This is a genomic window from Agrococcus phoenicis (genome assembly GCF_047302415.1).
In the GTDB taxonomy this organism is placed as follows: domain Bacteria; phylum Actinomycetota; class Actinomycetes; order Actinomycetales; family Microbacteriaceae; genus Agrococcus.
This window is the reverse complement of record NZ_CP154854.1, coordinates 893564-949517: the sequence shown is the minus strand read 5'-3', so window position 1 is coordinate 949517 and position 55954 is coordinate 893564. Positions and strand designations below refer to the sequence as shown.

General features: G+C 72.0%; 53 protein-coding genes and 4 tRNA genes (2 of these 57 cut by a window edge). 14 read left to right on the top strand and 43 right to left on the bottom strand.

Annotation, left to right across the window (positions count from 1 at the left end):
- From AA0Z99_RS04605 to AA0Z99_RS04545, 13 genes are all read right to left on the bottom strand, one after another.
- Positions 1–570 carry the 5' portion of a class I SAM-dependent methyltransferase gene (locus AA0Z99_RS04605; protein ID WP_413319887.1) on the bottom strand. It extends 189 nt beyond the left edge of the window, so 570 of the gene's 759 nt are visible here — the first part of the coding sequence; its start codon is at positions 568–570; its stop codon lies off the left edge, out of view.
- A 4-nt stretch (positions 571–574) separates the two neighbouring features.
- Positions 575–1027 (bottom strand): type II 3-dehydroquinate dehydratase, encoded by a 453-nt coding sequence (aroQ, locus tag AA0Z99_RS04600; protein WP_413319885.1) that lies wholly within the window; start codon positions 1025–1027, stop codon positions 575–577.
- A 62-nt stretch (positions 1028–1089) separates the two neighbouring features.
- Positions 1090–1446: a VOC family protein gene (locus AA0Z99_RS04595; protein WP_413319883.1), complete on the bottom strand. Its 357-nt coding sequence runs from the start codon at positions 1444–1446 to the stop codon at positions 1090–1092.
- Positions 1447–1816: 370 nt separating this feature from the next.
- Entirely contained in the window at positions 1817–2878 is a 1062-nt protein-coding gene (gene aroB, locus AA0Z99_RS04590) for a 3-dehydroquinate synthase (RefSeq protein WP_413319881.1), read from the bottom strand.
- 70 nt (positions 2879–2948) lie between these two features.
- Positions 2949–3491 carry a shikimate kinase gene (locus tag AA0Z99_RS04585; protein ID WP_413319879.1) on the bottom strand — a complete coding sequence of 181 codons (543 nt, stop codon included), beginning with the start codon at positions 3489–3491 and terminating at the stop codon, positions 2949–2951.
- Positions 3488–4693 carry a chorismate synthase gene (gene aroC / locus AA0Z99_RS04580; protein ID WP_413319877.1) on the bottom strand — a complete coding sequence of 402 codons (1206 nt, stop codon included), beginning with the start codon at positions 4691–4693 and terminating at the stop codon, positions 3488–3490. Before aroC ends, AA0Z99_RS04585 begins: the two co-directional genes overlap by 4 nt.
- Positions 4694–4695: 2 nt before the next feature.
- Entirely contained in the window at positions 4696–5589 is an 894-nt protein-coding gene (locus AA0Z99_RS04575; protein WP_413319875.1) for a shikimate dehydrogenase family protein, read from the bottom strand.
- 1 nt (position 5590) lies between these two features.
- On the bottom strand, positions 5591–6676 hold the full coding sequence (mltG, locus tag AA0Z99_RS04570) for an endolytic transglycosylase MltG (RefSeq protein WP_413319873.1): 1086 nt from the start codon (positions 6674–6676) through the stop codon (positions 5591–5593).
- A 3-nt stretch (positions 6677–6679) separates the two neighbouring features.
- Positions 6680–7156 (bottom strand): Holliday junction resolvase RuvX, encoded by a 477-nt coding sequence (gene ruvX / locus AA0Z99_RS04565; protein WP_413319871.1) that lies wholly within the window; start codon positions 7154–7156, stop codon positions 6680–6682.
- A gap of 26 nt (positions 7157–7182) precedes the next feature.
- A complete protein-coding gene (gene alaS / locus AA0Z99_RS04560) occupies positions 7183–9840 on the bottom strand; it encodes an alanine--tRNA ligase (protein ID WP_413319869.1) in 2658 nt (885 codons plus the stop codon).
- Positions 9841–9919: 79 nt separating this feature from the next.
- Complete coding sequence (locus tag AA0Z99_RS04555; RefSeq protein WP_413319867.1) at positions 9920–10099, bottom strand: hypothetical protein; 180 nt, start codon at positions 10097–10099, stop codon at positions 9920–9922.
- 112 nt (positions 10100–10211) lie between these two features.
- Positions 10212–10841 carry a 30S ribosomal protein S4 gene (gene rpsD / locus AA0Z99_RS04550; protein WP_413319865.1) on the bottom strand — a complete coding sequence of 210 codons (630 nt, stop codon included), beginning with the start codon at positions 10839–10841 and terminating at the stop codon, positions 10212–10214.
- Between the two features lie 122 nt (positions 10842–10963).
- Complete coding sequence (locus AA0Z99_RS04545; protein WP_413319863.1) at positions 10964–12352, bottom strand: replication-associated recombination protein A; 1389 nt, start codon at positions 12350–12352, stop codon at positions 10964–10966.
- Positions 12353–12487: 135 nt separating this feature from the next.
- On the opposite strand from AA0Z99_RS04545, the gene AA0Z99_RS04540 reads away from it, so the two are divergent.
- Together AA0Z99_RS04540 and AA0Z99_RS04535 are read left to right on the top strand one after the other, a co-directional pair.
- Positions 12488–13255 carry a peptidylprolyl isomerase gene (locus tag AA0Z99_RS04540; RefSeq protein ID WP_413319861.1) on the top strand — a complete coding sequence of 256 codons (768 nt, stop codon included), beginning with the start codon at positions 12488–12490 and terminating at the stop codon, positions 13253–13255.
- A gap of 272 nt (positions 13256–13527) precedes the next feature.
- Positions 13528–15096: a DUF349 domain-containing protein gene (locus AA0Z99_RS04535; RefSeq protein WP_413319859.1), complete on the top strand. Its 1569-nt coding sequence runs from the start codon at positions 13528–13530 to the stop codon at positions 15094–15096.
- A 63-nt stretch (positions 15097–15159) separates the two neighbouring features.
- Here AA0Z99_RS04535 and AA0Z99_RS04530 read toward each other — a convergent pair whose 3' ends face one another.
- The 7 genes from AA0Z99_RS04530 to AA0Z99_RS04500 form a co-directional block, all read right to left on the bottom strand.
- On the bottom strand, positions 15160–16179 hold the full coding sequence (locus AA0Z99_RS04530; protein WP_413319857.1) for a sugar phosphate isomerase/epimerase family protein: 1020 nt from the start codon (positions 16177–16179) through the stop codon (positions 15160–15162).
- Between the two features lie 16 nt (positions 16180–16195).
- A complete protein-coding gene (locus AA0Z99_RS04525; RefSeq protein ID WP_413319855.1) occupies positions 16196–17359 on the bottom strand; it encodes a Gfo/Idh/MocA family protein in 1164 nt (387 codons plus the stop codon).
- Positions 17356–18210 (bottom strand): sugar phosphate isomerase/epimerase family protein, encoded by an 855-nt coding sequence (locus AA0Z99_RS04520; protein ID WP_413319853.1) that lies wholly within the window; start codon positions 18208–18210, stop codon positions 17356–17358. The genes AA0Z99_RS04525 and AA0Z99_RS04520 overlap by 4 nt, the downstream gene beginning before the upstream one ends.
- 162 nt (positions 18211–18372) lie before the next feature.
- Positions 18373–19590 carry a substrate-binding domain-containing protein gene (locus tag AA0Z99_RS04515; RefSeq protein WP_413319851.1) on the bottom strand — a complete coding sequence of 406 codons (1218 nt, stop codon included), beginning with the start codon at positions 19588–19590 and terminating at the stop codon, positions 18373–18375.
- Entirely contained in the window at positions 19587–20645 is a 1059-nt protein-coding gene (locus AA0Z99_RS04510; protein ID WP_413319849.1) for an ABC transporter permease, read from the bottom strand. Before AA0Z99_RS04510 ends, AA0Z99_RS04515 begins: the two co-directional genes overlap by 4 nt.
- Complete coding sequence (locus AA0Z99_RS04505) at positions 20642–21655, bottom strand: ABC transporter permease (protein ID WP_413319847.1); 1014 nt, start codon at positions 21653–21655, stop codon at positions 20642–20644. The genes AA0Z99_RS04510 and AA0Z99_RS04505 overlap by 4 nt, the downstream gene beginning before the upstream one ends.
- Positions 21652–23178, bottom strand: coding sequence for a sugar ABC transporter ATP-binding protein (locus AA0Z99_RS04500; RefSeq protein ID WP_413319845.1), 1527 nt, complete (start codon positions 23176–23178; stop codon positions 21652–21654). The genes AA0Z99_RS04505 and AA0Z99_RS04500 overlap by 4 nt, the downstream gene beginning before the upstream one ends.
- A 96-nt stretch (positions 23179–23274) precedes the next feature.
- Between AA0Z99_RS04500 and AA0Z99_RS04495 the strand changes: the two genes are divergently transcribed.
- Positions 23275–24456, top strand: a complete 1182-nt coding sequence (locus AA0Z99_RS04495; protein WP_413319843.1) for an ROK family protein — start codon at positions 23275–23277, stop codon at positions 24454–24456.
- Here the strand turns inward: AA0Z99_RS04495 and AA0Z99_RS04490 are convergent.
- The 6 genes from AA0Z99_RS04490 to ruvA all read right to left on the bottom strand — a co-directional run bounded on the left by AA0Z99_RS04490 (position 24435) and on the right by ruvA (position 31384).
- Entirely contained in the window at positions 24435–26672 is a 2238-nt protein-coding gene (locus tag AA0Z99_RS04490; protein ID WP_413319841.1) for a RelA/SpoT family protein, read from the bottom strand. The genes AA0Z99_RS04495 and AA0Z99_RS04490 overlap by 22 nt on opposite strands.
- 28 nt (positions 26673–26700) lie before the next feature.
- Entirely contained in the window at positions 26701–27672 is a 972-nt protein-coding gene (gene secF / locus AA0Z99_RS04485; RefSeq protein WP_413319839.1) for a protein translocase subunit SecF, read from the bottom strand.
- Positions 27672–29342 (bottom strand): protein translocase subunit SecD, encoded by a 1671-nt coding sequence (gene secD / locus AA0Z99_RS04480; RefSeq protein WP_413319837.1) that lies wholly within the window; start codon positions 29340–29342, stop codon positions 27672–27674. Before secD ends, secF begins: the two co-directional genes overlap by 1 nt.
- A 3-nt stretch (positions 29343–29345) precedes the next feature.
- Positions 29346–29714 carry a preprotein translocase subunit YajC gene (gene yajC / locus AA0Z99_RS04475; RefSeq protein ID WP_413319835.1) on the bottom strand — a complete coding sequence of 123 codons (369 nt, stop codon included), beginning with the start codon at positions 29712–29714 and terminating at the stop codon, positions 29346–29348.
- 63 nt (positions 29715–29777) lie between these two features.
- Complete coding sequence (gene ruvB, locus AA0Z99_RS04470) at positions 29778–30791, bottom strand: Holliday junction branch migration DNA helicase RuvB (protein WP_413319833.1); 1014 nt, start codon at positions 30789–30791, stop codon at positions 29778–29780.
- Positions 30788–31384, bottom strand: a complete 597-nt coding sequence (gene ruvA, locus AA0Z99_RS04465) for a Holliday junction branch migration protein RuvA (RefSeq protein ID WP_413319831.1) — start codon at positions 31382–31384, stop codon at positions 30788–30790. Before ruvA ends, ruvB begins: the two co-directional genes overlap by 4 nt.
- A 113-nt stretch (positions 31385–31497) precedes the next feature.
- On the opposite strand from ruvA, the gene AA0Z99_RS04460 reads away from it, so the two are divergent.
- A complete protein-coding gene (locus AA0Z99_RS04460; RefSeq protein WP_413319829.1) occupies positions 31498–31692 on the top strand; it encodes a hypothetical protein in 195 nt (64 codons plus the stop codon).
- 25 nt (positions 31693–31717) lie between these two features.
- Here the strand turns inward: AA0Z99_RS04460 and ruvC are convergent, their stop codons facing one another.
- The 9 genes from ruvC to AA0Z99_RS04415 all read right to left on the bottom strand — a co-directional run bounded on the left by ruvC (position 31718) and on the right by AA0Z99_RS04415 (position 40568).
- Positions 31718–32311 (bottom strand): crossover junction endodeoxyribonuclease RuvC, encoded by a 594-nt coding sequence (ruvC, locus tag AA0Z99_RS04455; RefSeq protein ID WP_413319827.1) that lies wholly within the window; start codon positions 32309–32311, stop codon positions 31718–31720.
- 4 nt (positions 32312–32315) lie between these two features.
- The gene (locus tag AA0Z99_RS04450) at positions 32316–33080 is read right to left on the bottom strand and encodes a YebC/PmpR family DNA-binding transcriptional regulator (protein WP_413319825.1); all 765 of its coding nucleotides are present in this window, start codon (positions 33078–33080) and stop codon (positions 32316–32318) included.
- Between the two features lie 84 nt (positions 33081–33164).
- A complete protein-coding gene (locus AA0Z99_RS04445; RefSeq protein WP_413319823.1) occupies positions 33165–33770 on the bottom strand; it encodes a hypothetical protein in 606 nt (201 codons plus the stop codon).
- 138 nt (positions 33771–33908) lie between these two features.
- Entirely contained in the window at positions 33909–34853 is a 945-nt protein-coding gene (locus tag AA0Z99_RS04440) for a DMT family transporter (protein ID WP_413319821.1), read from the bottom strand.
- A 12-nt stretch (positions 34854–34865) separates the two neighbouring features.
- Complete coding sequence (gene pdxT / locus AA0Z99_RS04435; protein ID WP_413319819.1) at positions 34866–35477, bottom strand: pyridoxal 5'-phosphate synthase glutaminase subunit PdxT; 612 nt, start codon at positions 35475–35477, stop codon at positions 34866–34868.
- A 2-nt stretch (positions 35478–35479) separates the two neighbouring features.
- Complete coding sequence (gene pdxS, locus AA0Z99_RS04430; protein WP_413319817.1) at positions 35480–36370, bottom strand: pyridoxal 5'-phosphate synthase lyase subunit PdxS; 891 nt, start codon at positions 36368–36370, stop codon at positions 35480–35482.
- A gap of 43 nt (positions 36371–36413) precedes the next feature.
- Positions 36414–36932, bottom strand: a complete 519-nt coding sequence (locus AA0Z99_RS04425; protein WP_413320772.1) for an HIT family protein — start codon at positions 36930–36932, stop codon at positions 36414–36416.
- Positions 36933–37084: 152 nt separating this feature from the next.
- Positions 37085–39010, bottom strand: a complete 1926-nt coding sequence (gene thrS / locus AA0Z99_RS04420) for a threonine--tRNA ligase (protein ID WP_413320770.1) — start codon at positions 39008–39010, stop codon at positions 37085–37087.
- 94 nt (positions 39011–39104) lie between these two features.
- Positions 39105–40568 carry a protein adenylyltransferase SelO gene (locus tag AA0Z99_RS04415; protein ID WP_413319815.1) on the bottom strand — a complete coding sequence of 488 codons (1464 nt, stop codon included), beginning with the start codon at positions 40566–40568 and terminating at the stop codon, positions 39105–39107.
- Between the two features lie 88 nt (positions 40569–40656).
- Here AA0Z99_RS04415 and AA0Z99_RS04410 point away from each other — a divergent pair, with 88 nt between their 5' ends.
- Entirely contained in the window at positions 40657–40899 is a 243-nt protein-coding gene (locus AA0Z99_RS04410; protein ID WP_413319813.1) for a hypothetical protein, read from the top strand.
- Positions 40900–40936: 37 nt separating this feature from the next.
- Here AA0Z99_RS04410 and AA0Z99_RS04405 read toward each other — a convergent pair.
- From AA0Z99_RS04405 to AA0Z99_RS04395, 3 genes are all read right to left on the bottom strand, one after another.
- Positions 40937–41011, bottom strand: a tRNA-Val gene (locus tag AA0Z99_RS04405).
- A gap of 14 nt (positions 41012–41025) precedes the next feature.
- Positions 41026–41096, bottom strand: a tRNA-Cys gene (locus AA0Z99_RS04400).
- 37 nt (positions 41097–41133) lie between these two features.
- Positions 41134–41205, bottom strand: a tRNA-Gly gene (locus AA0Z99_RS04395).
- Positions 41206–41362: 157 nt separating this feature from the next.
- Between AA0Z99_RS04395 and AA0Z99_RS04390 the strand changes: the two genes are divergently transcribed.
- Positions 41363–41438, top strand: a tRNA-Val gene (locus AA0Z99_RS04390).
- A gap of 148 nt (positions 41439–41586) precedes the next feature.
- On the opposite strand, the gene AA0Z99_RS04385 is transcribed toward AA0Z99_RS04390, so the two are convergent.
- Both AA0Z99_RS04385 and AA0Z99_RS04380 read right to left on the bottom strand, forming a co-directional pair.
- Positions 41587–42087, bottom strand: a complete 501-nt coding sequence (locus AA0Z99_RS04385) for a hypothetical protein (RefSeq protein WP_413319811.1) — start codon at positions 42085–42087, stop codon at positions 41587–41589.
- 116 nt (positions 42088–42203) lie between these two features.
- Entirely contained in the window at positions 42204–43430 is a 1227-nt protein-coding gene (locus AA0Z99_RS04380; RefSeq protein ID WP_413320768.1) for an ammonium transporter, read from the bottom strand.
- A 179-nt stretch (positions 43431–43609) separates the two neighbouring features.
- Here AA0Z99_RS04380 and AA0Z99_RS04375 point away from each other — a divergent pair, with 179 nt between their 5' ends.
- Positions 43610–44818 (top strand): Na+/H+ antiporter NhaA, encoded by a 1209-nt coding sequence (locus AA0Z99_RS04375; RefSeq protein ID WP_413319809.1) that lies wholly within the window; start codon positions 43610–43612, stop codon positions 44816–44818.
- Positions 44819–44849: 31 nt separating this feature from the next.
- Here AA0Z99_RS04375 and zapE read toward each other — a convergent pair whose 3' ends face one another.
- On the bottom strand, positions 44850–45851 hold the full coding sequence (gene zapE / locus AA0Z99_RS04370; RefSeq protein WP_413319807.1) for a cell division protein ZapE: 1002 nt from the start codon (positions 45849–45851) through the stop codon (positions 44850–44852).
- Positions 45852–46012: 161 nt separating this feature from the next.
- On the opposite strand from zapE, the gene AA0Z99_RS04365 reads away from it, so the two are divergent.
- On the top strand, positions 46013–46903 hold the full coding sequence (locus AA0Z99_RS04365; protein ID WP_413319805.1) for a sulfurtransferase: 891 nt from the start codon (positions 46013–46015) through the stop codon (positions 46901–46903).
- Positions 46900–47346: a SufE family protein gene (locus AA0Z99_RS04360; RefSeq protein WP_413319803.1), complete on the top strand. Its 447-nt coding sequence runs from the start codon at positions 46900–46902 to the stop codon at positions 47344–47346. The genes AA0Z99_RS04365 and AA0Z99_RS04360 overlap by 4 nt, the downstream gene beginning before the upstream one ends.
- Positions 47347–47379: 33 nt before the next feature.
- On the opposite strand, the gene AA0Z99_RS04355 is transcribed toward AA0Z99_RS04360, so the two are convergent.
- Positions 47380–48615, bottom strand: a complete 1236-nt coding sequence (locus tag AA0Z99_RS04355) for an alpha/beta hydrolase family protein (RefSeq protein ID WP_413320766.1) — start codon at positions 48613–48615, stop codon at positions 47380–47382.
- A 25-nt stretch (positions 48616–48640) separates the two neighbouring features.
- Here AA0Z99_RS04355 and AA0Z99_RS04350 point away from each other — a divergent pair, with 25 nt between their 5' ends.
- The 5 genes from AA0Z99_RS04350 to AA0Z99_RS04330 all read left to right on the top strand — a co-directional run bounded on the left by AA0Z99_RS04350 (position 48641) and on the right by AA0Z99_RS04330 (position 55512).
- Entirely contained in the window at positions 48641–49237 is a 597-nt protein-coding gene (locus AA0Z99_RS04350; RefSeq protein WP_413319801.1) for a DUF3000 domain-containing protein, read from the top strand.
- A gap of 100 nt (positions 49238–49337) precedes the next feature.
- A complete protein-coding gene (locus tag AA0Z99_RS04345; protein ID WP_413320764.1) occupies positions 49338–50516 on the top strand; it encodes a ribonuclease D in 1179 nt (392 codons plus the stop codon).
- A 73-nt stretch (positions 50517–50589) separates the two neighbouring features.
- Entirely contained in the window at positions 50590–51798 is a 1209-nt protein-coding gene (locus tag AA0Z99_RS04340; protein ID WP_413320762.1) for a thiolase family protein, read from the top strand.
- On the top strand, positions 51795–53936 hold the full coding sequence (locus tag AA0Z99_RS04335; RefSeq protein ID WP_413319799.1) for a 3-hydroxyacyl-CoA dehydrogenase NAD-binding domain-containing protein: 2142 nt from the start codon (positions 51795–51797) through the stop codon (positions 53934–53936). Before AA0Z99_RS04340 ends, AA0Z99_RS04335 begins: the two co-directional genes overlap by 4 nt.
- A 40-nt stretch (positions 53937–53976) precedes the next feature.
- A complete protein-coding gene (locus tag AA0Z99_RS04330; protein WP_413319797.1) occupies positions 53977–55512 on the top strand; it encodes a methyltransferase in 1536 nt (511 codons plus the stop codon).
- 24 nt (positions 55513–55536) lie between these two features.
- Here the strand turns inward: AA0Z99_RS04330 and AA0Z99_RS04325 are convergent, their stop codons facing one another.
- Positions 55537–55954, bottom strand: the 3' portion of a protein-coding gene (locus AA0Z99_RS04325) for an NAD(P)H-hydrate dehydratase (RefSeq protein ID WP_413319795.1). It continues 383 nt past the right edge of the window; only the last 418 of its 801 coding nucleotides appear in the window; its start codon lies beyond the right edge, outside the window; it ends in the stop codon at positions 55537–55539.

The following is a 55954-nucleotide window of genomic DNA, read 5'->3' as shown; positions in this document are numbered from 1 at the left end:
CAGCCTGACGCTCTGCACCGCGACGAGCTCGAGGCCGGCCTCCTGTGCCTGCAGGATCTCGGTCGCCGGATCCCGCAACACCGGGTGGCCGGGCAGCGGCCCGAGGAATCGCTCGCTCAGCTCGGCCGCGCTCCATGGCCCGACGTGCTGCGCGAAGTACGCGCCGCCAGGCTCGAGCACGCGCGCGATCTCGGCGAAGTCGGGCGCGAGCGGGTGGCGGCTCGTCACCAGATCGCGGGACGCATCCGCCACCGGCAGCGGCGACCCTGGTCGGTGCTCGCGCACGTCGACGCCCCGCGGACGGAGCCGAGCCCGAGCCAGTGCCAGGTTCGCGGGCCACCCTTCTGTCGCGACCGTTCCCACCGGGATGGTCGGCGCCTCGTCGAGCACCTCTCCCCCGCCGGTGTCGAGGTCCAGCGGCGCTCGCGCAGCCCCGACGCGCTCGGCGAGCAGGCGTGCGTAGCCCCAAGGCGGCCGCTCCTCCGTCGCCCGGCCGTCGAGCCAGCCGAAGCCCCAGCCGTCGACGTCGGCGGCGACCGCCTCGGCGACCAGCTGTTCGAAGGGCAGCACTGGCTCAGCGAGCCGCGATCGCGGCCGCGGCGAGCGCATAGCCGCGCAGGCCGAAGCCCGCGATCACTCCGGTCGCAACGGCGGAGATGACGGAGGTGTGTCGGAAGGTCTCGCGCGCATGCGGGTTGGAGATGTGCACCTCGATGAGCGGTGCGACGCCCTGCAGCTGGGCGCAGGCGTCGCGCAGCGCATAGGAGTAGTGCGTGAAGGCCGCCGGGTTCAGGATCACCGGCGCCTGCGCGTCCACGGCCTCGTGGATCCAGCTGACCAGCTCGGCCTCGTCGTCGGTCTGGCGCACATCCGCCTCGATCGTGAGCGCTGCCGTGCTGACGGCCTCGACCAGCGGCGCGATGGCGTCGAGGGTCGCGCTGCCGTAGACCTCGGGCTCGCGGGTGCCGAGCCTGCCGAGGTTGGGGCCGTTGAGGACGAGGATGCGCATGCGGTCAGTCTGCCGCATGCGCCGAGTCTCGCGGCGCGATCGACCCGCGGTCGAGCGCTGCTCGACCGGCGTGACGGGCGCTACATCTCGCCTTCGAAGAGCCCCACCTGATTGCCGTCGACGTCTGCGAAGACCGCCCACCAGCTCGTCGGGGTGATCTCAGACCGTTCGACCACGACGGTGGCTCCGCGCGCGGTCGCCTTGGCGAGCGTGTCCTCGATCGAGTCGACCTCGACCATGCTGCGAGGCTGGGTGAAGCCCTCCTCGCGCTGCGTCAGCGCGCCGCCGGAGACGCCGTTCGGCGCCTGGAACATGGGATACCCCTCGAAGCCCTCCATCTCGGCGATCTGCCAGCCGAAGAGGTCTGAGTAGAAGGCCGTGGCCTTCGTGAGGTCGTTGACCGGGATCTCGATGTGCGTGATGTCGCCGTGTGCCATGGCGCCAGTCTCCGTCACGACAGCCTCGCGCACCAGTGCCGATCGCCTGCCCATGGCGTCCGACCGCGCGCGGTCGTCGCTGCACGCTCGCCGGCGCCCCCTCCAGTGGCAGCCTCCCCGCCTCCAGCCTCCCCGCATCCAGTGGCGTCTTCCCGCATCCGAACACGCCTGCGAGCATCCAGCGGCGGTTCCCTCCAACGGGTGGCGGTTTCCAGCATCGGCTGGAGACGAGCGCGCCTCACCTCCGGATGCACGAGCGCAGTTCTCGGAGAGCGCCACTCGACTGGACGAGGCGCCACTCGACCGCACGACGCGCCACTGGCGCGCCCGGAGCGCGCCAGAGCGACGAGGGTGGAGCTGCGAGTGGCGCTCAGTCGGCGAGCGACTGGTACGCCATGAACAGCAGCCCCTCGTCCGGCCCCTCGAGGATCCGCGGCTTCGCGACGTCGTCGAGCACCACGAACCGCAGCATCGACCCGCGCGTCTTCTTGTCCTTGCGCATGGTGCCGAGCAGGGTCTGCCACCGACCGACGGGATAGGTCATCGGCAGCTCGAGCGAGTCGAGGATGCTGCGATGACGGTCGACGACGCCCTCCGGCAGGCGCCCGGCGAGCCGCGAGAGCTCGGCCGCGAACACCATCCCGATGGACACGGCCGCGCCGTGCCGCCAGCGGTAGCGCTCGGTGTGCTCGATCGCGTGCCCGAGCGTGTGCCCGTAGTTCAGGAACTCGCGCTCCCCCGCCTCGCGGAAGTCGTTCGCGACGACGCGAGCCTTGACCTCGATCGCGCGCGCGACGACCTCGGCGAACTGCGGCGTCGAGGTGTCGGTGGTCGCGGCGAGCTCGGTCTCGAGGAGCTCCAGGATCCGGGGGTCGGCGATGAACCCGGCCTTCACGATCTCGGCGAAGCCGGTGAGCAGCTCGTTGCGCGGCAGCGAGTCGACCAGCTCGAGGTCGGCGATCACCGCGGCGGGGTGGTGGAAGGCTCCGACGAGGTTCTTGCCCTGCTCCGTGTTGATGCCGGTCTTACCGCCCACGGCGGCGTCGACCATGCCGAGCACGCTCGTCGGCACCTGCACCACGCGCACGCCGCGCAGCCAGGTGGCGGCGACGAAGCCCGCCAGGTCGGTGACGGCCCCGCCGCCCAGGCCCAGCACCGCGTCGGTCCTCGTGAACTCGGCCTGCCCCATGATCTGCCACAGGAACTGCGCGACCTCGATGCGCTTCGCCTCCTCGGCGTCGGGCACCTCGGCGAGGAGCACCTCGATCCCGAGCTCGGCCTTCAGGTGATCGGCGATGCGCGACATCGCCGGCTGGTGCACGACGAGCAGGCGCTGCGCGTCGCCCAGCTGCTCCTGCAGGCGCTCCACCAGGATGCCCCTGCCGACGTGCACGTCGTAGGGTGCCTCGGTCTGGACGCGGATGGTGGTCATGGTCGTGCTCCTGGTCTGCTCGGGCCCGCCTGCGCAGGCGCTGATGCGGTGCGTGACGTGTGGATGCGCGTCACCGGTCGTGCGCGACGAGCCAGGCCTCGAGCTCGTCCACGAGTCGACTGATGGGCGTGCGCGAGGTGTCGACCGTCATCTGGGCCAGCTCGCGGTAGATCGGGTCGCGCTCGGCGGCGATCCGCCGCCACGAGGCGATGCCGTCGGCGATGAGCGGCCGGCCGGCGCCGGCGATGCGGCGCTCTGCAGCCCGCTCGTCGACCGTGACGAGCACGACCGTGGCCTGCTCGCGCAGCAGCGCGCGCGTGTCCGCGTCGAGCACGGCACCGCCCCCGAGCGCGACCACGGTGCCGGGCGTGAGCGCGTGCTGCACCGCCTGCGCCTCCCAGTGGCGGAACGCCGCCTCGCCGCGCTCGGCGAAGATCTCGGGGATCGGCCCGTGCTCGAGCACCACGAGGCGATCGGTGTCGGCGAAGGTGCGGCCGAGGCGGGAGGCGAGCTTGCGCCCGATCGAGGTCTTGCCGGCAGCCATGGGGCCGATCAGCGCCACCGGCCGCGTCGCGCTCGCCTCGTCGCCGGGGCGCGGATGCGCGCCGGTCACGGCTGCGCGGACGGGGTCGCGACGGTGCGCAGGGTCGAGGGGATCTCGGCGACGTAGGCCTCGAGGTTCCTGCGGGTCTCCGCGACCGAGTCCCCGCCGAACTTCTCGACCACCGCATCCGCCAGCACGAGCGCGACCATCGCCTCTGCGACCACGCCTGCGGCGGGCACCGCGCACACGTCGCTGCGCTGGTGGTGGGCCTGCGCCACGTCGCCGGTGGCGGTGTCGATGGTGCGCAGCGCTCGGGGCACGGTCGCGATGGGCTTCATGCCCGCGCGCACGCGCAGCGCGTCTCCCGTCGTCATGCCGCCCTCGATGCCGCCCGCGCGGCCGGTCGCTCGGTGCGTGCCACCCTCGCCGGCGAGCAGCTCGTCGTGCGCGACGCTGCCGCGCCGCCGCGTGGTCTCGAAGCCGTCGCCGACCTCGACGCCCTTGATCGCCTGGATGCTCATGAGCGCCTGCGCGAGGCGGCCGTCGAGGCGGCGATCCCAGTGCACGTAGGAGCCGAGCCCGGAGGGCAGGCCGTAGGCGAGCACCTCGACGATGCCGCCGAGCGTGTCGCCGGAGCGGCGCGCATCCTCGACCTCGGCGAGCATGGCCGCGCTCGTCTCAGGATCGTTGCAGCGCAGCTCGTCCGCGTCGAGCCGATCGACGTCCTCCGGCACCGGCAGCGCCGCGCCCTCGGGCACGCGCACGGGGCCGATCGACAGCGTGTGGCTCACGAGGCGCACGCCCAGCTCGCCGAGGAACGCGCGGGCGACCGCGCCGAGCGCCACGCGCGCGGCGGTCTCTCGCGCGCTGGCCCGCTCCAGCACAGGGCGCGCCTCGTCGAAGCCGTGCTTCTGCATGCCGACGAGGTCGGCGTGGCCGGGGCGGGGTCGCGTGAGCTTCGCAGCGCGAGCGCCGGTCAGCTCGCCCTCGAGGGGCGCAGCGCCCATGACCTCCATCCACTTCGGCCACTCGGTGTTGCCGACGCGCAGCGCGACCGGGCCGCCCTGCGTGAGCCCATGGCGCACACCACCGGAGATCGACAGGGCGTCCTGCTCGAACTTCATGCGCGCGCCGCGACCGGCACCGAGCTTCCGCCGCTGCAGGTCTGCCTGGATCTGCTCGGCGGTGATGGGCACCCCCGCGGGCAGCCCTTCGAGGATCGCGATCAGTTCGGGGCCGTGGGACTCCCCGGCGGTCAGCCAGCGCAGCATGCCTACGATTCTTCCAGACCCGCCGATGCCGACCTGACCACGGCGCCCGACGCATCCGCCCGAGGTGCCAGCTCGAGCGATGCGCGCATCGCGGCGACGACGCCCAGCTCGTCCGGCAGCGCGGCGTCGATCGCGCCGAGGGCGAAGATGCGCGCCTGCAGCACGGCCTGCTCGAGCAGCATCTCCCGCCCGTCGATGCGCTGCTCTGCGGGCTGGTCGACGAACCGCGACCCCGCCGGGCGCGCGTAGTCGGCGTCGAGCAGGCGGGCGGGCGGATGCGCGAACACGGGCACGACGTCGGCGCCCGCGGGCAGCGTGGAGACGGCGGCGTCGACAGCGGGCAGCGGCTCGTCGAGGCCCTGCAGCTGCACCTCGACGCCGATCCGGTCGCCCAGGTCGGCGATGCGCCGGCCCTTCGTCTCGCTGCGCAGCGCGACGCGCACTCGGCGCGCGCCGAGCTCGTGCAGCGCGAGCAGCGCCGACTGGGCCGTCGCCCCCGCCCCGACGATCGCGCCGGTCTCGGCAGCGGCGAGCCCCGACTCGGCGAAGGCGCGGACGATGCCGCCGACGTCGGTGTTCCAGCCCCGTGGCCCGCGCGTCGCATCCAGCAGCAGCGTGTTGACGGCGCCGGTCAGCGCCGCGCGCGCATCGACCTCGCGCGCGATGGCGCGGGCCTCCTCCTTGAGGGGCGCGGTGACGGAGAGGCCGAGCCACGATCGGTCGAGCGCGTCGAGGAAGCCGGCGAGCTCGCCGCGCGCCACGAGCCGTCGCTCGCACGCCCAGTCGAGGCCGAGCGCTCGCGCCGCGGCGCCCTGCAGCAGCGGGGTCAGCGAGTGCTCGATGGGCGAGCCCACGACCGCGTGGCGGCGAGCGCCGCCCTGCGCGGCCGTCGACACCTCAGCCGCCCCAGCCCGGGTTGTCGCGCAGGAACTGCTGGAACCGCTCGACCGCCACGAGGTGCTCCTCGTAGGTCTCCGAGAAGACGGTCTCGCCCGTGTTCGGATCGACCGTCACGAAGTAGAGCCAGGGGCCTTCGGTCGGCTCGAGCACCGCCGTGATGGCCTGATCGCCCGGTGCGCCGATCGGGCCGACGGGCAGCCCGGTCTGCTGATAGGTGTTGTACGGGTTCGAGGCGTCGGCGCGCTCCTCGGCCGTCGTCGTGACGACGTGGAGGTTGCCGGTGCCGTAGGCCACCGTCGCGTCCGACTGCAGCGGCATGTTGATGTCGAGCCGGTTCTGGAAGACGCGCGCGACGCGACCGAAGTCGTCGGCGAACCTCGCCTCCCGCTGCACGACGGCGGCGAACGTCAGCACGCGCTGCGCGTCGGCGTCGGCGACCCCGTGCGTGTCGAGCGCCTGGTGCATGCGCGCGACCATCGCCTCGATGACGCCCTCCGCGGTGATGCCCTCGTCGAAGGTGTACGTGGCGGGGAAGAGCCAGCCCTCGAGCGAGATCGCGTCCTCCGGCAGGTCGAACTGCGCGAAGTTGCCGGCCAGCTGCGTGAACTCTGCCTGCGGGATCCCGAGGTCGCGCTCGAGCCGCTCGAAGACCTGCGGCAGCGTGTAGCCCTCCGGGACGGTCACGCGCAGCTCTGCCCTGTTCGCCGGGTCGAGGATCGCGTCGAGCGCTCCCTGCGCCGACATCTGCTGCTGCACCCGGTACGCGCCGGGGTGCAGCTGGATCGACGAGTCGCCGACCAGGATGTCGGTGAAGGCCTCGCTGCTCGCGATGACGTCCTGCTCCAGGAGCGTCGCCGCGACGTCGTAGCCGTTCTCGCCCGGCTCGATCCGCACGACGACCTCCCCGGTGCCGGGGCCCGGGTAGTCCTCCGCGCCGGCGAGCCGCTCCCGCAGCTGCCCGGCGCCCCAGGTCACCGCGACCACGAGGCCGACGACGACCACGAGCACGATGCTCCAGGCGATGATGATCCTGCGGGTCTTGACCTTGCGCTCCTGGCGCGCGCGTTCGCGACGTCCGGCCATGGGTCAGTCCTCTTCTCGCTCCGCGACGCGCTCGTCGCTGGTCAGCAGCTCCCCCGGCGCACGGCCGGAGGCGCGCTCGCTGTCGAGCGCATGCTGCAGGATGACGACCGCGGCCGCCTGATCGATGGTGGCGCGCTGCTGGCGCGTCGACTTGCCGGATGCGCGCATCCCGGCCGAGGCGGTCACGGTGGAGAGCCGCTCGTCGACGAGCCGCACCGGCATCGTCGCGGCGAGCTCCGCCGCCATCTCGCGCGCGTCCTGCGTGCTGGGCGTGTCACCGCCGGAGAGCGAGATCGGCAGGCCCACCACCGCCTCGACGGCGTCGAGCTCGGTCGCGAGCTCGCGCAGCCGCGCGACGGGGTCGACGGCCGCGCGCTGGATCGTCTCCACCGGCGTCGCCAGCAGGCCGTCGCGGTCGCTGCGGGCGACGCCGACGCGGGCCCTGCCCACGTCCACGCCGATCCTCACGCCCCGTCGCATCGTCTCCCGCTCGTCCCGTGGCCCGCTCAGCGCCGCACGCCGTCGGTGATCGCAGCCAGCGCCGCGGGCATCGCGGATGCGTCCTGCCCGCCGCCCTGCGCCATGTCGGGCTTGCCGCCGCCGCCGCCGCCGAGCACCGAGGCCGCAGCCTTCGCGAGCGGTCCCGCTGCCACGCCGGCGTCGCGCGCCGCCTGGTTCGTGGCGACGACGATCGCCGGGCGCCCGTCGACCGCGCCGCCGATGGCGACGACGGCGGGCTCGGCGCCCAGTCGCTCGCGCACCTGCGCAGCCAGCGAGCGGAGGTCGTCCTGCGATCCCACCGCCCCGAGGTCGGTGCTCGCCAGCAGTACGTCGCCCGCGCGCTGCGCGGCATCGACGATCGGCTGCACGCGGCCGGCGAGCTGCTTCGACTCGAACTCCGCGATGCGCTTCTCGGCCGTCTTGAGCGAGGCGACGATCTCCTGGATGCGGCTGGGCAGCTGCTCCTTCGGCGTCCTCAGCATCGAGGTGAGCTCGCTCACGAGCGTGCGCTCGGCGACCAGCTGGTCGAACGCATCCGCGCCGACCGCCGCCTCGACGCGCCTGGCGCTCGAGCCGACGCTCGACTCGCTCGTGATCGAGAGCAGGCCGATCTGGCTCGAGGCGGCGACGTGGGTGCCGCCGCAGAGCTCGCGCGACCACGGTCCGCCGATGTCGACCATGCGCACCGTCGAGCCGTACTTCTCGCCGAACAGCGACATGGCGCCGAGCGCCTTGGCCTCGTCGAGCCCCATCACGCGGGTCTCGACAGGCAGGTCGTCGCGGATCGCGCCGTTGGCGATGCCCTCGAGCTCCTGCCGCATGTCGCTCGAGAGCGGGCTCGACCACGAGAAGTCGAGGCGCATGTAGCCGGCCTTGTTGTAGGAGCCCGCCTGCACCGCGTCGGGGCCGAGCAGCTGGCGCAGCGCGGCGTGCACGAGGTGCGTCGCGCTGTGCGCCTTGTTGGCGCCGCGCCGGTAGAGCGGATCGACCACGGCGTGCGCGACGTCGCCGACGGCGATCTCGCCGCTCGTCACTCGCACGGTGTGGCTGATGAGGCCCTGCACCGGGCGCTGCACGTCGAGCACCTCTGCCTCGAAGCCGGGGCCGACCAGGCGACCCTGGTCGCTGTCCTGCCCGCCCGCCTCCGCGTAGAGCGGGGTCGCGGTCAGGATCACCTCGACCTCCTGGTCGAGGCCTGCCGAGGCCACCTGCGCGCCGTGGGCGATGATGCCGATCACCTCGCCGTCGGCCTCGAGCTCCTCGTAGCCGAGGAAGGCGGTCTCGCCCCTGCCGCGCAGCTCCGAGTAGACGGAGAGGTCGGCGAGCTGTCGGCGGCGCGACTTCGCGTCGGCCTTCGCACGCGTGCGCTGCTCGCTCATGAGCGACTCGAAGGTGGAGCGGTCGACCTCGAGGCCCGCCTCCTCGGCGATCTCCATGGTCAGGTCGATCGGGAAGCCGTAGGTGTCGTGCAGGAGGAAGGCGGTCTTGCCGGGGACCACCTGGCCGGATGCCGCGCGCACGTCGCCCATCGCGAGGTCGAGCACCGTCGATCCGGACTCGAGCGTCTTGAGGAAGGTCTCCTCCTCGGCGATCGCGAGCCGCTCGATGCGCGGGAACGCCGCGTCGAGGTCGGGGTAGGCGGCCGACATGGCGTCGTAGCTCGCGCGGAAGAGCGTCGGGAACGTCGCCTCGTGGACACCGAGGAGGCGCATCGCGCGGATCGACCGCCGCATCAGGCGGCGCAGGATGTAGCCGCGGCCGTCGTTGCCGGGCGTGATGCCGTCGCCCATCAGCATGAGCGAGGAGCGCACGTGGTCGGCGACCACGCGCATCCGCACGTCGTCCTCGTGCTCGGCGCCGTAGCGGCGGCCGGAGAGCTCGCTCGCGAGGTCGAGCACCGGGCGCACCTGGTCGATCTCGTACATGTTCTGCACGCCCTGCTTGAGGAACGCGATGCGCTCGAGCCCCATGCCGGTGTCGATGTTCTTCTTCGGCAGCTCGCGCACGATCGTGAACTCGGTCTTCGAGCGCACGTCGGCGATCTCGTCCTGCATGAAGACGAGGTTCCAGATCTCCACGTAGCGGTCGGAGCCGGTCGCGGGGCCGCCCTCGGGGCCGTACTCGGGGCCGAGGTCGTAGAAGATCTCGGAGTCTGGCCCGGCGGGACCGGGCTGTCCCGTCATCCAGTAGTTGTCCTCGAGGCCCAGGCGCTGGATCCGGTCCGCGTCGATGTCGGTGACCTCGAGCCACAGGCGCTCGGCCTCGTCGTCCGTGAGGTAGACCGTCGCCCACAGCCGCTTCGGGTCGAAGCCGTAGCCGCCGTCCGCCTCGGAGCCCGTCAGCAGCTTCCACGCGTAGTCGATCGCCTCGCGCTTGAAGTAGTCGCCGAACGACCAGTTGCCCGCCATCTGGAAGAAGGTGCCGTGGCGCGGCGTGCGCCCGACCTCTTCGATGTCGGTGGTGCGGATGCACTTCTGCACATCGGCGACGCGCGACCAGGGGGCAGGCACCCGCCCCGAGAGGTACGGGATGAACGGCACCATGCCGGCGATGGTGAACATGATCGCCGGGTCCTCGCTCACGAGCGACGCCGAGGGGACGATCGTGTGGTCGCGCTCCTCGAAGTGGGAGAGGAATCGGCGGTGGATCTCTGCGGTCTGCATCTCGCTCAGGTCTTTCCAGCCCCCGTGCAGGGGCCTGACGGACCCGGGCGCAGCGCGCCCGGGTCCAGGTGGGGTGTCGTCACTCGCCTCGCAGCTCGCGGTCGCGAGCCTGGTAGCCGTCCTTGACGGCATCCGTGAACTCGCGGGTGCGATCGTCGACGCTGTCGAGGATCGCCTTGCCCTTCGCGGTCTCCTCGATGCGGCGTGCGGCGAAGACGCCGATGACGACGCCGACGGCCAGGAACAGGAGCTTCTTCACAGCGGGGTCTCCCTCGTGTCTCGAGCCCCGCACCGGATCGGCGGCAGGGCGGGTGCCAGTCTAACGAGGAAGAGGGGCCGCCACCTGGCGACCCCTCTTCACGCTCGCTGGATCAGCGGGCTGCGTAGTACTCGACGACGAGCTGCACGTCGGCGACGACCGGCACCTCTGCGCGCTGCGGGCGACGCACGAGGCGAGCCTGCAGGCGGTCGAGCTGCACGTCGAGGTACGGCGGCACGGGGGGCAGCACCTGCGCGTGACCGCCGGCGGCCGCGACCTGGAAGGGCTCCATGCCCTCGCTGCGCTCGTGCACGTGGATGACCTGGCCGGCCTTCACGCGGAAGGACGGGCGGTCGACGCGCTGGCCGTCGACCATGATGTGGCGGTGCACGACGAGCTGGCGCGCCTGCGAGGTGGTGCGGGCGAAGCCGGCGCGCAGCACGAGCGCGTCGAGGCGCATCTCGAGCAGCTCGACGAGGTTCTCACCCGTCAGGCCGGGCTGGCGGCGCGCCTCGTTGAAGACGATGCGCAGCTGCGCCTCGCGGAGCCCGTACTGGGCGCGCAGGCGCTGCTTCTCGCGCAGGCGGACGGCGTAGTCGCTGTCGGCCTTGCGCTTGGTGCGGCCGTGCTGGCCGGGGCCGTACGGACGCTTCTCGAGGTAGCGGGCCGCCTTCGGGGTGAGGGCGACGCCGAGGGCGCGCGAGAGGCGCACCTTCGAACGGGAACGGGACTTCGTGGACATGACTTCCTTCGCTGAGTCGCTGCCGCGCGAGCGGCTGTCGCGGCGGAGTGCCGCGACCTAAGGAGGGTTGCGGGCCCCGGCAGCATGGCGCTGCCCTCAGGGCCGTCGTCCAGCCTAGCAGATCAGCGGTCTCCGCCCAGGATCTTGCGGATGCGCTCGAGCCGCGCCGCCACGTCGCGCTCGAAGCCGTGCGGCCCCGGCTCGTAGTAGCGGCGGCCGACGAGCGGATCAGGCAGGTACTGCTGCTCAGCCACCCCGTGCGGCGCGTCGTGGGCGTAGCGGTAGCCCTTCCCGTGGCCGAGCCGCTTCGCGCCCGGGTAGTGCCCGTCGCGCAGGTGGATCGGCACGCGGCCGAAGTCGCCCGCGCGCACGTCGGCGATCGCCGCGTCCACCCCGCGGTAGGAGCGGTTCGACTTCGGCGCGGTCGCGAGGTAGACGGTCGCCTCCGCGAGCGGGATCCGCCCCTCCGGCATGCCGATCATCTGCACCGCGGTCGCGGCGGCCGTCGCGATCACCAGGCCCTGCGGGTCGGCCATCCCGATGTCCTCCGCGGCCAGCACGATGATCCGGCGGGCGATGAACCGCGGGTCCTCACCGGCCTCGATCATGCGCGCCAGGTAGTGCAGCGACGCATCCGGATCCGAGCCCCGCACGGACTTGATGAAGGCCGAGATCACGTCGTAGTGCTCGTCGCCCTGGCGGTCGTAGCGCAGCAGCGCGCGGTCGACGGCGCTCGCCAGCGCCTCCGCCGTCACCGCGACCGGCGCGGGCGTCGTGTCGCGGCCGGGGTCGTCGTCGCGCTCCTCCTGCTCATCGACGTCGTCGGCATCGCCTGCGGCAGCGGTCTCGGCCGCCTCCAGTGCGTGCGCGCCGGCAGCCTCGAGCGCTGTGAGCGCGCGGCGGGCGTCGCCCGAGGAGAGCCTGATCAGCTGCGCCTTCGCGTCGTCGTCGAGCACGATGCCCGCATCGAACCCGCGTGGGTCGGCGATCGCCCGGTCGACCAGCGCTCCGATGTCGGCGTCCTCCAGCGGCTCGAGCGTCAGCAGCAGCGACCGCGACAGCAGCGGGCTGATCACGCTGAAGGAGGGGTTCTCGGTGGTCGCCGCGATCAGCGTCACCCACCCCTGCTCGACACCCGGGAGCAGCGCATCCTGCTGCGCCTTCGTGAAGCGGTGGATCTCGTCGAGGAAGAGCACGGTCGACTGGCCGAAGAGGTCGCGCTGGTTCAGCGAGTCCTCCATCACCTGCCGCACGTCCTTCACTCCGGCGGTGACGGCGCTCAGCTCGACGAAGCGGCGGTCTGAGGTGTGGGCGATCGACTGGGCCAGCGTGGTCTTGCCGGTGCCCGGCGGCCCCCAGAGGATGACGCTCTGGCCGCTCGCGCGGTCGCCGGATGCTGCCAGGCGGCGCAGCGGAGACCCAGGGCCGAGCAGGTGGCGCTGCCCCACGACCTCGTCGAGGCTCGTGGGCCGCATGCGCACCGCGAGCGGCGCTGTCGTCCCCCTGGCCATGCGTCCATGCTAGGCGCGACCACTGACGCGCCCCGCCGGTGACGGCCGCTGCGGGCTCGAGCGGGTAGCCTGAACGCCGGCCGCGCTCCCGTCCCGGACGGCGATCTGCGCGCGGCAGGTCCGTGAGGAGAACCCGTGGTCACCAAGCAGGAGCAGGAGCGGCGCGTCCGCGACTACCGCGCTCGCCAGTCCGTGCACGAGCGCAGGAAGCGCCGCCAGGCGCGCGACTCCATCATCGGCGGCGTGCTCGCCGGCGTCGTGCTGCTCGGCGGCATCGGCGTCATCGCGCTCACCCAGCCGCCCGCCGACTCCCCAGCCGAGACGGCCGCTCCCACCGACAGCGCAGCCCCCACCGAGCCTGCCGCCGCCTCGACGGTGCCCGACCCCTCGCTCGCCGAGGAGCGCACCTGGACGGGCACGCTCACGATCGACGGCGTCGAGCTCGAGGTCGAGCTCGACGGGGCAGCAGCGCCCCAGGCCGTCTCCGCGGTGCTGCAGGACACCCAGCAGGACTACTACGACGACAAGACCTGCCACCGACTGACGACCAGCCCCGGCTTCAGCGTGCTGCAGTGCGGATCGGTCGACGGCACCGGCGCCGGCGACCCCTCCTACATGTACGGACCGATCGAGAACGCCCCCGCCGACGACGTCTACGTCGAGGGCACGATCGCCATGGCGCGACAGGGCGGCAATGCGGACTCGAACGGGCACCAGTTCTTCATCGTCTACGGCGACACGACGATCCCCTCCGACGCCGCCGGCGGCTACACCGTCATCGGGCAGATCGTGAGCGGCCTCGACCAGCTGCAGGAGCAGGTCATCGCGAAGGGCACGGTCGACGACGCACCGGACGGCGCGCCCGCGGAGGACGTCACGATCGACGACTTCGTCCTGGAGTAGCCGCTCCACCGGACCGGGCCCGAGACGGGCCCGGCGCTGGGGTCGCGCAGAGGCCAGCAATGGCCTCTGCTCCAGCTCCACCGGACCGGGCCCGAGACGGGCCCGGCGCTGGGGTCGCGCAGAGGCCAGCAATGGCCTCTGCTCCAGCTCCACCGGACCGGGCCCGAGACGGGCCCGGCGCTGGGGTCGCGCAGAGGCCAGCAATGGCCTCTGGCTCCAGCTCCACCGCGCTAGGCTCTCCCTGCCCGTTCCCTCGCACGAGAGACTCCGTCATGCCTGACACCCAGCCCACCGAATCCGACGCCGCGCAGCCCGCCGCTGAGGAGACCGCTCCCGACCGCGCGGAGCAGACCGCCGGCGTCCCCGCCCCGAGCACCGACGCTCCTGCCGAGGCCGCCGACGCTCCGGCCGAGACGCCTGAGGTCGCCGCAGATGCCACCGATGCGCCTGCCGAGGCCGCCCCGACAGCCGCCGAGGCCACCCACGCAGCCGCGGAGCCCACTGACGCAGCCGCCGAGGCAGCCGCCGAGCCCGCCGAGGCTCCCGTCGAGACCGCCGACGCGCCTGCTGAGGCTGCCGACAGCACCGAGGCTCCGTCCGGCCCGACCTTCGGCGAGACGGTCATCGAGCGCGGTCTCGGCCGCGTCGATGCCGCCGGCACCGTCGCGGTCAAGGACGGCGACGACTGGCGCGTGGTCGGGCAGTTCCCCGACGCCACGCCGGAGGAGGCGCTCGCCTACTTCGAGCGCAAGTTCGCCGACTTCGAGGGCCAGGTGCGGCTGCTCGAGCAGCGCATCCGCGGCGGCGCGAGCGCGCGGGACGTCGCGAAGACCGCGAACCACCTCCACCAGAGCGTCGCGATCGCCAACGCCGTCGGCGACATCCCCTCGCTGCTCGCCAGGCTCGACGCGCTCCGCGGTGAGCTGGGCGAGCTCGAGGCGAAGCAGCAGGCCGCCAGCAAGGCGGAGGTCGAGGCCGCGCTCGCCGAGCGCACCCGCGTCGTCGAGTCCATCGAGCGCCTGGCCGGCGGCGACCTGGCCGACGTGCAGTGGAAGCAGACCATGCAGCAGGTCGACGTGCTCTTCGCCGAGTGGCAGCGACTCCAGAAGGACGGCCCGCGGCTCTCGAAGAGCCAGGCCGACTCGCTCTGGAAGCGCTTCCGCGACGCCCGCAGCACCCTCGAGACGGCGCGGCGCAAGTTCTTCGCCGAGCTGGATGCTTCGCACAAGGATGTCCGCGCCCGCAAGCAGGCGCTGGTCGAGCAGGCGCAGGCGCTCGCGCCCAAGGGCGTCGACGGCATCCCCGCCTACCGCGCGCTGCTGGATCAGTGGAAGGCCGCGGGCCGCGCGGGGCGCAAGATCGACGACGCGCTGTGGGCCGAGTTCAAGGAAGCCGGCGACGTGCTGTTCCAGGCCAAGGCCGAGCAGGTCGCGGTCGACAACGAGGAGTACTCCGCGAACCTCGTCGCCAAGCAGGCGCTCCTCGACGAGGCGGCTCCCATCCTCGAGATCACCGACCGCACGGCTGCGCGCGACGCCCTCATCGGCATCCAGCAGCGCTGGGACGAGATCGGTCGCGTGCCGCGCGAGTCGCTGCGCGAGGTCGAGGACCGCATGCGGAAGATCGAGACGCACGTGCGCGAGCTCGACGAGCAGCACTGGAAGAGCCACAACCCCGAGCGCAAGGCACGCTCCGAGGGCCTCGCCGGACAGCTCGAGGATGCCATCGAGAAGCTCGAGGCGGAGATCGCCGAGACGAAGGACGCGAAGCGCAAGGCCGAGCTCGAGGCCGAGCTCTCGACCAAGCGCTCGTGGCTCGAGGTCGTCGCGGCCGCAGGCTGAGCGCCGCCCGCCCGGAGGTGAGCGAGGGCCCCGTCGTCATCGGACGACGGGGCCCTCGCCCGTTCATGGCCGCTGCGCGTCGCCCTCGCTCGAGAACGCCGCGTCGAAGCGCGTGGCGGAGGGGTCGAACTCGAAGCGACGCAGCGCCTCCAGCGCCTCCGGTGCGCCCTGCAGGCGATCCATGCCCGCGTCCTCCCACTCGATCGAGATGGGTCCCGTGTAGCCGATCGCGGTGAGGGTGCGGAACGCGTCGCCCCAAGCCACATCGCCGCGCCCGGCCGAGACGAAGTCCCAGCCGCGCCGCGGATGCCCCCACGGCAGGTGCGACGACAGGATGCCGTTGCGGCCGCCACCCATCCGCATCCGGGTGTCCTTGCAGTCGACGTGGTAGATCCTGTCCGCGAAGTCCGAGATGAAGCCCACGGGATCGATCCCCTGCCAGACCATGTGGCTCGGGTCCCAGTTGAGCCCGAACGCCGGGCGGCGCCCGACGGCGTCGAGCGCGCGCTCGGTCGACCAGTGGTCGTAGGCGATCTCGCTCGGGTGCACCTCGTGGGCGAAGCGCACGCCGACCTCGTCGAACACGTCGAGGATCGGGTTCCAGCGCGCTGCGAAGTCGCGGTAGCCGTCCTCGATCACGCTGTCGGGCACCGGCGGGAACTGCGCGACGTACTGCCAGATCGACGAGCCGGTGAAGCCGACGACGGTGTCGACGCCGAGCGCCCGCGCCATGCGCGCGGTGTCCTGCAGCTCCTGCGCAGCGCGCTGGCGCACGCCCTCAGGATCGCCGTCGCCCCAGACTCGCGGGCGCACGATCGCCTCGTGGCGGAAGTCGATCGGGTCGTCGCACACCGCCTGGCCGTGCAGGTGGTTGGAGATCGCCCACACCTGCAGGCCGTTGCGCTCGAGGATCTCGCGGCGCGAGGCGACGTAGGCGTCGTCATCCCAGCGGGAGGGGTCCAGGTGGTCGCCGGAGCAGGCGATCTCCAGGCCGTCGTAGCCCCACGAGCCCGCGAGGCGCGCGACCTCCTCGAAGGGCAGGTCGGCCCACTGGCCGGTGAACAGGGTGAACGGGCGAGTCATGGCTTCCTCATCTCGGTCATCGGCGGGGCTCCAGGGGCATCCTCGCACCGTCGGCCGCGTGACTGCGCTCGACGGCATCCAGCACGCGCTGCACGGCGAGACCCTCCGCGAAGGACGGCTCGGGTGCACGGCCCGCCGCGATCGCCCGCAGCAGGTCGGCCGCCTGCATCGTGAACGTCGAGTCCCAGCCGAGCACGTGGCCCGGCGGCCACCACGCGTCGAGGTAGGGATGCGTCGGCTCGGTCACGAGCACCCGGGACGGCCACGCGTCGCGGCCCTCGGTGACGACCAGCTCGTTGAGGCGCTCCAGGTCGAAGGCGATCGCGCCGTCGGTGCCGTGCACCTCGATGGTGAGGCCGTTCTTGCTGCCGGTCGCGACCCGCGAGACCTCGAGCGAGGCGACCGCTCCCCCGTCGAGGTCGAGCTGCGCCCACGCCGCGTCGTCCACCGTGACGGGCTCGAGCCCATCCGGTCCCTGACGCTCGCGCTGGAAGGTGCGCAGCATGCCGCGCACGCCGACCGCGCGCTGCCCGGTGATCGTCTGGATCTGGTCGATCACGTGCGAGCCGAGGTCGCCGAGCGCGCCGTTGCCCGCCGTCTCCGCGCGCAGCCGCCAGGTCATCGGCGCCTCGGGATCGACCAGCCAGTCCTGCAGGTAGGCGGCGCGGACGGTGCGGATCTCGCCGATGCGCCCCTCGGCCACCAGCTGCCTCGCGAGGGCCAGCGCGGGCACGCGGCGATAGTTGAAGCCCAGCATCGAGGCGCCCGTCGCAGCAGCGGCGGCCGCCACCATGCGCTCCGCCTCCGGGAGGCCGGTGGCGAGGGGCTTCTCGACCAGCACGTGCTTGCCGGCTTCGAGCGCCGCGGTCGCCATCTCGGCGTGGAGGTGGCCCGGCGTGCAGATGTCGACGATGTGCACGTCGTCGCGAGCGATGACCGCTCGCCAGTCGGTCGCGGCCTCCTGCCAGCCGAGGCGCCGGGCAGCGCTGCGCGTGCGCTCGGGGTCGGAGCCGCAGAGCACGCGCATGGCGATGGCGGGCGCGTCCGGGAAGACCGCGCCGACGTTGCGCCACGCGGATGAGTGGGCGCGGCCCATGAAGGCCGTCCCGAGCACGGCGACGCCGAGCGCGTCCGAGGAGGCGACGGCAGGGGCGGCCTGTGCGGCCTGCGACGCGCTCACGAGCGCTCCAGCTCGCGCAGGAACGCCAGCCCGTCTCGGGCGAGGTCGTCCTGGCTCGTCGCGAGCGGACGCCAGATGGAGGCTGCCACCGCGATCGCGGCGTTCTCGGCGGTGAAGCTCTCGATCACGAGCGGCCCGCGGTAGTCGACCTCGTCGAGCGCCTCGCGGATGCCGGCCCAGTCGGTCTGGTCGCCCCCGGGTGCCCCGCGGTCGTTGCCGCAGACCTGCACGTGCGCGATGGCAGCACCGGCGGTGCGGATGGCATCGGCGCTCGAGCGCTCCTCGATGCCGAGGTGGTAGGTGTCGAGCGCGAGCCCCAGGTGCGGGCCCAGCAGCGGCTCGAGCGCGTCGAGGGCCTGCGCGACGGTCGTGATGATGGAGGTCTCGTAGCGGTTCAGCGGCTCGACGCCGACCGTGATCCCGCGCGCTGCGGCGTGCTCGACGACGGGCGCGAGGTGCTCGCGCAGCTCCTCGATGACGCGCCGGCGCTCATCGGCGTCCATGCGCCACGTGCGGCCGGTCTGGGCGGTGAAGGGTCCGCAGACGCTGCTCGCGCCGAGATCGGCGGCGAGGTCGATGCACGAGCGCAGGTATCGCTGCGTCTCGGCGACGGTGTCGTCGTCCGCGGCCACGAGGGCGCGGTCCGGCCCCATGGCGCCGACGACGGTTGCCGCGAGTCCGTGCAGCTCGAGCAGGGGCCCCACCGCAGCGGCGGTGAGGTCGCCCTCGCGCTCGAGCGGCAGCTCGATGACGTCGAAGCCGAGGTCGGCGACGTGCGCCACCGCCTCAGGAGCGGTCTGGTCGCGCAGCGGCGACTGCCACACCCAGGTGTTGATGCCGATCGGGCGCATGGCGCCTCCGTTCTGCGATGCCGGGCCGCGATGGCGCGCGTCGGCGTCTGCTCCAGCAGCGGATGCGCGTGCCGAGGAGCGGGATGACTGAGGGGGGTGACGGCCGGCCCCCGCGCGATGCGCGAGGACCGGCCGGTCATCGGTGTCGCGGTCAGGCGACGACTAGCGGTCCTGCCACGGGCCCGGGTAGGTGGGCAGGTCCGCTCCGCCGAACAGCGCGTAGTGACCGTCGGGCATGCCCTCGTTGGCTGCGATCGCCTCGTCGCGAGCGTCGGCGTCGAGCGGCGTCTGCGGCAGCACCCACTCGGTCGGCACCGGCTCGCCGTTCGCGATCATCTCGGCTGCCAGCAGCGGCGTGCGCCACTGGAAGTTCGAGTAGGCCGGGGCGAGCGCGGTCATGTCGCGCTCCTGCCATGCGCGGAGGAAGCTCATCTCGTCCTCGCCCGTCATGACCGGCAGCTCTGCGCCGGCATCCTCGAAGGCCTCGATGGCGGCGACGGCCCCGTCCCCGGCGTCCATCCAGATGCCCTGCACGTCACCGCGCGCCAGCGCATCCGTGATGATGCTCTTGATCTCGGTCGGGTCGGCACCGGTGAAGTAGTCGTCGACGGTGATGCCGGCCTCGGTCAGCAGGCGCTCAGCGGCCGCCCAGCGGTGCTCGAGCACGTCGACGCCCGGGAGGATGCGGAGCGCGACGACCGTGTCGCCCTCCTCGAGGTTGTCGATGAGGAACTCCGCGGTGTCGATGCCCCACGCGTAGCCGCCGATCGGGTGGATGAACGTCGTCGCGCAGTCGGTGTCGACACCGCGGTCGAAGACGATCACCGGGCGCCCGGTCTCGCAGGCGCGCTCCACCGCAGGCGTGAGCGCAGCGGTCGAGTTCGGCGAGATGATGTAGATGTCGCAGTTGCCCTCACCGATGAAGTAGTCGATGTCGGCGATCTGGGTGTTGTCGTCGTCGCCGGCGTCGCGCACCTCGAGGGTCTCGATGACGCCCTCCTCCTGCAGGACCTTGAACTGCTCCTGCATGGTGATGAAGCCGGTCTGGCGCCACGGGTTCGAGATGGATGCGTTGGCGAAGCAGGCGTGCATCGCCTCATCGGTCTGCCACTCGGCGGTGTCCGTCATCGGGCCGTCGATGTACTGCAGCCAAGGCGTCTCGGGGTCACCCTCGAAGGTGGCCGAGCGCTGCTCGAACTGCTCGTCGTAGACCGCCTGCTCGAACCACTCGCCGCTCGACGCCTCGGTTTCGGTGGGTGCGGATTCGGTGCTCTCGGGTGCCGCCGAGGGGTCGACGCTCCCGTCGGTGCTGCAGGCCGCGAGTGTCATCGCGGCGCCGAGGGCCACGACGATGAGGCCCTTGCTGTGCTTGCGCATCATTGCTCTCCTGGTGTTGGGGTCGGTGTTGGTGGTGGTGTCGGATCGGGTTCGGCCGCCGCTTGGGAGCGCGAGACCGAGCTGGGCCGTCGGGCCGTGCGCCAGGCGACTGCTCCGAGGGCGACGGCGAGGATGATGATGATGCCCTGCACGCTCGGTCGCCACGTCGAGTCGATGCCGACCTGGTTCAGCACCGTGAACAGCAGCTCCAGCGCGATGGCGCCGGCGGCGGCGGAGAGGACCCAGCCGCGTCCGCCGCCCAGCACCGCGCCGCCGAGCACCACGGCGGTGATCGCCTGGAACTCGTAGCCGGTGCCGATGCTGGGGTGCACGCCGGCGTAGCCGACGAGCAGGATGCCGGCGACGGTGGCCGCGAGCGATGAGAGCACGAAGGCCGAGATCTTCACCCGCGCGGTGCGGGTACCGGAGAGGCGCGCCGCGACCGGGTTGTCGCCGACCGCCAGCAGCGTCTGCCCGAAGGGCGCCCGCATGAGCAGCCAAGCGCCGACGGCGAGCACCACGAGGATGATCACCGAGTAGGGCAGCACGTCGCCGAGCAGGCCGCGGCCGATCTCTCGGAAGCTGTCGACCGGGTTGCCGGTGGCGGCACCACCGGTCAGGAAGCGCACGAAGCCGTAGAGGGCGAGCATCATGCCCAGGGTGACGATGAAGCTCGGCACCTTCGCCATCGTCGTCAGCACGCCGTTCAGGAGGCCGACGCCGATGCCCACGAGCAGCATCAGCGCCAGGCCGGGCAGGATCATCGCCTCGTCCTGCCCGATGATGTTGCCGGCGATGACCACCTGAGCGGCGATCACCGCTCCCATCGAGAGGTCGAACTCGCCGGAGACGATGACGAAGAACTGGCCGATCGCCGCGATCGCGATCGGAGCGGTGCGCGCGAGGAAGCGCACGAGCTGGTCGGGCTCGGCGAAGCGCGGGTTCACGACCGATGCCGCGATGAGCAGCACGACCAGCAGCACGAAGACGGCACCGCCGGGGGTCGCGAGGGCCGAGACGAAGCGCTGCCAGGGCGAGCGCTGAGCGAGCGCGGTCATGATGCCGCCCCCTTCCCGTGGAACCGCGGTGGTCGGCGCTGCAGGCTGCGCCAGGCGTAGAGCGCGACCGCGACGATGATGACGGCGCCGCGCAAGAAGTCCTTGAAGAAGGGGTTGACCTCGAGCGCACCCATCGTGTGGTCGAGCACCGCGAAGATCGCCACGCCGCCGATCGTGCCGAGCACCCCGCCGGATCCGCCCGCGAGCAGGGTGCCGCCGAGCACGACCGCTGCGATCGACATCAGGTCGTAGCCGCCCTGCGAGCCGATCGTCGGGCTGCCGACCGAGGTGCGCGCGAGCAGCAGCAGGCCGGCGAGCCCCGCGAGCGTGGAGCACAGGATGTGCGAGACCACGACCGGCACCTGGGTGCGCACGCCCGAGAGCCGAGCGACGTGCGCGTTGCCGCCCACGGCGTAGATGTGGTGGCCGATCGCCGTGCGGTGCAGCAGCAGCGCGGCGAGCCCGGCGCAGACGAGCATGATGATGGTCGACAGCGGCACGCCTGCGATGGTCGTCGCGCCGAGCAGCCGGAACTCGGCGGGCGCCGAGCCGAAGGAGCCCTGGAAGCTCGTGCCGAGCCAGCCGGAGATGATGAGCCCGACGCCGAGCGTGGCGATGAAGCCGTGCACCCGCAGCTTCGTCACGATCAGCCCGTTGACGGCGCCGATCGCGGCGGAGACGAGCAGCGCGGCTGCGACGCCCGGCACGATGCCCGCGGCGCCCTGGGCCATGATGCCGGCGCCGACGATGGATGCGGTGCTGACGACGTAGGGCACCGAGAGGTCGAGGCTGCCGGAGATGATGACGAGCGTCTGCCCGATCGCCACGAAGCCGAGGATCGACATGAGCGTCAGCACGCTCGTCAGCGTGCCGGAGGTGAAGAAGGACTTGCCGGCGGCAGCGACCAGCACGGCGCTCAGGGCGATCACGCCCACGAGCACGATGTAGACGATCGCCGTCGTCGAGATGCGCGTGCGGCGCGCGGGCCTGGTTCCCGTGATGGCGGTCATGCCGCGGCCTCCTCGTCGGCGCCGGTCGCCAGCGCCAGCACGTCTTCCTCGCTCGATGCCTTGGGCAGCTCGCCGGCGAGTCGCCCGTCGCGCATCACCAGGATGCGGTCGCTCATGCCGAGCACCTCGGGCAGCTCGCTGGAGACCATCAGGATCGCGACGCCGGAGGCGGCGAGCCGTCGCATCACCTCGTACACGCCGTACTTCGCGCCGACGTCGATGCCGCGGGTCGGCTCGTCGAGGAGCACGACCGCGGGGGCGACGGCCAGCCACCGAGCCAGCACGACCTTCTGCTGGTTGCCGCCCGAGAGGAACTGCACCTCCTGGTCGAGGCCGCGCGCGACGAGCTCGAGCTCGGCGAGCGAGCCCGGCATGGCGCTGCGCGCTGCCCGGGTGCGGGAGGGGAAGACCGCGCGGACGACGCCGAGCGCGTTCTGCAGCACGGTCAGGTTGAGCGAGAGTCCCTGGCTCTTGCGGTCCTCGGTGATGAGCGCGAGGCCGGCTCGCACTGCCTGGCGAGGCGAGCGCGCGCGGAGCGCCGTTCCCTGCACGCGCATCGATCCGCGCGTGAAGGGGTCGGCCCCGAAGATGCCGTGCAGCAGCTCGGTGCGGCCGGCGCCCTGCAGGCCGGCGATGCCGACGATCTCGCCGGCGCGCACCGAGAGAGAGACGTCGTCGACGAAGTCGTTGCCCGCACCCTCCAGCTCGAGCATCGGCGAACCGGGCTCGGTGCCGGGGACCGCGTCGGGGAAGAAGGCGGAGAGCTCGCGCCCCACCATGCGGCGCACGAGCGTGCGCTCGTCGAGCTCGGCGGTCGGCCACGTGCCCACGTGCTCGCCGTCCTTCAGCACGGTGATGGTGCTGCACAGGTCGAAGATCTCGCGCAGGCGGTGCGAGACGTAGAGGATCGCGATGCCGCGATCGGTGAGGCTGCGGATGATGCGGGCCAGCAGCGCCACCTCGTGGTCTGCGAGGGCGGCGGTCGGCTCGTCCATGCAGATGACCGACGCGTCGAGGCTCACCGCCTTCGCGATCTCGACCACCTGCTGCTCGGCGACCGAGAGCTGGCGCACGGGCAGCGAGGGGTCGAGGTCGGGCACGCCGATCGTCTCGAGGAGCTCGCGCGTGTCGCGCAGCATGCGCGCCCGGTCGACCAGCGGACCGCGGCGCGGCTCGCGCCCGAGCCAGATGTTCTCAGCGATCGTGCGGTCCACGAGCAGCGTGAACTCCTGGTAGACCGTCGCGATGCCGGCGCGCTGCGCCTGCAGCGGCGACGAGAAGCTGACGGGCTCGCCGTCGAGCTCGAGCGAGCCGCTGTCGGGCTGGTGCACGCCCGCGATGATCTTCATCAGCGTCGACTTGCCCGCGCCGTTCTCGCCCACAAGCCCGTGCACCTCGCCCCTGCGCAGCTCGAGGTCGATCCCGTGCAGCACGGTCGTGCCGAGGAAGGACTGCACGATGCCTGCAGCGCGCAGCACGATCGCTCGGGTGCTCGCGGCGGTTGTCCTGACGTCTTCGTCCACGGCGCTACTGTGACACACCCTCGCCACTTTTGTCGAGCATTGGCATAAGTTGCTTCCGGCGTGTCGGAAGTGGCCGCGTGTGCTTCACTGAGGAGCATGCGAACGAGCGAGATCTTCGACCTGCTCCGCGACGGGCGGGCGCGGACCCGCTCCGAGCTGGCGCGGGAGTCGGGGCTCGCCCGGTCGTCGGTGGCGCTGCACATCGACACGCTGATGAGCCTGGGCTACGTCGCCCCCGTGGGCGATGCCGCGTCCACTGGCGGCAGGCCCGCCTCGCTCTTCGCCATGAACCCTGCTGCACGGCTCGTGGTCGGCGTGGACGTGGGCGCGACCCACGTGATCGTCGAGCTCGCCGACCTCAGCGGCGTCGGCGTCGCGGCCTCCCGAGCATCGCTCGACGTCGCTGAGGGGCCGGAGGCGGTGCTCGGCTGGATCGCGGAGGCCGTGCTCGCGCTCGTGGCCCAGCAGGGCAGGTCGCTCGAGGAGGTCGTCGCCGTCGGCATCGGGCTGCCGGGCCCCGTCGAGCACGCGACGGGCAGGCCGATCAGCCCGCCCATCATGCCCGGCTGGCATCGGTTCGACGTCGCCGGGTGGTTGCGCGAGCGACTCGGCTGCCCCGTGCTCGTCGACAACGACGTGAACATCATGGCCCTCGGCGAGCAGCGCACCGCGTGGCCGGAGATCGCCGACTTCCTGCTCATCAAGGTCGCCACCGGCATCGGCGCGGGCATCATCTCCGGCGGACGCCTGCAGCGCGGCGCCCGCGGCACGGCGGGCGACCTCGGGCACGTGCGCGTGCCCGGGTCGACGGCGCCCTGTCGCTGCGGCAACGAGGGGTGCCTCGAGGCCGTGGCGGCCGGCCCGGCGATCGCCGCGCGCCTGCGCGAGCTGGGCGTGCACGCCGCCAGCACCGGAGAGGTCGTCGAGCTCGCCGCCCGCGGCTCGGTGGAGGCGGCGCAGGTGCTGCGGGAGGCGGGGCGCGCGATCGGCGAGGTGCTCGCCATGGTCGTGAACCTCGTCAACCCCTCCGTCATCGTCGTCGGCGGGCGCCTCGCCGGCGCGGCGAAGGAGCTGCACGCCGGCATCAGCGAGGTCGTCTACCGGCGCTCGCTCCCCCTCGCGACCGAGCACCTGCAGATCGCCGCCAGCGCCACGCAGGGCGATGCCGGTGTGCGCGGCGCGGTGGTGCTCGCCATCGAGCACGCGCTCTCACCCGACGTGATCGACGCCGAGCTGCTCGCGCTCAGCCGTCCGGCTCAGCCGGCCGTGATGCGGTAGACGTCGTACACGCCGTCGATGCGGCGCACCGCGTTCAGCACGTTGTCGAGGTGCGTCACATCCCCCATCTCGAACGAGAAGCGGCTGATCGCGAGGCGGTCGGTGCCGGTGTGCACGCTCGCCGAGAGGATGTTGACGTGGTGCTCGCTCAGCACCCGGGTGATGTCGCTCAGCAGGGCTGAGCGGTCGAGCGCCTCGACCTGGATGTTCACGAGGAACAGCCCCTTGGACACCGCACCCCACTCGACCTCGATCATGCGCTCGGGCTCCGCCAGCAGGCCCTGCACGTTGGGGCAGCTGCGCTGGTGCACGCTGACGCCCTGGCCCCGCGTCACGAAGCCCACGATGTCGTCGCCGGGCACGGGCGTGCAGCACTTCGACAGCTTCACCAGGATGTCGTCCGCACCGCGAACGAGCACCCCGGAGGCGCTCGACGCCGGTCGCTGCGGTCGGCTCGGGATCATGGGCTCCGGGGCGTCGTCGCCCGTCGCCTCCTCGGCCCGGATGATCGCCACGACCTTCTCCAGCACCGATTGGGTGGAGACGTGCCCCTCGCCCACGGCTGCGTAGAGGCCCGTGACGTCCTCGTGCTTGAGCTGTGCCGCGACCTGCGCGAAGGCGTCCCGCCCCATGAGCTTCTGCAGCGGCAGGTCGTGGCGTCGCATCGCCTTGGCGATCGCCTCCTTGCCGACCTCGACGGCCTCGTCGCGGCGCTCGCGCTGGAACCACTGCTTGATCTTGCTGCGGGCGCGCGGCGAGGTGACGAACGAGAGCCAGTCCTGGCTCGGGCCGGCGTCGGGGTTCTTCGAGGTCAGCACCTCGACGACGTCGCCCGTCGTCAGCTTCGTGTCGAGCGGCACCAGCCGGCCGTTCACCTTGCCGCCCATCGTGCGGTGCCCGACCTCGGTGTGCACGGCGTAGGCGAAGTCGATCGGCGTCGCGCCGGCCGGCAAGCCGATGACCTTGCCCTTGGGCGTGAAGACGTAGAGCTCCTTCGCGCCGATCTCGAAGCGCAAGGAGTCGAGGAACTCCCCGGGATCGGTCGTCTCCTCCTGCCAGTCGTTGATGTGCTGCAGCCAGGCCATGTCGGTCGACGACATCTGCCCGCCGCCGCCGCTGCCGCCCTGCTTGTACTTCCAGTGCGCGGCGACGCCGAACTCGGCGCGCCGGTGCATCTCCTCCGTGCGGATCTGGATCTCCACGTGGTGGCCGCGCGGGCCGATCACGGTCGTGTGCAGCGATTGGTAGAGGTTGAACTTCGGCGTCGCGATGTAGTCCTTCAGGCGACCGGGCATCGGCTGCCAGCGGGCGTGGATCGCCCCGAGCACGGCGTAGCAGTCGCGCACCGACGGCACGATCACGCGCACCCCGACCAGGTCGTAGATGTCGGCGAAGTCGTGCCCGCGCACCTGCATCTTCGTGTAGATCGAGTAGTACTGCTTCGGCCGCCCGGCGATGCGCCCGCGGATGCGGCTCGCCTTCATGTCCTCGCTGAGCGCCGAGACCACGTCGTCGAGGTACCGCTCGCGCTCCGGCGCCCGCGCGTCCACCAGGTTCTTGATCTCCAGGTAGACCTTGGGCTGCAGCACCGCGAACGACAGGTCCTCGAGCTCGACCTTGATGGTCTGGATCCCGAGGCGGTGCGCGAGCGGCGCGTAGATCTCGATCGTCTCGCGCGCCTTGCGCTGCGCCGACTCGCCGGAGACGAAGCCCCAGGTGCGCGCGTTGTGCAGGCGGTCGGCGAGCTTGATGACGAGCACGCGGATGTCCTTCGACATCGCGACCACCATCTTGCGCACCGTCTCGGCCTGCGCGCTCTGGCCGTACTTCAGCTTGTCGAGCTTCGTGACGCCGTCGACGAGCATGGCGATCTCGTCGCCGAAGTCTGCTCGGCATTGCTCGAGCGTGTAGGTGGTGTCCTCCACGGTATCGTGCAGCAGCGCCGCGGCGACCGTGATCGGTCCGATCCCGAGGTCGGCGAGGATCTGCGCGACCGCCACGGGGTGCGTGATGTACGGCTCCCCCGACTTGCGGTACTGCCCTCGGTGCGCCTCCTCGGCCATGATGTAGGCGCGCTGGATCAGACCCGTGTCCGCCTTCGGGTGCTGTGCCTTGACCGAGCGGATGAGCTCGTCGATCGCACCCGCCCGGTGCGAGCGCGAGAAGAGGAACGGCAGGAGCGTGCGGAACCCTCCGCTGGGCTGCGCCTCGCTCATGCTGCTCCTCGCCTCGGGCCGAGCCGGCTCAGACCACCGCGCCCTGGTCGCGCTTGGCCTTCACCTGCTCCTCGCCGATCTCGTCGTTCTGCCGCAGCTGAGCATAGACCGGCGCAGCGACGAAGATCGACGACCAGGTGCCGACGATCGTGCCGATGAACAGCGCGAGCGCGATGTCGCGCAGCGTGCCCGCGCCGAGCGCGAAGGCGCCGATGAAGAGGATCGACGCGATGGGCAGCGTCGCCACGATCGAGGTGTTGATCGAGCGCACCAGCGTCTGGTTCACGGCCAGGTTGATCTGGCCGAGCATCGTGCCGCTGGAGCCGGGCGCGGTGTTCTCGCGCACCTTGTCGAACACCACGACCGTGTCGTAGAGCGAGTAGCCGAGGATCGTGAGGAAGCCGATCACCGCTGCGGGCGTCACCTCGAAGCCGATGATGCCGTAGACCCCTGCCGTGACCAGCAGGTCGAAGGCGAGCGAGGCGAGCGCGGCGAGCGACATCTTCCAGGTGCGGAAGTAGACCGCGAGCACCACCGAGACCAGGGCGAGGAAGACGACGAGCGCGAGCAGCGCCTGGCGCGAGACGTCCTGACCCCAGGACGGGCCGATGAACGAGAACGCGACGTCGCCGGTCTCTGCCCCGTACGCCTCGGCGAGCGCGGCGCGGATCTCCGCCGCCTGCTCCTCGGTCACGGCGTCTGTCTGCACCCGCAGCGTGTCGGTGCCGAGCGTCGCAGCGCGCGAGTCGCTGTCGGGCACGACCGACTCGACCACCTCGGTCGCGCCTTCGGTCGAGGCAGCCTCGAGCCCGGTGACGCGGAACTCGCTGCCGCCGGTGAACTCGATGCCGAAGACGAAGCCGCCGCGCACGAGGGTGCCGAGCGCCAGCACGATCAGGACGATGCCGACGACCATGAACCAGAGCTTGCGCTTGGGCACGATCGGGATCGACCGCTCCCCCGTGTAGAGCTGGTTGCCGACGCTGGTGAGCGATGCCATCAGGACTCCTTGCCCGTCGTCGCGGCAGCGGACTTCCGCTCGGCGATGGTCTGGCGCCGCTGCGCCTCCTTCGCCGACGTCGCGCCCTTGCCCTCGATGGTGGGGGCGCGGAACCTCGCGCGACCCCGGTAGACCGCGCCGAGCGCCTGCGGGTCGAGGCCCGAGAGCGGGTGACCGGAGGAGAAGAAGCGCGTGCGCGACAGGATGCGCAGCAGCGGGTGCGTGAACAGCGCGACGACGATGATGTCGATGAAGGTCGTGATGCCGAGCGTGTAGGCGAAGCCTCGCACGTTGCCGACCGAGAGCAGGAAGAGGATGACGGCGGCGAGGAAGCTCACCGCATCCGAGATCAGGATGGTGCGGAACGCCCGCTTCCAGCCGGTCTCGAGCGCCGAGGTCAGGTGCTTGCCCTCGCGCAGCTCGTCTCGGATGCGCTCGAAGTACACGATGAACGAGTCCGCGGTGATGCCGATCGCGATCACGAGGCCTGCGATGCCGGCGAGCGAGAGGCGGTAGCCCTCGGTGCTCGAGAGGAACGTCACGACCAGGTAGCTGAGGATCGCGGCGATGAGCAGGGAGAAGATGACGACGACACCCAGCGCGCGGTACTGCAGCACCGAGTAGAGGACGACGAGGAGCAATCCGATGAGGCCGGCGATGAGACCGGCCTGCAGCTGGGTGGCACCGAGCGTGGGCGAGATGGTCTCGTTCGACTGCACCTGGAAGCTCACCGGCAGTGCGCCGAACCGCAGCTGATCGGCGAGGCTCTGCGCGCCGTCCTGCGTGAAGCCACCGGTGATCTGCGCGTTGCCGTCCGTGATGATCGCGTTCGAGGTGATGGCCAGCAGCACGGTCGCGTCGAGCACGACCGCGAACTGGTTCGTGGGTTCCGGCAGGCCGGTGATCGCACGCGTGACCGCCTCGAAGCTCGCCGGGCCATCGCCCTCCAGCTCCAGGTTCACCGCCCAGCCGCCGGTCGCCTGGCCCTGGGAGTTGGTGGCGGCGGACACGCCGGCATCGGCGATGTTCGAGCCGTCGACGGCCACGGGGCCGAGGACGAAACGCGCCGTGCCGTCGCTCGAGCACGTGATGTAGGGCTGCTCCGGATCGGCGATCTCGGTCTGGTCGACGTCTGCGCACTGGAAGGCGTCGAACGCTGCCTGCACCTCGGGCGTGATCCACGCCTGATCCCACGGCTCGGTGGGGTCGGCGGCTGCCGCCTCGGCAGCGGGATCGACCTCGGCCGGCTCCGGCGTCGTGCCGGGGGCATTCGCGGCAGCAGAGGCCAGCACGGGGCGGAACTCCATCTTCGCGCTCGCCTGGATGCGCTGCAGGGTCTCGGCGTCCGGCTCGCCCGGCAGCGCGACCACGATGTTGCGGCCGCCCTGCGTGGTGATCTCGGTCTCCGAGATGCCCGAGGCGTCGACGCGCTGGCGGATGATCGAGACGGCCTGCTCGAGCTGCTCCTGGGAGATCGTCGCGCCCTCAGCGAGCCGCGGCTCCAGCACGATCTGCGTGCCGCCCTCGAGGTCGAGCGCGAGCTGCGGCGTCCACGCCGCCGTGCCGTCCTCGTCGAACTGCACGGCGGCGAAGTTCGCCCCGATCAGCCCGACGATGAGCACGACCAGCCATACGAGGGCGCGCGCGCCTCGGGTACGAGCCTTCGCCACGGATCAGGCGCGGTCGCGGGGCTCGTCGGCCTCGCCGGTCTCGTCGACGGCGTCGTCGAGCACCGGCTCGTCCTGCACGACGCGGGCGAGCGTCTGGCGGTGCACGCGCACGATCGTGCCCGGCGCGATCTCGATGAGCGCCTCGTTGCGCTCGTCGTCGATCTCGCGCAGCTCGCCGAACAGGCCGAAGTTCGTCATGACCTCGGCGCCGGGGACCATCTGGTCCTGGAGCTCCGCGGCCTGGGCCTTGCGCTTCTTGTTGCTGCGGAACATGAAGAAGATCATCGCCGCGAGCACGACCAGCATGATGATCGTCAGGGGATCGAGGACGAAGCCTTGCTGGGCGGTGGTCGTCGTCTGCAGGAACAGCATCGTCTGAAGAAGCCTCTCAGGGGTGGGTCGTCCAGCGCAGCTGCGCCCAGGACCAAGGGCCCATCATACCCCGTCGAGGGTCGCGTCCTGCGACTCGGCCTGCGCGTGGCGCATGCCGCTCGGCGTGGCGACCCGCCCTCGCGGGGTGCGGCCGATGAGGCCCTCCCGCACGAGGAACGGCTCGACGACGGACTCGATCGTGTCGGCCTCCTCGCCGATCGCGGCCGCGAGCGTCGACAGCCCCACCGGTCCCCCGCCGAAGCGGTGGGCGATGGCGTGGAGCACGGCTCGGTCGATGCGGTCGAGCCCGGCGGCGTCGACGTCGTAGAGCTCGAGCGCCGCCCGCACGCCTTCGAGATCGCTGGAGCCGGCGTGCACCAGCAGCCAGTCGCGCACGCGCCGCAGCAGCCGGTTGGCGATGCGTGGCGTGCCGCGCGAGCGGCCGGCGAGCTCGGCCAGCGCCGTCGGTGCGATGTCGAGCTCGAGCAGCCTGGCCGAGCGCACGAGCACGCGCTCGAGGTCATCGGTCTCGTAGAACTCGAGGTGGGCCGTGAAGCCGAAGCGGTCTCGCAGCGGCGCGGGCAGCATGCCGGAGCGCGTCGTCGCGCCCACGAGCGTGAAGGGCGCGAGCTCGAGCGGGATCGACGATGCGCCGGCGCCCTTGCCCACCATGATGTCGATGCGGAAGTCCTCCATCGCGAGGTACAGCATCTCCTCCGCGGATCGCGACATCCGGTGGATCTCGTCGATGAAGAGCACCTCGCCCGGCACGAGCGCCGAGAGCACCGCTGCGAGGTCGCCGGCGTGCTGGATCGCGGGGCCGGAGGAGTAGCGGATCGGCCTGCCGGTCTCGGCGCCGATGATGGTGGCGAGCGTCGTCTTGCCGAGCCCGGGAGGGCCCGCGAGCAGGATGTGGTCAGGCGCGCGATCCTGCAGGCGGGCGGCCTGCAGGAGCACCTGCAGCTGGCCCTTGACCTTGGGCTGGCCGACGAAGTCGGCGAGGCTCGTCGGTCGCAGCGCGCCCTCGAAGGCGAGCTCGTCGCCGGAGGCGCCGGCATCCACGAGCGGGTCGGTCACTGCCGCGCCCCCGGCCCCAGGATCGCCAGCGCGGCGCGCAGCAGCGCCCCCGTCGTGCCGACCGCGTCGGGCGCGGCGACGGCGGCGCGCTCGATGGCGTCGGCGGCGGTGCGCTCCGGCCACCCGAGGCCCGTGAGCGCCGTGAGGACGTCGGCGCGAGCATCCGACCCCTGTGCCGTCGCCTGGGCCGCCGGGGCTGCGAGCTTGCCGCTCAGCTGCAGGATCAGCAGCTTCGCGGTCTTCGGCCCGATGCCGCTGACGGCCTTGAACGCACGCTCGTCCTGCTCGTCGATCGCGCGGGCGAGCTCGTCGGGCGACAGGTGCGCCAGCACGCCGAGCGCCGACTTTGGGCCCACGCCCGACACACCGATCAGCAGCTCGAAGGCGTCGAGCTCGGCCTCGGACTCGAAGCCGTAGAGCGAGAGCTCGTCCTCGCGCACCACGAGGTGGGTGTGCAGCGAGAGCTCGCGGCCGGTCGCCGCGGCGAGCGACGTCTGCGGCGTGACGGCGACGGCGTAGCCGATGCCGCCGACACCGACTACGAGCCGTTGCCCGCGGGCGGAGAGCACGGTGCCGTCGAGCCTGGAGATCACCACGTCAGCCTAGGCGTCGGCCACGCGATACGGTGGGTGGCACACCCCTGCGCGCGAAACCGCTGGAGCCCGGGCTCCCGACCTCGCCGCCTGGCACCGCGAAACGGAGTCCCATGAACGTCACGACCGTGCTGAGCTTCGTGCTGGCGATCATCTTCATCGTCGGCGGGTTCCTGCTCATGGGCTACGCGTTCGAGACGCCGGGCTTCGAGATCGCCATGTTCGCGGCCGGCGCGATCGCCGAGTTCATCGGTGTCGCGGTGCCCGCACTGCTGTGGAACCTGGGGCAGCGCAAGGCTCAGCAGTAGGGCCTGCCTGCGCCGCCGGGCCGCCTCAGCGGCGCGCAGCGCGACCGCTCGGAGCGCTCCGATGCGTCGTCGCTCGCGATGCCGCCTCGGCTGCCGCCCAGGCGCGCTGAGCCGGAGTGACGGCGCTGCCGCCGGCGACCGGCATCCGCGGCTTCCAGCCCTCCGCGATGGCGATCGCCAGGGCGTCCGCGGCGTCCGCGGGCCTCGGCGCCGCGTCGAGCCGCAGCAGCCTGCGCACCATCTCGCCCACCTGGCGCTTGTCGGCGGCGCCGTAGCCGGTGACCGCCGCCTTCACCTCGGTCGGCGTCAGGAGCGCGATCGGGATCCCGCGCTCGGCCGCGGCCCGCAGCACGATGCCCGAGATCTGCGCGACGCCCATCACGCTCTGGAGGTTGGCCTGCGCGAAGACGCGCTCGAGGGCGATGCGCTCCGGCTGATGCGCGTCGATCGCTGCCTCGACCCCGCGGGCGATGCGCAGCAGGCGCTGCTCGATGGCCTCGCCGGCGCCCGACCGCAGCACCTCGACGTGCACGAGCGTCGGGACGCGGTGCTCCACGTCGACCACGCCGACGCCGCAGCGCGTCAGGCCCGGATCGACGCCGAGCACGCGCATCGGCATGCGGCTACTCGTCGTCCTCGTCGAGCTGCGCCTGCACCTCGGGAGGCACGTCGAGGTTGACGTAGACGTTCTGGACGTCGTCGCTGTCCTCGAGCGCGTCGATGAGGCGGAACACCTTGCGGGCCGTCTCCGCATCCACCTCGACCTTGAGGTTCGGCACGAACTCGACGTCGGCGGAGTCGTAGTCGATGCCCGCCTCCTGCAGCGCCGTGCGCACGGCGACGAGGTCGCCTGCCTCGGAGAGGATCTCGAAGCCGCCGCCCTGGTCGGTGACCTCCTCCGCGCCCGCGTCGAGCACGGCGAGCAGGATGTCGTCCTCGGTGACGCCATCAGTCTTGGTGACGGAGACGACGCCCTTGCGGTTGAAGTTGTACGCGACCGATCCCGGGTCGGCCATGGTGCCGCCGTTGCGGGTCATGGCGGTGCGCACCTCGGCCGCGGCACGGTTCCTGTTGTCGGTGAGGCACTCCACCATGAGGGCGACGCCGTTCGCGGCGTAGCCCTCGTACATGATGGTGGCGTAGTCGATCGACTCGCCCGTCAGCCCAGCGCCGCGCTTGATCGCGCGATCGATGTTGTCGTTGGGGACGCTCGTCTTCTTGGCCTTCTGCACGGCGTCCACGAGGGTGGGGTTGCCGCTGAGGTCAGCGCCGCCGATCTTCGCTGCGACCTCGATGTTCTTGATGAGCTTCGCGAACGACTTGGCACGGCGGGCGTCGATGACGGCCTTCTTGTGCTTCGTCGTCGCCCACTTGGAGTGTCCGGACATGGTGCTTCCTGGTCGTGGGACGGGGACGCCCCATCCTATGCGCGCCGCCGCCCCGCTCGCTGGTGGCGCCCGCGGACGGCGGCCTCAGGCCCGCACCCCTGCCGATCGCAGCTCGATCGCGGCGAGCGCCTCGAGCCCCGCGGGATCCGCTTCCCGGAAGGCGCCGACCGGGTCGGGCACGGCCGCGAGCAGCCGTGCCGCCGGCCGCCCTGCGAGCGCGCGCAGCGCCAGCAGGTCGCGCCCCTCCGGCGTGCGGGCGAGCCTGCCCGTGGCACCGGCCCGCATCCCTGCGCGCACGCGCGGCACCACCCACAGCAGCAGCACCACCAGCACGGGCAGCAGCCACAGCGCCGTGCCGACCGCCGACGCGAGCGCGTCGACACCGGAGCGCAGCGAGACGCCGGCGGCGGCGAGCTCGTCGGCCGGCAGTGAGGCGTCGCGGAGCGGCTGCGCGATCCCCTCCCCGACCAGCGGCACCTGCGCGAGCGCCTCTCCGGCATCCCGCAGGCTCGTGGAGAAGCCGGTGCCCGCATCCTCGATGCGTGTGCCCAGCGCGCCGAGCGAGGCGATCGCCTCGCGCACGAGCTGCGAGAGCCAGATCGACACGGCCACGACCGCGATGGCGAAGGCGTCGCCTGCGATCTGCAGCAGGGCGCGGATGGGCTGGGTCGAGTAGGGCTGCACGCTCACGATCCAAGCACGGCCGGCGCGAGCGGGCGCGGTTGGCTGAGAGGTGCAGCGCGTGGCGCCAGGTTCACGGGTGTGGGCGCCACGCACTGCAACGCTGCGGAGGAAGGTGAGGGAGCTCGAGCGCCCGCGCAGGTGGTCTCAAGCAGGAGCGGCGACGCCGGCCCTCGCCTTCGGCCGCTGCCCGACGAGGACGCCGGCACCGATGACCACCGCCGCGCCGATCACCTGCCACATCCCGAGCGACTCGCCGAGCACCAGCACGCCGAGCGTCACCGCCACCACGGGGATGAGGTAGGTGACGGTCGCGCCGACCGTCGGGCCGACCGCGCGAACGACCTCGAACTGCAGGATGTAGGCGACGCCGGTGCCGATCGCTCCGAGCACGACGACCGCCAGCAGCGACACCCAGAGCGCGCCCGGGTCGCCGTGCACCGCGACCGGCGACCAGCCCTCCACGAGGCAGGTGCCCAGCAGTGCGACGAGCGTCATCGGGAAGCCGGTGATCATGAGGGCGGTCGGATGCGCGAGGCCCGGCACCTCGGTGCCGGCGAGCAGGCGGCGGTTCACGGTCCAGCCGATGCCGTAGGAGACGCCTCCCAGCACCGCGATGCCGAAGCCGAGCAGGTCTGGCCCGCCGTCGGCGCTCCAGGGCTGCGCGATCAGCACGACCCCGGCGAGCCCGAGGAGCACCGCGGCGAGCTTCCGCGGCGTCAGCCGATCGCTCGGCAGCAGGAGCAGGGCGAACAGCACCGTCGCGACCGGCGAGATGGCGTTGCCGAGCCCTGCCGCGGCCGAGGAGATGCGGGTCTCCGCCACCACGAAGCACGTGAAGGGCAGGGCGGTGAGGAAGAAGGAGCAGATGCTGAGCAGCCCCCACGTGCGCCGGTCGTTCGGCAGCCTCGTGCGGGTCGCCGCGACGAGCACGAGGAGGGTGATCGCCGCGATGCCGACGCGCAGTGCCGAAATCTGCATCGGGTGCAGCGCGTCGAGCCCGAGCTTCATCAGCAGGAAGGAGGAGCCCCAGATGACGGCGAGCGAGATCCACATCGCCTGCCACGGGATCCGACTGAGCGCGCTGGTCACGCGAGCATCAGATCACGCACCGGTGACGCGACCGACGCGCTCGAGGAAGCGGCGGTGGAATCGCAGCTCGCCGTCGACCTCGGGGTGGAACGCCGTGCCGAGCAGCGCGCCCTGCTCGACCGCCACGACCCGCCCATCGACCCTGGCGAGGACCTGGACCTGCGCACCGATGCGCTCGACCACGGGGGCGCGGATGAAGGTGGCGCGCAGCGGCGCCTCCCCCAGCGCGGGCGCGTCGAGCACGGCCTCGAAGGAGTCGACCTGGCTGCCGAAGGCGTTGCGCCGCACGTCGACGTCGAGGCCGCCGAAGCTCAGCTGCGTCGGCAGGCCATCCAGGATCCGGTCGGCGAGCAGGATCAGCCCGGCGCACGTCCCGAACGCGGGCATCCCCGCAGCCACCCGCTCCACGATCGGCTCGCGCAGGCCGAAGGCACGGGCGAGCGTGTCGATCACGCTCGACTCGCCTCCCGGCAGCACGAGCCCGTCCACGCTGGCCAGCTGCGCCGGCGAGCGCACCAGCACCACGTCCGCACCCAGCGCCTCGAGCGCGCGCGCGTGCTCGCGCACGTCGCCCTGCAGCGCGAGCACGCCGACGCGGGCGGCGCTGCGGCCGCGTCCCGCCACGGCTACCAGCCGCGGTCGGCCAGGCGGTGCGGCGCCGGCAGGTCGGCGACGTTGATGCCGACCATCGCCTCTCCCAGCCCCCTGGAGGCATCCGCGATCGCCTTCGGATCGTCGAAGGCGGCGGTCGCCCGCACGATCGCGGCGGCGCGTCGCTCTGGCTCGCCCGCCTTGAAGATGCCGGAGCCGACGAAGACGCCGTCCGCTCCGAGCTGCATCATGAGCGCGGCATCGGCCGGCGTCGCGACACCCCCGGCGGTGAAGAGCACGACGGGCAGCGAACCGCGCTCGGCGACCTCTGCGACGAGCTCGTAGGGCGCCTGCAGCTCCTTCGCCGCGACGTAGAGCTCGTCCTTCGCGAGCGTCTGCAGTCGTCGGATCTCCCCGGAGATGGTGCGGATGTGCTTCGTCGCCTCGGACACGTCGCCGGTGCCGGCCTCGCCCTTGGAGCGGATCATCGCCGCGCCCTCGGTGATGCGCCGGAGCGCCTCCCCCAGGTTCGTGGCGCCGCACACGAACGGCACCGTGAAGGGCCACTTGTCGATGTGGTTGACGTAGTCGGCGGGGCTGAGCACCTCGGACTCGTCGATGTAGTCGACCTCGAGCGCCTCGAGCACCTGCGCCTCGACGAAGTGGCCGATGCGCGCCTTCGCCATCACGGGGATCGAGACCTCCGCCTTGATCGCGTCGATCAGGTCCGGGTCGGACATGCGGGCGACGCCGCCCTGCGCGCGGATGTCCGCGGGCACGCGCTCGAGGGCCATCACGGCCACGGCTCCGGCATCCTCGGCGATGCGGGCCTGCTCGGGGGTGACGACGTCCATGATGACGCCGCCCTTCAGCATCTCTGCGAGGCCGCGCTTCACGCGCGCGGAGCCGGTGGTGGGAGCTGTCATGGTGCGTCTCTCTTCTGGTCGTGCCCGAGGGCGCGACGTCGTGTCAGGCCGGCCAGGCCGCTTGGATGTCGCGCCGCATGTCCTCCAGGAGGACGGGCAGCGCCTTCGTCTTCGCGATGATCGGGAAGAAGTTCGAGTCGAGGCTCCAGCGCGGCACGATGTGCTGGTGCAGGTGGTCGGCGATGCCGGCGCCGGCGATGCGGCCCTGGTTCATGCCGATGTTGAAGCCCTGGCACTGGGTCACCTGCGAGAGCACGCGCATCGCCGTCTGCGTGAGCACGGCCATCTCGGCGACCTCCTCGGTGGTCGCCTGGTCGTACATCCCGACGTGCCGGTAGGGGCAGACCATCATGTGGCCGGTGTTGTAGGGGTAGAGGTTCAGCAGCACGAAGCACGTCTCGCCCCGCGCCACGATCAGCCCCTGGTCGTCGCTCAGCTCCGGCGCTCGGCAGAAGGGGCACGCCTCCTGGTCGGGCATCTGCCCCTGCTGGATGTAGACCATCCGGTACGGGGTCCAGAGCCGCTGGAAGTGATCGGGCACCCCCGCCAGCTCGCTCGACATCTGCGTCGGCGCGCCCCAGGCGTGCTCGGCGACCAGCGGCGGATCCTGCTCCGGCGCCGGCGTGAAGCCGGGCAGCGAGTCGCGGTGGATCGCTGCCCGCTCCGCCGGCTCGTCGCGCGCGGGGTCGTCGCCGCGACGATGGCCGAGGTCGCTCACACGTGGGCCTTGGTCTCGATGGCCTCGAGGATGCGCGCGATCGCCTCGTCGACGGGCACGCCGTTGTCCTGCGTGCCGTCGCGGAAGCGGAACGAGACGCTGCCCGCCTCGCGGTCGGTGGCGCCGGCGATGAGCTGGAAGGGCACCTTCGCGAGCGTGTGCGTGCGGATCTTCTTCTGCATGCGCTCGTCGGAGCGGTCGACGTCGATGCGCACGCCCTTGGCGCGCAGCTTCGCCGCGACCTCCTCGAGGTAGGGGGCGAAGTCATCGGCGACCGGCACCGCGACGACCTGCACGGGCGCCAGCCAGACGGGGAAGGCGCCGGCGTAGTGCTCGAGCAGGATCGCGAAGAAGCGCTCGATCGAGCCGAAGAGCGCGCGGTGGATCATGATGGGGCGCTGCTTCGAGCCGTCGGGCGCCGTGTACTCGAGCTCGAAGCGCTCCGGCAGGTTGAAGTCGAGCTGCACGGTCGACAGCTGCCAGGACCGGCCGATCGCGTCGGTGACCTTCAGGTCGATCTTCGGGCCGTAGAACGCGGCCTCGCCCGGCTCCTCGATGACATCGAGCCCGGAGGCGCGCGCGACGCGCCGCAGCGCATCCGTGGCCGTCTCCCAGATGGCCTCGTCGCCGATCCACTTCTCCTTCTCGTCGTCGCGCATCGAAAGCTCGAGGCGGAAGTCGGTCAGGCCGAAGTCGCTCAGCAGCGACAGCACGAACTCGAGGACCTTCGTGGTCTCCTCCTCGAGCTGCTCGGGGGTGACGAACAGGTGCGCGTCGTCCTGCGTGAAGCCGCGCACGCGGGTCAGCCCGTGCAGCGCGCCGGAGAGCTCGTTGCGGTAGACCGTGCCGTTCTCCGCCAGCCGCAGCGGCAGGTCGCGGTAGCTGCGGGTGCGCTCCTTGTAGATCAGGATGTGCATCGGGCAGTTCATGGGCTTCAGGTAGTAGTCGGTGCCCGGCTTCGTGATGGTGCCGTCGGCGTCGCGCTCCTCGTCCATGGTGATCGGCGGCCAGATGCCGTCCGCGTAGGTCACCAGGTGGTTCGAGGTCACGAAGAGGTCCTGCTTCGTGATGTGCGGCGTGTAGACGTAGCTGTAGCCCTGCTCGATGTGGCGCTTGCGCGCGTGCTGCTCCATCTCGCCGCGCGCGATGGCGCCGCGCGGATGCCACACCGAGAGGCCGCTGCCGATCTCCTCTGGGAAGGAGAAGAGGTCGAGCTCGCGACCGAGCTTGCGGTGGTCGCGCTTCGCGGCCTCCTCGAGTCGCTGCTGGTAGGCGCGCAGCTCGTCCTTCGAGGGCCAGGCGGTGCCGTAGATGCGCTGCAGCTGGGGCAGGTCGGTCTTGCCGCGCCAGTAGGCGCCGGCGACGCGCGTGAGCGCGAAGCCGTTGCCGATGAGGCGAGTGGAGGGCAGGTGCGGGCCGCGGCACAGGTCCTTCCACTGCACCTCCCCCGTCTTCGGGTCGACGTTGTCGTAGATCGTCAGCTCGCCGGCGCCCACCTCGACCGAGGCTCCCTCAGCGGCCTTGTCGGCGCCGCCCTTCAGGCCGATCAGCTCGAGCTTGTAGGGCTCGTCGGCCAGCTCTGCGCGGGCCTCGTCGTCGGTGACGACGCGGCGCACGAAGCGCTGGCCGGCCTTGACGATGCGCTGCATCTCCTTCTCGAGCGCCTTCAGGTCGTCGCTCGAGAGCGCCTCGGCGACGTCGAAGTCGTAGTAGAAGCCGTCCTGCACCGGCGGACCGATGCCGAGCCGCGCCTCCGGGTTGACGCGCTGCACCGCCTGCGCGAGCACGTGCGCCGCGGAGTGGCGCAGGATGTCGAGGCCGTCGGCGCTGTCGATCGTCACCGGCTCGACGCGCCCCGATTCGACGGTCTGCGTCTCGCTCACCTCGCGCGCGAGGTCCTGCAGCTCGCCGTCGACGCGCATGGCGACGATGGCACGGTCGGTGAAGAGGTCGAATCCGGTGGTCACTCGACCATCGTAGGCGCGCTCGGGCGCTGCCGGCGCCCGGAGGGAGCGCTCAGGTGCCGCAGAACGTGCGGTAGGAGCGGAAGCCGCGCTCCGGGCTCGGTGCTGCGTAGCGCTCCAGCCCCTCGCGCTCGTCGAACGGCCGCGTCACGACCTCGACGAGGCGCGCGAACGGATCCAGCTCCCCCTCGGTCGCGGCGGCGAGCGCCTCCTCGACGAGGTGGTTCCGCGGTACGTACGCGGGGTTCGCAGCATCCATCGCAGCGGGGTCCGGAGCCAGCGCCAGCCACCCGGCCGCCCAGGCGTCGTAGGCATCCCGGTGGAGGAACAGGTCCCGGACCGCGTCCGGCCGCCCACGAGCGGCCGAGCCGAGCGCGCGGAACGCGGACGTGAGGTCGGTGCGCTCCGACGCCAGCAGCGCGACGAAGCCATCCGCGACCTCCGCGACCGCGCGGTCGTCGATCGCGTCCGAGAGGCCGAGCTTCCTGCGCATGCCCGCGAGCCACGCGGCGCGGTATCGCCCGGGGAAGCCGTCGAGCGCCGCCGTCGCGATGGCGACGGCCTCCTCCTGCTCCTCGGCGAGCAGCGGCAGCACGGTCTCGGCGAACCGCGCGAGGTTCCAGTGCGCGATGCCGGGCTGGTTGCCGTAGGCGTAGCGGCCCTGCGCATCGATCGAGCTGAACACGGTGGCCGGGTCGTACCCCTCCATGAACGCGCACGGGCCGTAGTCGATGGTCTCGCCGGAGATCGTCGCGTTGTCGGTGTTCATGACGCCGTGCACGAAGCCGACGAGCATCCAGCGCGCCACCAGCTCGGCATGCGCTCCGATGACCGAGCCCAGCAGCGCCAGGTGCGGATGCTCGGCGTCCGCCGCGGCGGGCGCGTGGCGGTCGATCGCGTGGTCGGCGAGTCGGCGCAGGAGCGCCAGGTCGCCGGTCGCCCTGGCGTACTGGAAGCTGCCGACCCGCAGGTGGCTGCGCGCGAGGCGTGCCAGCACGGCGCCCGGCAGCGGCTCCTCCCGGCGCACCTCGCGCCCGGTCGACAGGACGGCCAGCGAGCGCGTCGTCGGGATGCCGAGCGCGTGCATCGCTTCGCTGATCACGTACTCTCGCAGCATCGGGCCGACGGCGGCGAGCCCGTCGCCTCCGCGCGAGAGCGGGGTCCGGCCCGCTCCCTTGAGGTGCAGGTCGAGCAGGCCTCCCTGGCCGTCGGAGAGCTCGCCGAGCAGCAGCGCACGCCCGTCGCCGAGGATCGGCGAGTAGCCCCCGAACTGGTGCCCGGCATAGACCTGCGCGACGGGCGAGGCACCTTCGGGCACCGCGGTGCCCAGGAGCAGTCCGATGCCCTCGGGGCTCCGGAGGCGCTCGGGGTCGATCCCGAGCTCGGTCGCGAGCTGCGCGTTCAGCACCAGCAGCGACGGTGTCGGTGCCGGCGCCCCCTGCCAGGGTACGGCCAGCTCCGGGAGCTCGCGGGCGAAGCGGCTGTCGAGCGCGATCGTCGATGCGGAGTCCGGCACATCGCGAGGCTAGCGCCTGTACCCCACGTTGTGCACGGGTCGGCGCCCGATCCACGCGTGGCGGGCTCCGCGGCCCTACGCTTCGGAGATGGACCATCCCACGCAGCACTCCGTCTACACCGCCGCCGACATCGCCCAGGTCCTCGCGGAGCTCCGCGCCTGCGGCCCCGATCCGCTCGAGCTGCGGCGGTGGGCGGCGCGGCGCGAGGTCAGCACCGCGCTCGTCCGCGCGGGCAGGGCGCTCAGCTCCGTGCGGCTCCCCGGCAAGACGGCGGGCGGCGGATGGGTCGAGTTCGGCCTGGTCGAGGGCGTCTGGGCGCGCACCCGCTGACGGCACGAACAAGCCCCCGGCAGGACCGGGGGCTTCGTGGTGGGCGATACTGGGTTCGAACCAGTGACCTCTTCCGTGTCAGGGAAGCGCGCTACCGCTGCGCCAATCGCCCGTGCGGTGTGCTCGAGGTGGAGACGGGATTCGAACCCGCGTAGACGGCTTTGCAGGCCGCTGCCTCACCACTCGGCCACCCCACCAGGTGGTGTGAGATTGACTCTCATGACATTGCTGTCGAGCGGATGACGAGATTCGAACTCGCGACCCTCACCTTGGCAAGGTGATGCGCTACCACTGCGCCACATCCGCGGGGCTCATCGCTGAGCACTCGAATGACTATACCCATGCATCGGGCCCGTGCCAAATCGACCCGCGCCGACGCTGCACGGCTCGGTCGTGTCACGACGAGCCCGAGAGATGTGGCAGACTTGTGCGGTCCGCACGGAGCGACGCTCCGCGGCGAGACGGGCGATTGGCGCAGTTGGTAGCGCGCTTCCTTCACACGGAAGAGGTCGTGGGTTCGAGTCCCGCATCGCCCACCAGCGAGGGCCGGGATCACGGGATCCCGGCCCTTCGTGCTGCGCAGCGCGCGTCGCCGGGGCGCCTCCCGATGGGGTGAGCGCGCTGCGCACGCCTCCGCGCAGCGCTCGAGCGGCACGCGAGCCGCTCGAGAGCGCGCGACGGCAGCCCTCAGCCGGCCGTCGCCCACCTGGCGATCGCGATCGCGGCGACGTCCTCGAGCACGGCGATGGCGGGATCCGGTGCGCCCGACGCCTCGGACACGGCACTGCGAGCCCAGAGGCCGCCGAACGCCCCGATGACCGCACCGACCGCCGCGATCGCGGCACCGCGCCGCACCGATCGGGCCTCGCCTGCGCTCGTCGCCAGCGCGGCTCCCGCCAGCGCGGCTGCCGCGACGCGCCCCACGAGCGCCGGCGGCGTCAGCCGCGACGGCGTGGCCGGCAGCTTGTCTCCGACGAGCTCGGCCGCAGCCCCGATCACCACGAGCGCGCGTCCCGAGCGATGCCGCAGCACGGGCCATCGCCGCCAGTCGGCGTCGTGGCCGGCCGAGCGCGATGCGAGCACCACCGCCGCGAGCGGCGTCAGCGATCGCATGCCGCCCGCCACGCCGAGGAGCAGGCTCCTGCCGTTCGATGACCGCGCGCTCCCCGCACCGCTCGTGCTCCGCATGCGTCCACCCTCGCACCCGGAGGGCGTGCTGCCAATGCCCTGCGCCGCATCCGTGCGACGCCGAGGAGGGCCGGCGCGAAGCCGGCCCTCCTCGTGGTGCGTGAGGCGCTCGAGGATCAGGAGCGCTCGAGCTCGTACTCGTACGCCTCTTCGCCGTGCACGATCTGGTCGATGCCCGCGAGCTCGTCCTCGTCCGTGACGCGGAAGCCGATCGTCTTCTGGATCGCGAAGCCGATCACGTAGGCGATCACGAAGGCGAAGATCATGACGCCGACCGAGGCGAGCACCTGCACGATCAGCTGACCGACGCCGCCGCCGAGGAACAGGCCGGTCTCGGTCGCGAAGAAGCCGAGGTACACGGTGCCGAGCATGCCGCCGACGAGGTGGATGCCCACCACGTCGAGCGAGTCGTCGTAGCCCAGCTTGAACTTCAGCTCGACGGCGATGGCGCAGATCGCACCCGAGAGCGCACCGAGCAGCAGCGCCCAGCCGGGCGTGAGGTTGGCGCAGGCCGGGGTGATCGCGACGAGCCCGGCCACGGCACCGGAGGCAGCGCCGACCGAGGTGGGCTTGCCGTCCTTCAGCTTCTCGACCAGCAGCCAGGCGCAGATCGAGGCCGCCGTGGCACCGATGGTGTTCAGCGTGATGAGCCCGGCGTTGCCGAGGCCGTTCAGCCACTCGGCGCCGACGTTGAACCCGAACCAGCCGAACCACAGGATGCTGGCGCCGAGGATCACGAACGGCACGTTGTGCGGCTTGTGCGCGCCCTTCGTGAAGCCGTGGCGCTTGCCGAGCACGAAGGTCAGCGCGAGCGCAGCGGCACCGGCGTTGATGTGGACGGCCGTGCCGCCGGCGTAGTCGATGACGTCGGGCAGGCCGAGCAGCTCGCCGAGCGAGTACGCCCAGCCGCCGCCCCAGACCCACGCGGCGATCGGGAAGTAGCCGAGGGTCGCGAACACACCCGCGAAGAGCATCCAGGAGCCGAACTTGGCGCGGTCGGCGATCGAGCCCGAGATCAGGGCGACGGTGATGATCGCGAAGGTCGAGCCGTAGGCGACGCCGATGAAGTCGGTGTTCGCGCTCTCGCCCGCAGCCATCGCGGCGAGGCCGAAGTCGCTGAAGGGGTTGCCCGAGAAGGCCAGCGGTGACTCGACGGCCGCCATGTTGTAGCCGTAGAGGATCCACAGCGTGCCCACGAGGCCGATGGCCCCGAACGACATCATCATCATGCTGATCACGCTCTTCGAGCGCACGAGGCCCCCGTAGAAGAACGCGAGGCCTGGCGTCATGAACAGCACGAGCGCTGTCGCGACGACGCCGAAGGCCATGCTGCCTGCATCGATTTCGGGCATGGGGGGTGCTCCTTGGGGGTGTCGACCTGCGGTGATACGCCGAGCATCCTCCGCGCCGGTTTCGCCAGCGGTGCCTCGATCGTTTCGAGGCGGTTACGGATGCGGCCGTCGTGTTTCGCGCGTGTTGCCCGCGGCGCGAGCGGCATCCTTCCCGGTGGGAGGATGGCCCCATGAAGCTGTCGTGGATCCGGAACCCGCAAGTCTCGGCGATGCTCCTGCTGGGCGCCGCCATCGTCGGCCTCGTGATCGCGAACACGGGGCTCGGCCCGGCGCTCGACGACCTCAAGCACGCGCACCTGCCCTTCACGATCTTCGGCCTCGACCTCTCGGCGGCGCACTGGGTCACCGACGGCCTGCTCGTCATCTTCTTCTTCGTCGTGGCGGTGGAGCTGCGGTACGAGTTCACGCAGGGCGACCTCAACTCCGTGTCGAAGGCGGCGGTGCCGACCATCGCCGCGCTCGGCGGCGTCGCGCTGCCGGCCATCATCTACTTCAACGTCGCCGGGGCCGATGGCGCGCAGGGCTGGCCGATCCCGACCGCGACCGACATCGCCTTCGCGCTCGGCGTGCTCGCGCTGTTCGGCCGCCGCCTGCCCTCCAGCGTGCGAGCGCTGCTGCTGGCGCTCGCCGTCATCGACGACCTGATCGGCATCTTCTTCATCGCCGTGTTCTTCACCGAGTCGGTCTCGCTGCCCCACCTCGGCGTCGCCGCGGTCGGCATCGCGGCGTTCTGGATGCTCGGGCGCGTCTACCGCGGCAAGCGGGGCAGCTGGCCGCTGCGCATCGCGCTCGTGGTGGTCGCCGCCGTCACGTGGTGGCTCGTCGCCTCGAGCGGCATCCACGCCACGATCGCCGGGGTGCTGCTCGGGCTCGTGCTCGCACCCGCTCCCGCGGAGTCGGCGCGCGAGAAGCTCGAACCGCTGACGAACGGCATCGTGCTGCCGCTGTTCGCCTTCACGAGCGCCTCGGTCGCCATCCCCCAGGTCGGCATCGGCGAGCTCAGCCCGGTGTTCTGGGCGATCGTGATCGCGCTCCCCGTCGGCAAGCTCTTCGGCGTCACGATCGCGGGACTCATCGGCCAGACCGCGCTGCGCGTGCCGAAGGCCGAGCGCGTGCGCCTGCCGGAGCTGATCGGCATCAGCCTGCTCGCCGGCATCGGCTTCACCGTGTCGCTGCTCATGAACGAGCTCGCCCACCGCACGGCGGAGGAGCTCATCGTCGAGGGCACGCTCGGCGTGCTCACCGGCTCGCTCATCGCCGCGGTGCTCGGCGCCGTCTACATCTGGCTGCTCAGCCGGCGCTACCCGCCGGTCGACACGGAGGCGGTGGAGGCGCAAGACGCTGCCGAGTACCTGCGCCGCACCGACGCGGAGGGGTGAGCGCGCCCGCGCGGAGGGGTGAGCGCGCCCGCTACTCGTTCGCGAGCGCGACGAGGCGCGAGATCGCGCGCAGGTACTTCTTGCGATAGCCGCCGCCCAGCATCTCCTCGCTGAAGACCTCCGACAAGGTGGTGCCGCTCGACCGGATCACCACCTGCGCGTCGTACAGCCGGTCGACGAGCGCGACGAACCGCAGGGCGTCGTTCTGGTCCGTCAAGGTGCGCACGCCGCGCAGGCCGAGCGCATCCACGCCCCGCACCAGGCCGACGTAGCGCGACGGGTGCACCTGCGAGAGGTGCGAGACGAGCGCCTCGAAGTCATCGAGCGCCACAGTGCCGTCGATCGCCTCCATCGCGGGCTCGAGCTCCTCGGCGGCGACGGTCGGGGCGCTGCCGGTGATGTCGCGCTGGCGGTAGTCGTCGCCGTCGATGCGCATGATCTGGAACCGGTCGGCGATCGCCTGGATCTCCCGCAGGAAGTCGGCGGCGGCGAAGCGACCCTCGCCGAGGGCGTTCGGCGGGGTGTTGCTCGTCGCTGCGAGCTTGGTGCCGCCGGCGACGAGCTCGCCGAGCAGCCGGGTCATCACCATCGTGTCGCCCGGGTCGTCGAGCTCGAACTCGTCGATGCAGATGATGCGCGAGCCCTGCAGCTGCCGCACGGTCTCGGCGTAGCCGAGCGCCCCCACCAGCGCCGTGTACTCGATGAAGGTGCCGAAGCGCTTCGGCCCCGGCATCGCCTTCCAGAGCGATGCGAGCAGGTGCGTCTTGCCGACGCCGAAGCCGCCGTCCAGGTAGATGCCGGGCTTCACCTCCGGCGCCTTCTTCCTGAAGAGGCCGCCGCGCTTGGGAGCCGTCCAGGCCTCGACGAGCTCCTGCATGCGCTCCAGCGCCTCTGCCTGCGACGGATGCGCGGGGTCCGGCCGATAGGAGTCGAACGTGGCGCTGTCGAACTGCGGCGGCGGCGCCAGGCTCGCCACGATCTGCTCTGCGCTCACCTCTGGGCTGCGCTCGACGAGCGAGATCGGTGCTGGCATGCGGGCTCCTTGGCTGCACGAGCGTCTCGCGCGGAAGATTCGATGGGAGGATGGCGTTCGCCCCGATGAGCCTACTTGAGGCGGCACGCCGCACGCCGCCCGTCAGCAGCCTCGGCGCCGCAGCGCAGCAGCCATCGTGCAGCCGAGCAGAAGGAGGAACCGTGACCGACACCGAGACCCGGATCAGCGAGTACGCCGCACCGCACCGCGTCGTCACCACCGAGTGGGTCGCCGCGCACCTCGACGATCCCGACGTCGTGATCGTGGAGTCCGACGAGGACGTCCTGCTGTACGAGGTCGGGCACATCCCCGGCGCCGTGAAGATCGACTGGCACACCGATCTCAACGATCCCGTGCAGCGCGACTACCTCTCCCCCGAGGCCTTCGCGTCCCTGCTCGGCTCGAAGGGCATCGGTCGCGACACCACGGTCGTGCTCTACGGCGACAAGGCGAACTGGTGGGCCACCTACGCGCTCTGGGTCTTCGCCCTCTACGGCCACGACCGCACGCGCATCATGGACGGCGGCCGAGACCTGTGGATCGCCGAGGGCCGGGAGGTCACCCGCGAGGCCCCCGTGCGCGAGTCGGTCGACTACCCGGTCGTCGAGCGCGACGACTCGACGCTCCGCGCCTTCCGCGACGACGTGCTCGCGCACCTCGGCAAGCCGCTCGTGGATGTCCGCAGCCCGGAGGAGTACTCGGGCGAGCGCACGACGGCGCCCGCCTACCCCGAGGAGGGTGCGCTGCGAGCCGGGCACATCCCGACGGCGGCGAGCGTGCCGTGGGGCCGGGCCGCGAACGAGGACGGCACCTTCCGCTCGCGCGCCGAGCTGGAGGCGATCTACCTCGACGGCGCCGGCCTCCGCGGGGCGGACGACGTGATCGCCTACTGCCGCATCGGAGAGCGCTCCAGCCACACCTGGTTCGTGCTCACCCACCTCCTCGGGCTCCCCGGCGTGCGCAACTACGACGGCTCCTGGACGGAGTGGGGCTCGCTCGTCGGCGTGCCGATCGCCGTCGGCGCCGAGCCCGGAGAGGCCCCGACCCGATGACGCTAACCCCCGCGCTCCAGCAGACGGTCGCCGACTTCCACGCGATGGCAGAGCAGGATCGCCTGCAGCTGCTGCTCGAGTTCTCCGACGAGCTGCCGCAGCTGCCGCAGCGCTACGCCGAGCACCCCGACCTGCTCGAGCGCGTCGCCGAGTGCCAGTCGCCCGTCTTCCTCTTCGTCGAGGTCGACGATGCCGCGGAGGGCGGCGCCGTGCACGTGCACGCGACCGCGCCCGAGGAGGCGCCGACCACGCGGGGCTTCGCCTCGATCCTGGCCCACGGCCTCGAAGGCGCATCGGTGGAGGCGGCCCTCGCCGTGCCGACCGACTTCCCTCGCGAGCTCGGCCTCGACCGGGTCGTCTCGCCGCTGCGCCTGCGCGGCATGGTCGGCATGCTCGGGCGCATCCAGCGCCAGATCCGCGCGCACGCCGCCCCCGCCGACTGAGCGGCGGCTGCGGGCGGCACGCGTCTCGGGCCCCTACCCGAACGCGCCGATCCCGCGCGCATCCAGCCAGTCGCCCACCTCGGTCTCGTAGCGCGCACGATCGAGGTTCCAGAGCTTGGTGTGCCGCGCCCGCCGCCACTCGTGGTACTCCACCAGGTCCGGCCGCGCCGCCGCGAGCTCCCGCGAGGCATCCGGCGGCACGTAGCCATCGTCAGCGGAGTGCAGCAGCAGGATCGGCTGCGACAGCGCGTCGGCGTGCAGCACGTTGTCGAGCTCGTCGAAGTCGAGGCTCCGGCCACCGCTCAGCACCGCCGCGGGCGACTCGAGCAGCCCCACCGCGGTGTCGACGAGCCAGGCCGGCATCTTGACGAGCGCGACCTGCAGCAGCAGGGTCGGGCGCCAGCCGACGACCGGCGAGTCGAGCACGACGCCCGCGATGCGTCGACGGTGGCGCGAGCGCCTGGCGACCTGCAGCGCGATCTGCCCGCCCATCGACCACCCGTGCAGCACGATGCGCTCGGCGCCCCGCGCGACGGCGAGGCCGATGGCGTCGTCGATGTCCCGCCACTCGTCGAGCCCCAACCGGTACCGGTTGTGCCTGCTCGGCGGGGCCTCGGTGTCGTTGCGGTACGACGCCGCCAGCACCGGGATGCCGCGCTGCAGGTAGATCGGCGCGGCCCGCAGCGTCTCGTGCCTGGTCACGCCCCGGCCGTGCACCTGCACGCACCACGTCGTCGCCTCCTGGTCGCCCATGATCCAGGCGGGCGCGGGCCCGAGCTCGGTGCCGACCTCGACCGCCTCCACCGCATCCGCCACCTGCTCGGGCTCGAAGATCGCGTAGCCCGACCAGCGGGCGGTCGCCGCGCCCTCGAGCAGCGCGCGGGCGGGCGCGTCGATCGAGCGCGTGACGCCGTCGGCATCCTGCGAGACCACGGCGCCGAGCACCGCGATCCGCCGCCCCACCCACAGCGCGTAGGTGCCCGGCAGCACGGTGTCGGGCGTGAGCCCGAGGCGCACGGTGTCGTCGCCGAGGCCGAGGATCCGGATGTCGTCGAGGGGTGATCGCGGTGGCGTGACCAGCATCGAGGCGAGCACCGCGGAGAGGCCGGTGACGGCGACCGCTGCGCCCGCGACGGCCACCCCGCCGGCGATGAGCGCCGGGCGCGTCAGCGCCGAGAGGCCCTGGGGCGGCCCACCGCCCGATGATCTCGTCGGCGCTGTCCGTGCCGCTCGCCGGCCAACAGCGGCGGCGCGCCTCGCTCCGTGCATCACGCTCGAATCGTAGTCTTTCGAGGTGGACACGAGCAGTGCAGCACCCGCCCCCGAGCCGGAGGCGTTCCGCGCTGCCGTCGAGCAGCTGCGCAGGGCAGAGCTGCGCAGCGAGCTCTCGGTGCGCGAGATCCCGGCGCCCGGGCGCATCGCCCCGCACTCCTTCGCCATCGCCGCAGACGTGGGCGTGCCCGCGCACGGTCGCGACTCCGACATCGGCACCGGCCGCTTCATCCTCATGCACGACCCCGAGGAGCCGGAGGCGTGGGGCGGCGAGTTCCGCGTCGTCAGCTTCACGCAGGCCTCGCAGGATCGCGAGATCGCGGCCGACGAGTTCTTGGCCGAGGTGACCTGGACCTACCTGATCGAGGCGCTCGAGCAGCGCGGCGCCGAGTACCACTCGGAGTCGGGCACGGCGACGAAGATCCTCTCCAGCGGGTTCGGCGAGCTGGCGGCGCAGGGCGATGGCGCGCAGATCGAGCTGCGCGCCTCCTGGACGCCGACCGGCCGCGACTTCGGCGCGCACCTCACCGCCTGGACGGACATGCTCTGCGCCATCGCCGGTCTCTCGGTGCAGCCGGGGGCGACCGGCCTCGACGCCCACCGGCGGACCCGTGGCTGACGTGCGGGGCGCAGCGCGCGCTGCGAGCGGCGCAGACGCGCACGACCCTGCCGCATCCGAGCCGGAGCTGCCGCTCGCCCGGGCGCAGGGCCCGCTCGACGTGATCGTGGATCCCGACGCGCTCGCACGCGCTGCTGAGCGCCTGGCCGCCGGCACCGGCCCCGTCGCGGTCGACGCGGAGCGCGCGAACGGCTTCCGCTACTCGGCACGCGCCTACCTCGTGCAGCTGCATCGCCGCGGCGCAGGCACGGTGCTGGTGGATCCCACCGCGCTCGACGACCTCTCGGTGCTGCAGGAGGCGATCGGCGGCGAGGAGTGGATCATCCACGCCGCGAGCCAGGATCTCCCGTGCCTGCGCGAGGTGGGCCTCGAACCGGCCCGCCTGTTCGACACCGAGCTCGGCGCTCGGCTCGCGGGATTCGAGCGCGTCGGCCTCGCCGCCGTCACCGAGCGGCTCGTCGGCCTGCGGCTGCGCAAGGAGCACGGCGCGAGCGACTGGTCGACCCGGCCGATCCCCGAGCCGTGGCTCGAGTACGCCGCCTTGGACGTCGAGGTGCTGCCGGATGCGCGGGACGCGCTGGCGGCGGAGCTGCGTGCGCAGGGCAAGGAGGAGCTCGCCGAGGAGGAGTTCGCCTATGCCCTCGAGCGCTCGCCGAAGCCGCCAGCGGAGGAGCCCTGGCGTCGCCTCTCCGGCATCCACACCATCCGCGACCGTCGCCAGCTGTCGGTCGCCCGTGCGCTGTGGCTCGCGCGCGACGAGCTCGCGAGCTCGACCGACACCGCCCCCGGCCGGCTGGTGCCGGATCGCTCGCTGCTCGCTGCCGCGACCGCGGACCTCGAGTCCAAGAGCCGGCTCGCTGCGCGTCGCGACTTCTCGGGTCGCGCGAGCCGCAGCGAGCTCGACCGGTGGTGGTCGGCGATCGAGCGCGGCCGCAGCGCAGAGGATCTCCCCCAGCTGCGCGTGCGCTCCGACGAACCGCCGCCCCCGCGCTTCTGGAAGGCGCGTCGCCCCGCAGCGGACGCCCGCCTGAAGGCCGCCCGCGCCGTGGTGCAGCAGGTCGCATCCGAGCTCTCGATGCCGGCGGAGAACGTGCTGATGCCCGACACGCTGCGGCGGGTGGCGTGGGAGCCGACCGAGCCCACCCCGGAAGGCGTGGCGCGCGTGCTGCGCGAGCGCGATGCGCGCGCGTGGCAGGTTGCGGCGACCGCACAGAGGATCGCGGCCGCGTTTGTAGAGGCAGACCAAGCGCCCGCGGAGCCCTCGGAGCCTGACTCGTAGGAAGCGGCAACCGCCGGGCCGCCGTCGGCGCACCGTTCCTACACTGGTGCCGCAACCACCCCAATCAGGAGGCATCGTGGCCAACGACGACGTCGTGTTCGTGGACGGCGTCCGCACCCCATTCGGGCGCGCGGGCGAGAAGGGCATGTACTGGAGCACCCGTGCTGACGACCTGGCGGTCAAGGCGCTGACGGGTCTGCTGGAGCGGAACCCGAGCCTGCCGCTCGAGCGCATCGATGAGGTGGCGATCGCCGCCACGACGCAGACGGGCGACCAGGGCCTGACGCTCGGCCGCACGGTCGGCATGCTCGCCGGCCTGCCCGTGTCGGTGCCCGGCTACGCGATCGACCGCATGTGCGCCGGCGCGATGACCGCCGTCACCGCGGTCGGAGGCGGCATCGCCTTCGGTGCCTACGACGTCGCGATCGCCGGCGGCGTCGAGCACATGGGCCGCCACCCGATGGGGCTCGACGCCGACCCGAACCCCCGCTTCGTCGCCGAGAAGCTCGTCTCGATGGACGCCCTCAACATGGGCAAGACCGCCGAGCGCATCCACGACCGCTTCCCGCACCTCACCAAGGAGCGCGCCGACCGCTACGCGATGCGGTCGCAGCAGAAGTACGCCGCGGCGCTCGCCGCCGGCCACATCGACGCCGACCTCATCCCCGTGGCGACGCAGTCCGAGTCGGGCTGGGGCCTGGCCACCGCCGACGAGGCGCCTCGACCCTCGACGACGATGGAGGGCCTGGCCGGCCTGAAGACGCCCTTCCGCGACCACGGGCGCGTGACCGCCGGCAACGCATCCGGCCTCAACGACGGCGCGACGATGTCGATCGTCGCCTCCTCCTCCGCCGCCAAGGAGCTCGGCCTCTCGACGAAGATGCGCATGGTGTCGTTCGCCTTCGCGGGCGTCGACCCCGACATCATGGGCATCGGACCGGTGCCCTCGACCGAGAAGGCGCTCCGCAAGGCCGGGCTGTCGATCGAGGACATCGGGCTCTTCGAGCTCAACGAGGCCTTCGCCGTGCAGATCCTGTCCTTCACCGACCACTTCGGCCTCGACGACGACGACGCGCGCATCAACCCGTGGGGCGGCGCGATCGCCATCGGCCACCCGCTCGCATCCTCGGGCGTGCGACTCATGCTGCAGCTGGCTCGCCAGTTCGAGCAGCGTCCGGATGTGCGCTACGGCGTGACGGCGATGTGCGTCGGGCTCGGCCAGGGCGGCACCGTCATCTGGGAGAACCCCCACCACAAGCGCTACGGAAAGGGCAACCGATGAGCCTCCGCGACGAGTTCCCGCTGCTGGCAGCAGCCGAGTTCGACGAGGTCGTGACGCACAGCCTCGTGCGCGACGTGCGACTGGCCTCCGGGCGGACGATCGCGCTCGTGACGCTGGACAACGGCCGGGACCACACGCGCCCGTCGACGCTCGGCCCGGCGACGCTGTTCGAGTACGGCGACGTGCTCGAGCAGCAGCGCTCGCGCGCCTCGAAGGGCGAGATCGACGCGATCGCCGTCACCGGCAAGCCCTACTTCCTGGCTGCCGGCGCCGACCTCTCGAACGTGACCGCGCTCCCCGACCGCGCCACCGCCGCCGAGCTCCCCAAGCTCGGCCACCGAGCGCTCGGGCTGCTGCACCAGGCACCGGTGCCGACCTTCGTCTTCATCAACGGGCTCGCGCTCGGCGGCGGGCTCGAGATCGCGCTGAACGCCGACTACCGCACGATCAGCACCGCGGCACCCGCGGTCGCGCTGCCGGAGACGTTCCTCGGACTCGTGCCCGGCTGGGGCGGTGCCACGATCCTGCCGAACCTGATCGGCATCGAGCGCGCGCTCAAGGTCGTGATCGAGAACCCGCTGAAGCAGAATCGCGTGCTCAAGCCGCAGGAGGCCTTCGAGCTCGGCATCGCCGATGCGATCTTCGGGCCCGCGAACTACCTCGAGGCGTCGCTCCGATGGGCCGACGAGGTGCTCGGCGGCAAGAAGGTCGAGCGCCCGCACGCGCCCGGCACGCTCGAGCGCACGGTCAAGTGGCCGATCGCGCTGAAGATCGCTCGCGACACGCTCGAGAAGAAGCTGGGCACCGTGCCGGTCGCGCCCTACCGCGCGCTCGACATCATGGAGCTCGCGCGCAAGAACGATCGTGCCGCCGGCTTCGCCGCGGAGGACGCCGCGCTCGCCGAGCTGATCCCGGGCGATCAGTTCGTCGCGTCGATCTACGCCTTCGACCTCGTGCAGAAGCGCGCGAAGCGCCCTGCGGGCGCACCGGACAAGGCGCTCGCGAAGCCCGTCTCGAAGGTCGGCATCATCGGCGCCGGGCTCATGGCGAGCCAGTTCGCGCTGCTGTTCGTGCGCCGGCTGCAGGTGCCCGTGGTCATCACCGACCTCGACCAGGGGCGCGTCGACGCAGCCGTGGCCGGCATCCACGGCGAGATCGACAAGCTCGCCGACAAGGGTCGCATCTCGACCGACGAGCAGCACCGGCTCCGCGCGCTCATCACCGGCACGATCGACAAGGCCGACTTCGCCGACTGCGACTGGGTGATCGAGGCCGTCTTCGAGGAGCTCGGCGTCAAGCAGCAGGTCTTCCGCGAGGTCGAGCCGCACCTGAGTCCCGAGGCGGTGCTGGCGACCAACACCTCCGGCCTGTCGATCGAGGCCATGGCGTCGGCCCTCGAGCATCCGGAGCGGCTCGTCGGCTTCCACTTCTTCAACCCCGTCGCGGTGATGCCGCTCATCGAGGTCGTGAAGACCCCCTCGACCGACGATGCAACGCTCGCGACCGCCATGCGCGTCGCCAAGGAGCTGAAGAAGACCGCCGTCATCACTCGCGACACGCCCGGCTTCGTCGTCAACCGCATCCTCGCCAAGCTGCTCGGCGAGGCGATGCACGCCGTCGAGCAGGGCGCCGCGTTCGAGGACGTCGTCGAGGCGCAGCGTGCCTTCGGCTTCCCGATGGATCCGTTCGTGCTGCTCGACCTCGTCGGGCTCAAGGTGGGCGCGCACGTGCTGGACACGCACCACGCCGCCTTCCCGGAGCGCTTCTTCGAGTCGAAGGCGCTCCACGAGCTGGCCGAGCAGGGCATCCTGCTCGAGAAGGACGGCAAGGGCGAGGTCAAGGGCATCGACAAGCGGGCTCGCAGGATCGTCGCGAAGCACACGCCCAGCGCCGCGGTGCCGCTGTCGGCCGACGAGCTGCGCCTGCGCATCGAGGATGGCCTGGCGGACGAGATCAAGCGGATGCTCGACGACGGCGTGGTGGAGGCGGCGGAGGACATCGACCTCTGCATGATCCTCGGCGCCGGCTGGCCGTTCCAGATGGGCGGCATCACGCCCTACCTCGACCGCTCGAGCGCCTCGCAGCGCGCGTTCGGCGGCACGTTCCACGATCCGCAGATCGCCGGCCCCAAGGCCTGATCGCGCAGACGGCGCGGCGTGCCGGGTCGGGCAGACTGGCATGATGCTCGACCGCACCCACATCGACGCCCTCGCCCGTGATCTCGCAGCCGCGAGGTTCACGAGCGGGGGCGTCGCAGCGCTCCTGGGCGAGGGCGCCACGACTGCGCTCGCCCGCATGAGCGCGCAGCCCGCTCGCCGGGCGGCACGGCGACGGCCCGGCGCGCTGTCGACGCTCGTGCGGTCGCTCTGGCTCGGCGACGCCGTCGACGCCGCCGCGATGGAGGAGGCGCTGCCGCAGCTGGGCGTCGACGGCGCGGTATCCCTCGGTGTCCTCGAGCGCCGCGGCGACGCGGTCGCACCGCTGCTGACGATCCGTCCGCACGCCTATGCCGACGCCCGCGGTGAGGGCAGCTGGTGGATCGTCAGCGACCTCGACGAGCTCGCGGGCGTCTGGCCGCTGCGACCCGACCACGTGCTCGGCGTGGGCGGGGCCGCGCGCACGCTCGCGAGGCTCCTCCCCGATGCTCCGCACGAGCGCGCACTGGATCTGGGCACCGGTTGCGGCATCGTCGCACTGCACCTGCGCCGCATCGCCGAGCGCGTCGTCGCCACCGACATCTCGGAGCGCGCGCTGTGGTTCGCAGAGCTGACCATCGCGCTGAACGACGTCGACGGCATCGAGCTGCGCCAGGGCTCCCTCTTCGAACCGGTGGCGGGAGAGCGATTCGACCTCATCGCCTCGAACCCGCCCTTCGTCATCACCCCGCGTGCCGAGGGCGTGCCCGCCTACGAGTACCGCGACGGCGGAGCGTCGGGCGACGCGATCATGGGTGCGGTGGTCGCGGGCATGGTGGACCACCTGGAGGTCGGTGGGCAGGCGCGGCTGCTGGGCAACTGGGAGTCGATCGGCGACGCCACGGGCCTCGAGCGGGTGCGCCGGTGGTGCGCGGAGCCGAGCGCGACGCCGAGCGGCGCGGGCATGGATGTGTGGGCCATCGAGCGCGAGTCGCTGAGCCCTGCCGGCTACGCGGAGCTGTGGCTGCGCGATGGGGGCACGCTGCCGCGCGATCCGGAGCACGACCGGCTGCTCGACGCCTGGCTCGACGACTTCGAGACCCGCGGGGTGCGGGAGATCGGCATGGGCTGGCTCGCCCTGCGCCGTCGCAGCGGCGTCGCGAGCCTGGAGCGCTTCGAGCGCATCGGCCACGCCGTGCAGCTCGAGCACGTCGGGTCGCACCTGGCAGCCGCCTTCGCCGATGCCGCAGCACTGACGGCGCTGGACGACGACGCGCTCGCGGCAACGCACCTCGTGGTGTCGCCGGATGTGACGGAGGTGCGGCACCAGCTGCCGGGCGCTGCGGGCCCGACCGTCATCGAGCTGCGCCAGGGTGGTGCGCTCGGCAGGACGCTGTCGGTCGACACCGCGCTGGCCGGACTCGTAGGTGCGTGCGACGGCGAGCTCGCGATCGGCCGGCTGATCGCCGCGATCGCCGGCCTGCTGGAGGTCGACGCCGACGTTCTGACCGCCGATCTCCTGCCGCGCGTGCGCGAGCTGGTGGTGACCGGCTTCCTCCGGGGGGTCAGCGAGCAGTGACGCGCGCTGCGCCGGACCTGGGGCTCAGCGCCGGCGCCTCCGCTCGGCGATCGCTTGCGGCAGGTGCTCGGCCACGTCGAGCGCAGTGATGGGCCGATCGCCTGCCGCGGCGAGTGCCGCCGCCTCTCCGTGCAGCCGCACGGCATCTGCGCTGATGGACGCGAGCGCTGCCGGGTCCGCGGCCGCTCCCGCATTGGCGGCGACGAGCGCCCCGAGCACGCCGCCCAGCACGTCACCGGTGCCCGCGGTCGCAAGCCGATGGGTGCGGGCGTCGACGGATGCCGCGGTGCCGCCGGGCGCGGCGACCCGGGTGGGGGCTCCCTTGGCGACCACGACCGCATCGAGCGTCGCAGCCGCGCGTGATGCAGCTGCGGTGCGATCGTCGAGCGCATCCCGGTCGATGCCGAGCAGTCGCGCGAGCTCACCGTCGTGGGGGGTCAGG

Bases quoted from the DNA above. Each gene is read 5' to 3' on its own strand.
- aroB (WP_413319881.1), bottom strand. From the start codon at position 2,878: ATGACCACCATCCGCGTCCAGACCGAGGCACCCTACGACGTGCACGTC.
- AA0Z99_RS04505 (WP_413319847.1), bottom strand. From the start codon at position 21,655: ATGACCGCCATCACGGGAACCAGGCCCGCGCGCCGCACGCGCATCTCG.
- pdxS (WP_413319817.1), bottom strand. From the start codon at position 36,370: ATGACAGCTCCCACCACCGGCTCCGCGCGCGTGAAGCGCGGCCTCGCA.
- ruvC (WP_413319827.1), bottom strand. From the start codon at position 32,311: ATGCCGATGCGCGTGCTCGGCGTCGATCCGGGCCTGACGCGCTGCGGC.
- AA0Z99_RS04330 (WP_413319797.1), top strand. From the start codon at position 53,977: ATGATGCTCGACCGCACCCACATCGACGCCCTCGCCCGTGATCTCGCA.
- AA0Z99_RS04515 (WP_413319851.1), bottom strand. From the start codon at position 19,590: ATGATGCGCAAGCACAGCAAGGGCCTCATCGTCGTGGCCCTCGGCGCC.
- AA0Z99_RS04535 (WP_413319859.1), top strand. From the start codon at position 13,528: ATGCCTGACACCCAGCCCACCGAATCCGACGCCGCGCAGCCCGCCGCT.
- AA0Z99_RS04375 (WP_413319809.1), top strand. From the start codon at position 43,610: ATGAAGCTGTCGTGGATCCGGAACCCGCAAGTCTCGGCGATGCTCCTG.
- yajC (WP_413319835.1), bottom strand. From the start codon at position 29,714: ATGCTGTTCCTGCAGACGACGACCACCGCCCAGCAAGGCTTCGTCCTC.
- AA0Z99_RS04490 (WP_413319841.1), bottom strand. From the start codon at position 26,672: ATGAGCGAGGCGCAGCCCAGCGGAGGGTTCCGCACGCTCCTGCCGTTC.
- rpsD (WP_413319865.1), bottom strand. From the start codon at position 10,841: ATGTCCACGAAGTCCCGTTCCCGTTCGAAGGTGCGCCTCTCGCGCGCC.
- AA0Z99_RS04545 (WP_413319863.1), bottom strand. From the start codon at position 12,352: ATGGCCAGGGGGACGACAGCGCCGCTCGCGGTGCGCATGCGGCCCACG.
- AA0Z99_RS04520 (WP_413319853.1), bottom strand. From the start codon at position 18,210: ATGCGCCCGATCGGCATCAACACCTGGGTGTGGCAGTCGCCGCTGCGC.
- AA0Z99_RS04355 (WP_413320766.1), bottom strand. From the start codon at position 48,615: ATGCACGGAGCGAGGCGCGCCGCCGCTGTTGGCCGGCGAGCGGCACGG.
- mltG (WP_413319873.1), bottom strand. From the start codon at position 6,676: ATGGCCGGACGTCGCGAACGCGCGCGCCAGGAGCGCAAGGTCAAGACC.
- secF (WP_413319839.1), bottom strand. From the start codon at position 27,672: ATGGCATCGCTCACCAGCGTCGGCAACCAGCTCTACACGGGGGAGCGG.
- ruvX (WP_413319871.1), bottom strand. From the start codon at position 7,156: ATGCGACGGGGCGTGAGGATCGGCGTGGACGTGGGCAGGGCCCGCGTC.
- alaS (WP_413319869.1), bottom strand. From the start codon at position 9,840: ATGCAGACCGCAGAGATCCACCGCCGATTCCTCTCCCACTTCGAGGAG.
- AA0Z99_RS04450 (WP_413319825.1), bottom strand. From the start codon at position 33,080: ATGTCCGGACACTCCAAGTGGGCGACGACGAAGCACAAGAAGGCCGTC.
- AA0Z99_RS04495 (WP_413319843.1), top strand. From the start codon at position 23,275: ATGCGAACGAGCGAGATCTTCGACCTGCTCCGCGACGGGCGGGCGCGG.
- thrS (WP_413320770.1), bottom strand. From the start codon at position 39,010: ATGCGCGTCGACGGCGAGCTGCAGGACCTCGCGCGCGAGGTGAGCGAG.
- AA0Z99_RS04335 (WP_413319799.1), top strand. From the start codon at position 51,795: ATGAGCCTCCGCGACGAGTTCCCGCTGCTGGCAGCAGCCGAGTTCGAC.
- AA0Z99_RS04530 (WP_413319857.1), bottom strand. From the start codon at position 16,179: ATGACTCGCCCGTTCACCCTGTTCACCGGCCAGTGGGCCGACCTGCCC.
- aroQ (WP_413319885.1), bottom strand. From the start codon at position 1,027: ATGCGGCAGACTGACCGCATGCGCATCCTCGTCCTCAACGGCCCCAAC.
- AA0Z99_RS04510 (WP_413319849.1), bottom strand. From the start codon at position 20,645: ATGACCGCGCTCGCTCAGCGCTCGCCCTGGCAGCGCTTCGTCTCGGCC.
- AA0Z99_RS04460 (WP_413319829.1), top strand. From the start codon at position 31,498: ATGAACGTCACGACCGTGCTGAGCTTCGTGCTGGCGATCATCTTCATC.
- zapE (WP_413319807.1), bottom strand. From the start codon at position 45,851: ATGCCAGCACCGATCTCGCTCGTCGAGCGCAGCCCAGAGGTGAGCGCA.
- aroC (WP_413319877.1), bottom strand. From the start codon at position 4,693: ATGCTGCGCTGGCTGACCGCCGGGGAGTCCCACGGCCCCGAACTGATC.
- AA0Z99_RS04410 (WP_413319813.1), top strand. From the start codon at position 40,657: ATGGACCATCCCACGCAGCACTCCGTCTACACCGCCGCCGACATCGCC.
- AA0Z99_RS04425 (WP_413320772.1), bottom strand. From the start codon at position 36,932: ATGTCGAGCGAGCTGGCGGGGGTGCCCGATCACTTCCAGCGGCTCTGG.
- AA0Z99_RS04385 (WP_413319811.1), bottom strand. From the start codon at position 42,087: ATGCGGAGCACGAGCGGTGCGGGGAGCGCGCGGTCATCGAACGGCAGG.
- AA0Z99_RS04595 (WP_413319883.1), bottom strand. From the start codon at position 1,446: ATGGCACACGGCGACATCACGCACATCGAGATCCCGGTCAACGACCTC.
- AA0Z99_RS04360 (WP_413319803.1), top strand. From the start codon at position 46,900: ATGACGCTAACCCCCGCGCTCCAGCAGACGGTCGCCGACTTCCACGCG.